We start from the raw sequence: 57,671 nt of genomic DNA, 5'->3' as shown, positions 1-57,671 counted from the left end.
CACCCTATGCTCCACGGATTATTATTTTCCAAATTAAACCGGATAAAATCCGCGATGTTATCGGTTCTGGCGGCAAGGTCATTAACAAGATTATTGATGACACCGGAGTAAAAATTGATATCGAAGATGATGGCCGAATCTTCATTGCTTCAGTAGATACCGAATCTGGTAATCGAGCCAAAGAAATTATTGAAAACATCGTCAGAGAAGTTGAAGTTGGTGAAGTTTTAACCGGAAAAGTTGTCCGGATCATGAATTTTGGTGCTTTTGTATCTCTACCAGGTGGTAAAGACGGTTTAGTTCATATTTCTAAATTAGCCAATGAACGGGTCAACGCTGTTGAAGATGTTGTGAAAATTGGCGACGAAGTGACGGTTAAGGTTATGGAAATCGACGGACAGGGCCGTATTAACCTTTCACGAAAAGCAATGCTGCCAAAGGAATAAAGATGATCAAGAATTATTCGATTAAAATACTGAATCAATCTCAATATCCGTTACCAGAATATCAAACGGTTGGTTCTTCTGGAGTCGATTTGAGGGCAAATCTTAATTCGAAAATGATTATCATGCCCCATAAGGTTTATCAAATACCAACCGGTATTTTTTTAGAAATGCCCATTGGTGTTGAAGCACAGATTCGTGCTAGAAGCGGTTTGTCGCTTAAACATGGTTTATCTCTGGTCAACGGCGTCGGTACCATTGATGCTGATTATCGTGGCGAAATTAAGATAATTCTGATAAACTTACTTGATAAACCTTATCAGTTGGAACCAGGAGAGCGAATTGCCCAAATGGTTTTCGCTGAGTATGTCAAGGCAGATTTTGTTGAGGTTTTCAGTGCGGAAGAATTGGCCGCCAGTGAGCGTGGTCATGGTGGTTTTGGACATTCCGGAAAATAGACGCTGCGGATCTCATTAAAATAAGCTAAAGTCGTGAAACTTCATTGATTGCTGCACCGCTTTCCAATCTTATCTTATAACATAATCAAAAGGTGCAGGTTTACCTGCACCTTTTTTATCATTATATCGTTTAATATAAATTCGAGGAGACCAATGGCAATAAATAAAAACAACACAAAAAAAACGAATCAGAACAAATCAAATAAACGTAAAACAAAGAAGAAACCAGCAGCAAAAACGGTGAAGCGTTTTTCTATCAGTAATATGGCAGTCGGGATCTTTTTAATACTACTGGGTATTTTCTCTATTTATGCATATATCGACTTTAATGCTGGGATGGTTGGTAACTTTGTCAGCCAGGCCTTCAGTTATTGTTTTGGGGCCCTCACAATTTTTATGTCGATCTTCATTTTTGTCCTTGGGGTTGTGCTGTGTCTTAATAAAATTGAGGAATGGCGGACCACATTTGTCTTAGTCTTTTTGCTACTTGTGAATTTTATGATCGGATTTACTGTTAATGCCCCGAATCTGATGGACTATAGCATCCCGGAACTGTTTAGTTTAGCCCTGTATGGCCAATATGGTGGTATCATCGGTATTCTCCTGGCAATGCTTTTTGTTAAATTATTTGCAGTGAAAGGTACGCTGCTGTTAGTTATGATAAGCTCGGCAATTATATTAATTTTTATTTTCAGAAACAGTCTAAAAAAATATTTAAACCTGATCAAGGATAAAAAAGAAAATTCTCCTCCGATCAAAGATCGCCTGAAAGACCGGATTGATATAATCCGGGACAAACAACGAATCAAAAAAGAGGTTAAAGCCACTAAGGAACGTACTTCTGAAACTACACTGATACCAATGGTGGGCGATTATGATGACAATGCGCCGTTGTTTGAACCCTATCAGATCAATGAGTCTAATCAGCTCCATCAGGTCTCTGAGAAACCATTGTTTGAACCGGTAACTGGACCTCCTACAAAAAAGAAAGCTAAACAGGATCCTTTTGGTTTTATTGAAGAAGATGCAGATGAAAAAGAAACTCCAATGAAGATTCATGAAAATTTCTTGAAACCACCAAATTTTGAGGATTTTGGCCCCCCTAAAAATGAATTGAATAAAGATGCAAGTAAAAATTTAAATAAAGAAACAAAAGCTGACGATGAAACGAAAGTTTTGGATTTATCAGCAGTTAATTTCGAAACAGAACCTGAGGAATATACCTTTCCTTCTTTATCACTTTTAAACCCTCCAGCTGCTAAAAAGAAATCAAAAAAAGACGATGTTATTAAGAAAGCTAAAATCATCGAGGAAACATTGAAAAATTTTGGGGTCAAAGCTAAAATCGTCGAGGTCAATGTAGGCCCAAGTATTACCCGTTTTGAATTGCAACTTGATCCAGGGGTCAAAGTCAATAAATTCGTTAATCTGTCCAGTGATCTAGCCCTCAGCCTTGCCACCTCAGATATTCGTATTGAAGCGCCGATACCCGGGAAAGCAGCTGTTGGCATTGAAGTGCCTAATGATGTTTCTGAAATTGTTGGCCTGCGTGAAATTATTGAAACACCGCAGTTTATTAACAGCAAGAGTCCGTTAACCTTCGCATTAGGTAAAACCCTTTCAGGCGAAAACATTATCGGTGATATTGGGAAAATGCCTCATATGCTAATTGCTGGAGCGACAGGATCCGGTAAAAGTGTCTGTATTAACAGTATTATTGTTAGTCTGATCTTTAAGTCATCGCCTGAAGAATTACGATTTATAATGATCGATCCCAAAATGGTGGAATTGAATCAGTATAACAGCATTCCCCATCTGCTGATTCCAGTGGTGACAGATCCCAAAAAAGCATCCTATGCTCTCAATTGGGGATTAAAAGAAATGACCGATCGTTATATGCTCTTCAAAGAAGCGGGAGTTCGGGATATTGAAGGGTATAACGAGCTGATGACCAAATCGGGAGAAAAAAAATTACCTCGAATTGTTATCGTCATCGATGAGTTGGCCGACTTAATGATCACCTCACCAAAAGAATGTGAAAATGCCATCTGTCGGATTGCCCAATTAGCAAGAGCCTGCGGTATTCACCTGATCATCGCAACGCAACGGCCTTCAGTCGATGTTATTACCGGCTTGATTAAAGCCAATATTCCATCGCGGATTGCCTTTTCAGTGGCATCAAACACGGATTCCCGGACAATTCTTGACACCGGTGGGGCTGAGAAGCTCCTTGGTAAAGGGGATATGCTCTATTTTCCGGTTGGCCAATCGAAGCCGACCCGCGTGCAATGTACCTACGTATCTGATTCTGAGATAAACGCGGTGATTGATACTGTCAAGATTAAAAAGGGACTGCAGTATGATACCTCCATCGAGGAAGCTATTTCCCAGGAACCTGAGGAAAAAACACAAAGCCGAGAAGGAGACGTCTTACTGGAAGATGCCCTAAATATTGCCTTTGAATACAACCAATTGTCCACTTCGATGCTCCAGCGAAAACTACAGGTTGGTTACGCCCGAGCAGGTCGAATTATTGATGATCTTGAGGATCGTGGAATCATTTCCGGTCCCAATGGTAGCAAAGCCCGGAAAATTCTAATTACAGAAGATGAATTTAAAAAAAGAGAGTAGGTAACTATGAAGACTATTCACATGACGACTTTGGGATGTGACAAAAATACCATTGACTCAGAAATGATGCTAGGCTTAATTGAAGAAAAAAAATATAGTATTGTCACTGATCCCAAAAAGGCTGAGATTATTATTGTCAATACCTGTTGTTTTATCCAATCGGCAAAGGAGCAATCGATTGATTACATTCTGGAATATGTCGATTATAAAAATTCGGGCTTGTGTCAACGACTAATTGTTGCTGGCTGCATGGCAGAACGTTACCACGAAGAGCTTGCAGCAGAAATTCCTGAGATTGACGGATTTTTAGGGGTTGGTCATTTTGACAATATACTGGAATTAATCACTTATTTGGAAATCACATCAGACCCTGATTATTTGGATCCGATCGGTAATGAAGAAAAAAGAATTGAGACGCAATTTTTTGGTGATATTGACAAAGACATCATTGAAGCCCGGCGTTATATCAAGGAAGGTACAGTTTCGACTTTTGTGCGCATCAGCGAGGGATGCGACCATGGCTGTACCTATTGCGTCATCCCTAAAATAAGAGGTAAATACCGCAGTCGTCGCAGCCTGAATATTTTTGAGGAACTACAATACCTCCAGGAACGTGGCATCAAAGAGATAATTCTAATCGGACAAGACATTGCACCATACGGAAAAGATCTCGATGAAGATTTAGACTTACCAAACCTACTTAAAAAAATTGCCAGTCAGTTCGAGTTTACTTGGATTCGGATGATGTATCTCTACCCGGAAGGCATCACTGATAAATTGTTAGCTGTTGTCAAACAACATCCATCGATCAGCCCGTATTTCGATATTCCACTTCAGCATCTAAATGATATGGTTTTAAAACGAATGGGTAGAAAGATGACCTTTGAACAGACAGCTGATTTGATTAGTAAAATCCGCAAGACACTACCAGAAGCTGTCGTGAGAACCTCAATTATTACTGGCTTTCCAGGTGAGACCTCTGAGCAGCATGCTGAGCTGATTAATAAAATAAAAATGTTGCCTTTTGATCATTTAGGGGTATTTAAATATTCACAGGAAGAAAATACACCGGCTGCGAAATTTGAAAATCAAATTCCTGAAGATGAAAAAGAAAAACGCTATAATGAAATCATGATCACTCAGCAGTCTATTTCGCATGCCCAAAAGCAGCGTTTTATTGGCAAAATCCTAAAAGTATTGATCGAAGGGGTGGACGAGGATACTTACTTTGGTCGTTTTTATGGGGATGCTCCAGAAATAGATGGAACTGTTTTTGTCGACAGTCACAATACTCCCTTAACAATCGGAAATTTCTATTCCGTTAAGATAGTCAATGCTTTAGAATATGATTTGATAGGAGATATTGAAAATGAATTTACCAAATAAGATTACCGTTGTCAGAATGGCCATGATTCCTTTTTTCATCGCAGCGTTACTAATCGAATTTCCATACCATCAGCCCCTTGCAGCCGCCTTATTTATTATTGCAGCGTTAACCGACAGCCTGGATGGCTATCTTGCCAGAAGCCGTAACCTGGTGACTGATTTCGGGAAATTTATGGACCCGCTGGCGGATAAATTGCTGGTTTGTTCAGCACTGATTTGTTTTGTCCAGTTGGGATCCGTTCCAGCCTGGATGGTGATTATTATCATTGCTCGTGAGTTTGCCATCACGGGTTTACGATCTTTGGCTGCGGCTGATGGAATTATCATTGCAGCCAGTAAATGGGGGAAAGCTAAAACGATTTCCCAAATGATTGCCATCATCCTGATTCTTTTTGGTAATTGGCCATTTTCGCTGATAAATATTCCGGCAGCTACGATTATGATGTATATTGCCACCATTCTTACCTTATATTCCGGCATTGATTACCTTATTCTAAACAAAAAAGTATTTCGTTCAATGTAATAAACGAAACCTGTAGTAATTTTACTATGTAATAATAAGATATGGCTTTGAAAGGAAACAAATAATGAAATGTGAATTGATTTCTGTCGGTACGGAGCTTTTAGTTGGTGATACCCTTAATACGAATGTCCAATACTTATCTCGAGAACTGTCCCTTTTGGGTATCCGAGTTTATTTTCATACCACTGTTGGCGATAATCCAAATCGTTTGGAGGAAGCGGTAAGAATTGCTTTTAACCGAAGTGATCTGATCATTACAACGGGTGGACTGGGACCAACCCAAGATGATTTAACCAAAGAAGTCATTGCTAAACTCTTCAAAAGAGAGCTTATTCAGGACGAAAAAACCAAAGAAGATTTGCTGCAATATTTTGCAAATCGTGAATTTACCATGACGCCTAATAATCTCAAGCAGACTTTCATCCCGGAAACCGCTGAGATTCTATTTAATCCCTGTGGAACCGCTCCGGGGATCCTCTTAAAAGAACAGGGCCGAGTGATTATTATGCTACCGGGACCGCCACGAGAAATGACTCGGGTTTTTGAAGACGCAGTCTTACCCCTTTTAAAACAGGACAATCAACAGTTGGTGATCTCCCGTTATTATAATTTATCAGACATCGGGGAGTCAGCGACAGAAGACCGTCTGCTGGATCTCATTGATGCCCAAGTCAATCCAACCATTGCCACCTATGCCAAGATGGGCGAAGTGTTGGTTCGCATTACTGCAAATGGCCGTGATGAAAATGAAGTAAATACATTACTTGATCATTATCAGGAGATTATGCTTTCTCGTTTTAAAGAAAATATTTTTTCATTTTCAAAGGAATCTCTTCAGGAAACAGTATGCAAATTATTATTGGAAAAAAGAATCAGCGTGGCTACGGCCGAATCCTGTACTGGCGGCTTAATTGCCTCCCAACTTACCGAGTATCCAGGTATTTCGATGGTATTTGGAACTGGACTTGTGACCTATTCAAATGAAGCAAAAATTAATCTGCTAGGGGTAAAAAAAGAAACCCTAGACACCTATGGGGCGGTTAGTGCTGAAACTGCAAGAGAAATGTGTGAAAACTTACAAAAGATTTCACAATCGATGCTTAGTGTTTCGGTTACCGGCATTGCTGGCCCTGAAGGGGGTAGCGAAAAAAAACCGGTAGGACTTGTATATATCGGGGTGTGTTTTAATGAATTAACCGATGTCTATCACTATCACTTTAATGGTGAAAGAAAAGTAGTCCAACAAAAAACTGCCAATAAAGTCTTTCACTTGATTAGAAAAACCATAGTTGACAAATCCAAATAAAATAGATATAATAAAAAAAGAACAAGAACGAATGTTCTAATAAAGAATAGGATGGTTGCAAATGGCTGAAAAATCGAAAACAAATAATGAAGAATTAACAGATAAACAAAAAGCGTTGGATGCGGCGTTAAAAAACATTGAAAGAAGTTTTGGCAAAGGTGCTGTGATGCGTCTAGGCGATGATGCCGCCAAATTAAATGTCGAAGTGATTTCTACATCATCTATCGGTTTGGATATGGCACTGGGTGTCGGCGGCGTTCCCCGGGGACGTGTTGTGGAAATCTATGGACCTGAATCTTCAGGTAAAACGACTATTGCGTTGCACATTATTGCAGAAGCGCAAAAAGCTGGTGGAAATGCAGCTTTCGTTGATGCGGAGCATGCTTTAGATCCCACTTATGCAAAAGCTTTAGGGGTTGATATTGATAATCTCCTAGTTGCGCAGCCTGATACCGGTGAACAAGCTATGGAAATTGTTGAAGCCCTGGTAAGAAGTAACGCTATTGATGTAGTGGTTATTGACTCTGTTGCGGCTTTGGTACCCCGAGCCGAAATCGATGGTGAAATGGGGGATTCCCATATGGGGCTTCAGGCGCGACTGATGTCTCAAGCCTTAAGAAAACTGACCGGTGTGATAAAAAAATCAAATACGACAACGATTTTTATTAATCAGTTACGTGAAAAAATTGGGGTAATGTTTGGTAATCCGGAAACAACCACTGGCGGAAAAGCGCTTAAATTTTATGCTTCGGTACGAATCGATGTGCGCCGGATTGAATCCCTTAAAAAGGGCACCGAAATTGTTGGTAACCGGACCCGGGCTAAAATTGTAAAAAACAAAATTGCGCCACCGTTTAAACAGGCAGAATTTGACATCATGTATGGCAAAGGCATCTCAAAAGAAGGTGATCTTTTGGATGTAGGAGTGGACTTTGGTATTGTCGATAAGTCTGGATCCTGGTTTTCTTATAATGAACAACGATTGGGACAGGGCCGTGATAATTCAAAAGAATACCTAATGGCCAATCCTGAAGTTGCTAATACCATTGAAAAAGAAATACGTGAAAAAAATGCACTTAGTAAGATTGTTGCTGAACCTGAAGACATCGAAGAAAACTTGATGGCTAATGACGATATTGAATAAAATAATGAATTAATCAGGAAAACCATTCAAAAAAGAACCTTTTCGAGGTTCTTTTTTTGAATTATTAAAAATAACCCCTTTGAGTGGCCTTTGTTTCTTGACACTATTTTCAAAAGAGTATAAAATATAGATCATGATGAGTAGATTAGAAACATAGCAAATAGTTTATAAGGAGGTGAAAATTATAGACATACTAACAATTATTTTATTCATTGGTATTATCGCAGCGTTTGGAGTTGGTTATTTTGTGCGCAAGAATATTGCCGAAGGCAAGATAAGGAATGCTGAATTGACCGCAACAACGATTGTGAATGATGCCGTAAAAGAAGGAGAAACTTTAAAAAAGGAAATTCTTTTTGACGCTAAGGAAGAATCCTTAAAATTAAAAGAATCACTTGAAAAAGATAACCGAGAACGCAGAGCCGAGCTTCAGAAACTTGAAAATCGACTTATTCAAAAAGAAGAGAATCTTGAGAAAAAACTAACAAATTTAGAACGCAATGAAGATGCCCTCACCAAAAGAGGCAAAGAAATTGAAAAGAAAAAAGAAAAAGTGGATAGCTTATATGATGAGCAGGTTAAGGAACTTGAACGTATATCCGGTCTTACTTATGACGAAGCAAAAGAAATTCTGCTTGAAGATATCAGTAAGGATACACGACGAGAAGCTGCAATTATGATCCGTCAAATCGAAGTTGAATCAAAGGCTGTTGCTGATAAAAAAGCGAAAGAACTCATTTCACAGTCCATTCAACGTTGTGCAGCAGATCATGTGGCAGAACAAACCATAACGGTTGTCAACTTACCAAATGACGAGATGAAGGGCCGTATTATTGGTCGAGAAGGTCGAAATATCCGAACATTAGAAACACTAACAGGAATTGACCTGATCATTGATGACACCCCAGAAGCCGTCATTCTTTCCGGTTTTGATCCCATCCGCCGGGAAGTTGCCAGACTGTCCTTAGAAAAACTAATTATTGATGGTCGAATTCATCCCGCCAGAATCGAAGAGATGGTAAAGAAATCACAAAAAGAAGTAGAAAATCATATCAAAGAAGTTGGGGAACAAGCTTGTTTTGATACTGGAATTCATGGCCTGCATCCTGAGATCGTAAGACTGTTGGGAAGACTAAAATACAGAACCAGTTATGGTCAAAATGTATTAAAGCATTCCATTGAAGTATCCCATTTGGCTGGCATTATGGCGGCTGAATTGGATGGTAACATCAAGGTCGCTAAACGAGCAGGATTATTACACGATATTGGAAAAGCTATTGATCATGAGGTCGAAGGACCCCATGTTGAAATTGGAGTCAATGTATTAAAAAAATACAAAGAAAATAAAAATGTCATTCATGCTGTAGAAGCTCATCATGGTGATGTTGAAGCACGAACAATGGAAGCAGTTCTTGTTCAGTCCGCAGACGCCATTTCAGCAGCACGTCCTGGTGCAAGAAGAGAAACACTCGTTTCTTATATCCAAAGATTACAGGAGCTTGAAACCATTGCCATGTCATTTGAAGGCGTTGAGAAGTCATATGCTATTCAAGCTGGACGTGAAGTAAGAATTATGGTAAAACCAAATGAAGTTGACGATGACGAGATGATTTTACTATCACGTGATATTGCTAAGAAAATTGAAGCAGAAATGGAATATCCCGGGAACATTAAGGTTAATCTAATTCGCGAAACAAGAGCAAGCGACTACGCTAAATAGTCAAAAAGGGGAGATGATCTCCCCTTTTTTTAATCAGTTTTCTTAACCAGCGAGAAGGAATTATTTATGAATATATTAATACTCGGTGATGTCTACGGCAGACCCGGACGAAATATTTTAAAAGAAAAATTGCCCCAATTGATCACGGAGCATCAGATTGATTTTACCATTGTCAATGGCGAAAATGCTTCCGGTGGAAATGGACTCTCGACAAAAAATGCCAAAGAAATGTTAAGCTTACCCATTGATGTTATCACCATGGGTAATCATGTCTGGCAGCAAAAAGAATTGTTGGAAACAATCGCTGATTTTCCACAAATTATCCGGCCTCTGAATTATCCAGATCCGTGCCCCGGTAAAGGTTATGATTTTTTCACTTGTGAATTAAAAAATGGTGGCTCTAAAACAATCTGTGTTATCAATCTATCTGGACAGATCTTTATGCCCAATCTTAACTGCCCTTTTAATACCATGGCGCCTTTAATAGGAACATTAAAAAGCTCCGCTGATCTGGTCCTGATTGATTTTCACGCGGAAGCAACCTCAGAAAAAATTGCCTTTGGCTATTTTATGGACAGCTGGGCAACAGCGGTGTATGGAACCCATACCCATGTTCAAACCGCCGATGAACGAATTCTAGAAGGTGGAACTGCCTATATCACTGATATTGGCATGACCGGACCCATTGATGGGGTTATTGGCGTTGATCGCCAGATTATAATTGACACGATGCTAACTAAAAGACCCAGCCGGTTTGTTACCGCAACTGGAAATGTTCAAATCAATGGAATTATCCTGGCAATCGATGAAATTGAAAACAAGGTGAGTAAAATCACGCGATTATATGAAACCTACAAGACCGATAAGTAAGAGACGGATTCTTTCGAATTCTTGCTCTTGTAGAATTTGTGATCTAATTGAAAGGAATGGAAATTATTATGAAAGCATATTATGAAAACCCGTTAATTGAACGTTATTCGTCAAAGGAAGTCCTCCATATTTTCTCAGCTGACAATAAGTTTCAAAACTGGAGGAAATTATGGGTCGCTTTGGCAGAAGCAGAACGCGATCTGGGTCTTAATATTACCGAAGAACAGATTGCTGAGCTAAAGTCCAATATCACCAACATTGATTATGAACTCGCGGCTAAAAAGGAAAAAGAACTGCGACATGATGTCATGGCGCATGTTCACACCTATGGTGCCCAATGCCCTAAAGCAAAAGGAATCATCCATCTTGGTGCGACCAGCGCTTATGTCGGCGATAATACGGACATCATTGTTTATACCGAAGGACTGCGGCATGTTCGAAAACAACTGCTTAATCTGATCAACCATCTTTCTGTCTTTGCGGCTAAGCATAAAGATTTACCAACATTAGGTTTTACCCATTTTCAGCCTGCTCAATTAACTACGGTCGGTAAACGGGCATGTTTATGGATTCAGGATTTATTAATGGACTTATCGGATCTTGATCACATCATTAGTAATGTTAAACTGCTAGGGGTTAAAGGTACTACTGGTACTCAGGCAAGTTTTATGGAGCTTTTTGATAATGATCATCAAAAAGTTAAAAAGCTCGACGATTTGGTCGCTGATAAAATGGGTTTTAAAAAGTCTTTTGCCGTTAGCGGTCAGACCTATTCTCGAAAATTTGATTCGCAGGTGCTAAATGTCTTAAGCGGCATTGCTCAGACACTGACAAAATTTGCCACAGATATCCGACTGCTCCAGAATTTAAAAGAGGTAGAAGAGCCCTTTGAAAAAAATCAGATCGGTTCATCAGCAATGGCATACAAACGAAACCCGATGCGGTCAGAACGGATCTGTTCTCTAGCTCGCTATATTATCGTGAATTCTCTTAATCCGGCTTTGACTGCTTCGGCGCAATGGTTTGAACGGACTTTGGATGATTCGGCCAATAAGCGAATCAGTATCCCCGAAGGATTTTTAGCCACCGACGCTATTCTGACGATTGCCATGAATGTATCCGAAAATTTAGTTGTTTATCCCAAAGTTATCCTTCAGCACATCAATGCAGAACTACCTTTTATGGTCACCGAAAATATTATTATGGAAGGTGTAAAACGAGGCGGTGATCGACAGGAACTTCATGAAAAAATCAGAGTCCTCTCGATGGAAGCAGGTCATACTGTTAAAGTCGAAGGAAAAGCCAATGACTTAATTGAACGAATTCTGAAGGATCCGTCGTTTAATTTAAAAGCTGAAGATGTTGATGCCCTTTTAGACCCAATCCTTTACGTCGGTAGAGCACCTCAGCAGGTAGACGACTTTATTAATGAAGAAGTGAGCCCAATCTTGAGAACCAATCAGGAATTGCTTGATTTAAATAAGATCGATTTAAAAGTATAAATATTTGATAAATATATTGACAAGTATCCCACCAGCATTTATAATATAGTAGTTGCTGTTGTAGGGGTATAGCTCAGTTGGTAGAGCAGTGGTCTCCAAAACCACGTGCCTGAGGTTCGAGTCCTCATACCCCTGCCATATTTATTGATTTTTAACTCCGACTCATATGAGTCGGAGTTTTTACTTTTTGACGAATGATAAGTTTCAATCATTATTCGAAAAACCAAAAAAACAAACAATCATTAATGAAGATTTGAATTTTAAAATACTATAAATAATGCAAGTTGAAAAATAAATCTTTCATATTTTAGTATATATTGGTACAATCTATGTATTCAGGCATAAAAAAAGGTGTTATTAAAAAAAGTCTTTCAAAAGTACATAAAAAAATAATTAATTAACTTTATTTGAATCATATTTTATTGTATAATTATATAAAATGAGTGAGATAAAGGAGATAGAAGATGAATCATATTTTTTCGGAAATTACCCCTGAGATTATAGAATATAGCGATTTATGCGTAAAAAATAGTTACATTGAACCATCATTATATAAAAAACATCAAGTTAATCGTGGTTTGAGGGATTTAGATGGAAATGGTGTCTTAACCGGATTAACTGAAATCTCTGAAATTCAAGCCTATGTTTTTGAAGATGGTAAGAAAATTGGTACTGAAGGAAAACTTTTCTATCGCGGCGTTGATGTTGAAGAACTTGTAGCTGGTTTTGTTAAAGAAAAGCGTTTTGGTTTTGAAGAAATTGTCTATCTATTACTTTTTGGCGATCAGCCGAATCAGAATGAACTTAAAAATTTCACCAAGGTACTTGGTAATTATCGAAGCTTACCAACCAGTTTTGTCCGCGATATTATCATGAAAGCCCCCAGTTCAGACATGATGAACACTCTAGCCAGAAGTGTTTTGACACTTTTCTCTTATGATGATAATGCCAGCGATGTTTCTATTCCTAACGTTTTAAGACAATCCCTGGAGTTGATCGCCTTATTTCCCATGTTGGCGGTATACGGATATCAAACCTATAAACACTATCATGATGATCAGAGTCTATTTATTCATCAGCCCCAGCCTGAGCTGTCAACAGCGGAAAATATTCTCTATATCCTTCGATCCGACAGCAAGTATACTGAGCTCGAAGCACGAATACTTGATATTGCTTTGGTACTCCATGCCGAACATGGTGGGGGGAATAACTCAACCTTCACCACCCATGTAGTGTCTTCCTCCGGCACCGATACCTATTCGGTTATTGCCGCTTCATTGGGTTCGTTAAAAGGCCCAAAACATGGTGGCGCCAATATCAAAGTCGTCGAAATGTTTGAAGATATGAAAAAAACACTAGCTGATTGGACCGACGAAAAACAAGTACGACAATATCTGGTGGATCTTCTTCATAAGCGAGCCTTTGACAATGCCGGTTTGATTTACGGAATGGGTCATGCCATCTATTCAGTATCCGATCCGCGAGCAAATGTATTCAAAGGCTATGTTCGAAGTCTTTCAGAGGAAAAGGGACTACATGATGAATTTGAACTCTATTCAATGGTTGAACGATTAGCTCCAGAAGTTATTGGTGAGGAGCGAAAAATTTACAAAGGTGTTAGTGCTAATGTTGATTTTTATAGCGGCTTTGTTTATAGTATGCTGGGATTACCCCTTGAACTCTTTACTCCAATTTTTGCAATCGCCAGAATTGCTGGTTGGAGTGCTCACCGACTTGAAGAGCTCATTAACGCTGGTAAAATTATACGACCGGCATATAAGAATGTTAGCGAACGTCGTGCTTATGAACCATTAGGCGAACGAAAATAGATTCCTTAATTAAAAAGTCGTCGTTTTTCGGAGTATAAAAATATCTAGGCGTTTTTCATAGTCTTCCTGATCTGTTCATGCTAGAATAGATCAGGAAGTTTTTGTATTCGTTCTATTATTTCATCGTTTCTAGTGGAAGTTGGATTTTGCTCTGACAATACCGTTCAATGATCGTTCGTGAAGCAATTGTAACAAAATTGTTTCTTTATTATGTGTTTAAATTAGTGTATAATGTTACATATGAAAAATGAGGTTAAGATGTTCGATAATTTTAATGATATTGGTGAATCAGTAAAACTCGGCGTTAAGAATACCCTTGTCATCGCAGCTGCCGAAGAAGGCGAATTATTAAAAGCCCTTTCTACAGCAAACGAATTATATTTGAATCGGGTAATTCTTGTCGGCAATCAAAAAATGATTGAAGAAATTAGCATTAATGAAAGAATCGATGTCAAAAATATGGAAATCATCGATGTCCCAGATCGTGTGACCGCTTGTGAAAAATCGGTGGCTTTGGTGCGTCAGGGACAGGCTGATTTTATTATGAAGGGACTTGTCGACACATCCATTTTTTTAAAAGCTGTCATTAGTAAAACCGGTGGTCTGACGACCGGACGACTCCTGAGTAGTATAATGATGATCAGAATTTCCTCCTATCACAAGTTTCTCGTTTTATCTGATGGTGGAATGATTATTGCCCCCGATTTAAATAAGAAAAAAGGGATCATCACCAACGCCGTTGATTTTTCCAGACTGCTGGGTATGCAGCACATCAAGGTTGGTTGCCTTGCAGCTAAAGAAAAGATTAATCCTAAAATGCCTGCTACTGTCGATGGTGCAGCATTAAAAGAGTTATCTCTACACCACTATTTTGGTGAAGATGTTCTGGTTGAAGGTCCCATCGCGATGGATTTGTTGATCTCAAAAAAAGCTGCGCAGATAAAAGGTTATGTATCGGAAGTGGCGGGAGATGTGGATGTTATTGTTATGCCAGACATTGAAACTGGCAATGCAATCATAAAAGTAATGACTCATCTGGGTAATGCCCAGTTGGGAGGGATCGTGATGGGTGCCTGTGCACCCATTATTTTAACGTCCCGATCGGATTCTTATGAAAATAAACTAAATTCCATTATTCTGGGGGCATTTTTAACCCAGGAAATGGATGATTGTCACCAAATATGAGAGGAGCATTAAAAAAGAAATGAAGCTATTATTAACTGGAAATGAAGCCATCGCAAGAGGGGCCTGGGAGGCTGGGGTAAAGTTTGCCACAGCCTATCCGGGAACACCAAGTACCGAAATATTAGAAAATGTGGCTACTTATAAGGAAATTGTGTCTGAATGGGCCCCCAATGAAAAGGTCGCTCTGGAAGCAGCAGCCGGTGCATCTATCGGTGGCATCAGAAGTTTATGTGCCATGAAACACGTGGGTGTTAATGTTGCCACCGATCCCCTGTTTACTTTTGCTTATCTGGGGGTTAATGCTGGAGCAGTTCTCGTTACCGCTGACGAACCAGGGATGCATTCTTCTCAGAATGAACAGGATAACCGCAATTATGCTCGCCATGCAAAAGTCTGTATGTTTGAGCCTTCTGATAGTCAGGAAGCTAAAGATATGCTCAAAGAAGCTTATGCTGTCAGCGAAACTTATGACATGCCGGTCTTATTCAGAATGACAACCCGGGTTTGTCACTCTAAGTCAATTGTTTCTTGTAGCGACCGGGAAGAAGTGATGGATAAACCTTATGAAAAGGATATCCGGAAATATTGCCCGTTACCAGCATTTGCCCGAGGTATGCAGGTTAAGCTGGCTGATAATTTCAAACGTCTGGAAGCTTATTCTAATACCACGCCATTTAATTACAGTGAGGATAATCATTCTGACATTGGTGTAATTGGATCCGGGGTGGCCTATCGTTATGCCAAAGAAGTGTTCGGGAATACCGTTTCATATTTAAAAATTGGTTTTAGTTATCCACTACCAATGGAAAAAATTGCGGCCTTCGCCAAAGGAAAAAAGACCCTTTATATATTTGAAGAAAACGATCCGATCATGGAAAAAGAAATCAAAGCAGCCGGAATTGACTGCATCGGTAAAGAAAAATTGCCCGTCATGGGTGAGCTGACTCCTGATCGCGTCCGTAAAGCCCTTTTAGACGAGACTGTTCAAATTATTGAGCCCAATCCAGAATTGGTATTACCACGACCCCCGGCACTGTGCGCCGGATGTCCGCATCGCGGCGTTTTTTATGAGTTAGGCCGACGAAAAGATCTAATGATCTTCAGCGATATTGGCTGTTACTCGTTAGGACTGATGGCCCCCTATAATGCTACTGATGCGATGATTTGTATGGGTGCCAGCATCAGTGCTGGTCACGGTGTTCAAAAAGCCTTTGACATCAAAGGCGATCATTCAAAAAAAGTGGTATCAATTCTTGGTGATTCAACCTTTTTCCATTCGGGAATAACCAGTTTGATGGATGTCACCTATAATAAAAGTAATACTCTAACCATTATTCTCGATAACCGTATTACCGGTATGACTGGTCACCAACAGAATCCCGGAACTGGTTATGATTTAATGGGCGAAGCAGCACCGATGATTGACATTGAAGCGATGGTAAAAGCCTGTGGCGTAAAAAACCTGATCTCTATCGATCCCAATAATCTTCAGATTGTTGAAGAAGCCATTGAATGGGGACTAAATACTGATGGTCCTGCTGTTATTATTACCCGTTGGCCCTGTGTTCTGAAAAAATTCTCTGGCCAGGATAATGAAGAGTTCCCAATGGCCTTTAAGAAAGTTTGTTCCGTCGATGTTGATAAATGCATCGGCTGCAAAAAATGCCTGAAGTCCGGTTGTCCGGCATTGGCTTTTGATCGAGCCAATAAAAAATCGGGTATTCTAAAAGAAAGCTGTGTAGGCTGTGGTGTTTGTGCACAGATCTGTCCCAAACAAGCCATTACAGTAGAGGTGAGATAGAGATGGAAACAAAAAATATCGTATTAGTGGGAGTCGGCGGTCAAGGAACAATTTTAGCCGCTAAGCTTTTAACAACAGGATTAATGGAAGCCGGTTTTGATGTAAAGATGAGTGAAATCCATGGTATGAGTCAGCGCGGCGGCTCGGTTTCTTCATTGGTTCGTTATGGCGATGATGTCCAATCTCCGGTAATTGAAATCGGCAGTGCCGATATCGTCGTTGCCTTTGAAAAAATGGAAGGTCTGAGATCGCTGGAGTACCTCAAACCGACCGGCAAAATGATTGTCAATGACACCGAGATCTTTCCGCTTTCTGTCATCATTGGAGCGAACACTTATCCTGACAATATTTTAAATGAAATAGAAAAAAAGGTTAGTTTACGAGTGATGTCGGCAACAAAAATGGCAGAAGAACTCGGTAATTCAAAGGTAATGAATGTGATTTTGCTTGGTTCCATTATAAAATCGATGGGTTTAACCGATATTGATTGGGAGACGATCATTGCTCAAAATGTGAAAGAACAGTTTAAAGATCTTAATATCAAAGCCCTGCACGCAGGGATGGATGCTGTATAGAATGAAAAAAGACGATTCGAATTATAAGTTTTTTCAGCATACCTCCTGTGAGTACTTTCCTTGCCATAAGGTTGATGATTTAGAGGATTTTAATTGTCTGTTTTGTTATTGCCCGCTGTACGCCTTGGGTAACAACTGTGGTGGTCATTTTAGTTATACCGATAAGGGGATTAAAAACTGTAGTAAATGCAGCTTTCCACATCATCGCGAGCATTATGATGCGGTGTTGGAGAAATTAGGGCTGCTAATTGAACAACTCAGAACAACAAAAATATAATAGGTTAAAGGGGTAGAAAAATGTCGATAGTAATTGGAATTGTTTTTATTGTTGCAGCTTATTTAATCGGGAATCTAAATTTCGCTTATATTCTGGTAAAATTTTTAAAAAATGAAGATGTACGTAACTACGGCAGTGGCAATGCAGGAACAACAAATGTGCTTCGGGTGATGGGTAAAAATGTGGCTATTCCGGTGTTTCTTCTCGACGCATTAAAAGGCTGCCTGGTGATCGTTGTTGGTCGATATGCCTTAAGCCTAAACGAGATCTTTCTAATTTTGGGTGGGATTGCCGTTGTCGCCGGTCATAACTGGCCAGCTTTTCTTCAATTTCGCGGCGGAAAAGGTACTGCAACATCGTTAGGTGTTTTTCTTACCTATGATTGGGAAGTAGCTCTGATTGCCATTATGATTGGACTAATCATTTTGGCAATATGGAAAATGGTTTCCCTTACCTCGATGGTGGGCATGACCATGCTACCGGTTTTTACCCTGCTTCTAGGAAGAACTGTTACAGAAGTTATTTTCGCGATTGTATTATGTCTGTTTAGCATTTTTCAACATCGTAAAAATATTGGACGGATCATCCAGGGACGAGAAAGCAAAATTGGACAAAAAGTTAAAATGAAAAATTAGCTTTTTAGCACTCTATTTAACTACTATTTTAAAAGGCTCTGAGATGGGCCTTTTTACTTGCTTAAAGCGAGCGTTTAAAATCAATCTTTAAAAACATAAAAATACATTGTTAAACACTACATCTATGTTTATAATTAGAGTTGCAACCCAATATCATGTATATAATTTAGGAGGAAGAAATAAATTGAATCAAATAAATCAGCTGTTTAAACGAGTATTTACGAAAGAACTGGAAAATTCAAATAAAACTGTTTATGATCTGTTTCAGTGGCAAACTGTCGACGTTGTGTTAAAAAACTATCAAACTGGTGAAACCATTTATGAAATGAAAGATCTGGAATTTCCAGAACACTATTCTCAAAATGCTTGTAATATTATCGCAACAAAATACTTTAGAAGAAAAGGTGTTCCCAACCAATTCGGTTATGAACACAGCATGCGTGAAATTGCCGATCGTCTAGTCGGTTTCTGGACGGATGCCATTAAAGAAGAAGGACTAATCGATACGGATGAGGAATGGCAAATTTATTACGATGAACTGGTATATGCCTTCCTGATGCAGATGTGGGCCCCTAACTCACCTCAGTGGTTTAACACTGGTCTGATGCGAAGTTATCAAATTGCCGGTTCCAAGGATGATTTGTATTATTATGACGAAAAAGCCGAACAGGTGCTTGAATCAGAAGATCGATACACAAGAACTCAGGCTAGCGCCTGTTTTATCCTATCAATTGAAGACCGACTTCTTGGTGATCACTCTATTTCGGAGCACTATGTCAGTGAAACCAAATTATTTAAAGGTGGTTCTGGTGTTGGGACTAACTTCTCCAGCCTCAGAGCTGCTAATGAAGGCCTTACCAGTGGCGGGCAGTCATCGGGGATGATGAGTTTTCTCCAGGGACTGGATCGCAATGCCGGGGCCATTAAATCTGGGGGGACAACTAGGCGGGCGGCTAAAATGGTTATCGTTGACATTGATCATCCGGAAATTGATAATTTTATTAACTGGAAGGTAAAAGAAGAGCAAAAGGTCCGGGCACTGGGAAAAATGGGTTACGAGATATCCATGGATGGTGAAGCTTATCAGACTGTCAGTGGTCAAAACAGCAATAACTCAGTCCGTCTCAACGCTGAATTTATGGAAGCTGTTTTAAACCTGAAAAATGAACCAGATCATAAAATGAAACTCAAAGGCCGAGTTGATGATAAGGTTGATCGAGAAGTGCCCGTTAAGGAATTATGGAATCATCTTAATCAAGCCACCTGGGAATGTGCTGACCCAGGCATTCAATTTGATGATGTTTTTAATGCTTGGCATACATGCCCAGGGGGCGAAAATGGTAAAATCAACGAAAAAAACAACCGAATTAATGCTACCAATCCTTGTTCGGAGTACGCCTTTTTAGATGATACGGCTTGTAATTTAGCATCGATTAACATCTTCAAATTTTATAATCAGGAAGATAACAGCTTTTCACTTGATCACTACATTCACTTGGTTGGATTAATCCAATGCGCTTTGGAAGGTTCCATATACCACGGACAATTCCCAACCAAAGATGTTGCTCGAAAAAGTTATCTGTTTCGAACCACTGGTCTCGGCATCGCCAATGCAGCATCCTTGCTTTTAGCCATGGGATTTCCCTATGATTCAGCAGAAAGTCGTAATCTGATCGCCGCGATCACAGGTATCATGACCGGGACCTCCTACTATGTTTCGGGACTGATGGCGGGGAAAATTGGTGCTTTTCCAAAATATGAAATCAACGAACCCTATATGAAACGGGTCATTCGCAACCACAGTCGTGTTGCTGGCAGCCGAACTGACAGCTATGAAGAATTGCATTATGATCCGATTAAGATTAACCATGAGCTGCTACAAAAAATCGGCTTTAAAGATATCAGCAATCAATTAAAAAGAGCCTGGAAACTAGCGGAAGAAGCCGGTGATGCCTATGGCTATCGAAACGCCCAGGTGTCCGTCATCGCACCAACTGGAACCATTTCGTTTGCTATGGACTGCGGCGCTACATCGATAGAACCTTTTTATAATCATGTGGTTTTTAAAAAACTGATCGGCGGCGGGTCCATGGAGATTGTCAATCCAGTTATGGAAATGGCGCTTTATAATCTCGGTTACAGTGAAAAAGAAATCAGCGAAATCCTGACTTACTTACTTGAAAAAGACAGCCATGGCTATTTTTTACATGAAGGCGTAGCCGGTGCTCCTTATATCAAACCCGAACATTTGCCTGTTTTTGATAGTGCCAACACCATTTCACCAATGGGTCACGTCTTAATGGTCTCTGCCATCACCCCAATGATCAGTGGTTCAGTTTCTAAAACGGTAAATTTACCTAATGATGCATCAGTGGAAGATGTCGAGAATATCCATCTACTGGCTTATCGGACGGGGACCAAGGCAATAGCCATTTATCGAGATGCCTGCAAAGCTTCTCAGCCGTTAAGCTCGGGAATGGCAGACGATCGTGACAAGGCACTCGACGACTACTCTTATGCTGAGCTGCTTGCACTGGTAAAAGAAGGATCAACAAAAGCTCTGAACCGAGTCCGGCCCGAAGGCATGCGGCTCAGTCGAACCCATGCGGCAAAAATCGGCGATATCGAGCTCTATATTACCATCGGTTTTTATGAAGATGGTGGCATCGCTGAAATATTTGTCTCTACTGACAAAGAAGGAACGGTCGTCAAAGGATTACTGGCATCCTTATCCAAATCGATATCCAACATGCTTCAATACCATATCCCGCCCGATCAAATTTCTAAGATGCTCAGAGGGCAAAAATATGAACCATCTGGTTTTGTATCTCGCCATCCTTACATCAAATTTGCTTCATCAATTTCTGATTTGATTAGCAAAGTGATTGATATTGAACATGGTGATTTTTCAAACTGCCAGGTTAAACCCAAAAATTTTACTCTGATGAATAAGCAAAACATGGTAAAAAGCATCAGTGCTGATAATCCCATCCAGGATTACAATAAAGATGTAGCCAGCGAGGTATTATACGGAGAAACCTGCAGTCATTGTGGCAGTGACCGGATGATGCGCAATGGAACTTGCAAATTATGTCTGGACTGCGGGACAACCACAGGATGCAGTTAAGAATAAAAAAGATTTTGATGTTTTCCCATTGTTTGATATAATAATTAACTAGGATACACACCTTAGGAGATTTAGATGCGAGAAAAGATTAAAAATGCAACAACAATAGTAGTTAAAATGGGAACAACCTCAGTAACCCACGCTAATGGAACCCTGGATCTCCGAAAATTGGAAATCTTGGCTAGGGTTTTGACCGATCTTGAGAATAGTGGTAAGAAAATGGTGCTCGTCTCGTCTGGCGCCATCGGTGCCGGAATGAACCGGATGAAGCTGAAAGAGCGACCGAAAACCCTCAAAGAAAAGCAGGCTGCCGCTTCGGTGGGACAAGGCTTACTGATGCGTGTCTATCATAAATTATTTGATGAATATCACCAGACTGTGGGACAAATTTTACTGACAAAAGATGTTTTCAGCCACTCAATCAAGCGAAATAATGCTATGAATACCTTCAACGCCCTGATAGAAGGAGGAATCATCCCTATTGTCAATGAGAATGACTGTATTGCTACAGACGAAATCCAGGAAGAATGTTTTGGGGATAATGATATCCTTTCAGCAATGACAGCTGACCTGGTGGATGCTGACCTATTGATAATTTTGTCCGATGTGGCTGGTCTCTACGATGACAATCCGGTACTTAATAAAGAGGCCCAACTAATCAGAACAGTTCATCATGTCGATGGCCAAATTATGAAAAGCGCCGGAAGTAGCACCTCATGTCTGGGCACTGGAGGGATGATTACTAAACTTGGGGCAGCAAAATATGCCACTGATTGCGGTATCGATGTGATCATCGCTTCTGGTGAAGATTGTAAAACCCTTTATGATATTTTGGATGGCAAAGAGATAGGGACCATTTTCTTAAGTGATTAAAAAGTAACGCAAATCAATTTTAAATATGGAGGATTCTTATGTTAAAGAAAATATTCGTCGGATTTTCTGCCGTAGTTGCGGGAATGTTAATGGTTTTTGGTGGAATTTATTTTGTTGAAAAAAGAAAAGAAGAAGCAATGGGTGGAAAACTGATGCGGGTAAATTATAAATTCACTAAAGAATTCGAAGAATAAGGTTTGTCATGTCGAAAGTATTTATTTTTACAGCGTCGACCGGTGCTGGTCATAATTTGGCTGCTCAGTCGTTAAAAGAATCCCTGGACGAGGCTGGCTATCAAACGGAGGTTTATGATGCGTTTAAAGAGACGAATATCACCCTCGATCGTCTGATTACCAAAGGCTACCAGCAAATTGTGGTAAATGTACCCAAGCTCTACGAGCAAATGTACAATCAGTTCAATAATATGAATCGTTTCCAGCAGGGGATTTTTCAGGCTCTGACAAAGGTCATGAACCCTGATATTGTGCCACTGATCAATTCTGGAAAACCGGATTTAATCATTACCACTCATCCGTTCGTTACCAATGTATTAGGTACACTAAAAGAACATCACGCTTTTGATGTACCGGTGTTGTCCATCGTTACGGATTATAAGATTCATACCCTTTATCTGAAAAAAATGATTGACGCTTATGTTGTTGGCAGCGATTATACGAAACAGACGATGGTTGACAAAGGTGTTGCTGAAGAGATCATTTATCCCTATGGCATCCCGATACGGCAAACCTTTTTAAAAAACAACCATCTTGAACGTAAGGAGACCGCCAATGTGGCAGGCACGATCTTACTCATGGCCGGCAGTTTGGGCAGCAAACAAATGGAGAAAGCCTTTTCATCCTTGCTGAAGGTAAAAGAAAAAATCCGAATTATCGTTGTCTGTGGAAATAATGAAAAGATTGAAAAAGATATTAAAAATCTTTATGCCCAGGAAACAGATGATCAAAAAATCGTTGAAATTCACGGGTTTGTGAACAACGTGTCCGAGTTGATGGATGAGTCCGATGCTATCATTTCTAAGCCCGGGGGGCTTACTACAACGGAAGCGATTGTTAAAAACATCCCCATGATTATTCCGTTTTATTATCCTGGACAGGAAGAAGAGAACGCCGATTATCTTGTTGATGGGGGAATGGCCATCAAAGTAGATAAGATCAAAGATTTGACCTCGATGGTTGATTTTTTGTTTGAAAATAAATATATTATTAAGCGAATGTCAGAAAATATGTCAGAGGAAGCGCAAAAACGATCGATGAGTAAAACAATCGAACTCTGTAGAAACCTGATCGCCGATTATACTACTCGAAAGTCACTCACTGAGCCGCAACAGGATTCCTACAAAATCAAGGAAATAGAAGACCATTAAGAAGAGCAGGAGCAAAAATGAAAAAAGAAATGTCAAAAACTTATAATCCGAAGGAAGTCGAAGATCAAACCTATACCCGTTGGCAGGAAAAGGGATACTTCAAACCAGAGGTCAATCCTGACGGCAAGCCCTTTACCATTGTGATGCCCCCTCCAAACATAACTGGACAACTCCATATGGGCCATGCCTTTGATGGCACCCTCCAGGATGTTTTAACCCGATATAAACGGATGGATGGTTATTCAGCGTTGTGGTTACCAGGAACAGACCATGCCAGTATTGCTACTGAAGTTAAAGTCGTGGATAAACTCCGGCAAGAAGAAGGCAAAACTAAACAGGAAATTGGTCGAGAAGCTTATTTGGAGCGAGCGTGGGACTGGGCGTTGACCTACAAAACTCGAATTACCGACCAGCTAAAGAAACTGGGAGCATCTTGCGACTGGAGCCGGGAACGCTTTACTATGGATGAAGGCTGTAGTCAGGCGGTTAATGAAGCCTTTGTCAATCTTTATGAAAAAGGACTGATCTATAAGGGCAGCCGGATTATCAACTGGTGCACTACCTGTAAAACAGCACTATCTGAAGCTGAGGTTGAATACGCTGAACAACAGGGCCATTTATGGCACATCCGTTACCCGCTAACCGATGGTGATGGCTATTTGGTGGTTGCCACTACCCGTCCTGAAACGATGTTGGGGGACAGTGGGGTAGCTGTTCATCCGGAAGATGAGCGCTATCAACACTTGATCGGTAAAACCGTAAGTTTGCCATTACTCAATAAAGAAATCATCATTGTCGCTGATGACTATGTGGATATGAGCTTTGGAACCGGGGTAGTTAAAATGACGCCGGCGCATGACCCCAACGATTATGAGGTGGGACTCCGTCATCATCTGGAGCAAATTCGGGTACTTAACGATGATGGTACAATGAATGAGCTGGCCGGAAAATATGCCGGAATGGATCGCTATGACTGTCGCAAGGCGGTCGTCGAAGATCTAAAAGATTTGGGCCTGCTAGAAAAAATAGAAGAACATCAGCATAATGTTGGCGAGTGTTACCGTTGCTCAACAACTGTGGAAACCATGACTTCTGAGCAATGGTTTGTCAAAATGGAGCCGCTGGCGGGTCCGGCCCTAGATGCGGTACGCCACCACGAGACCGATTTCATTCCCGAGCGGTTTAATAAAATCTATTATAATTGGTTGGAAAACATCCGAGATTGGTGTATTTCCCGACAATTGTGGTGGGGACATCGCATTCCCGCCTATTATTGTGACGATTGTGGGGAGATGATGGTTTCTAAAGAAGCCCCTGAAAGCTGTCCCAAGTGTGGTTGCACCCAGCTTAGTCAGGATGAAGACGTCCTGGATACCTGGTTCAGTTCCGGCCTATGGCCGTTCTCAACCCTGGGCTGGCCGGAAAACACTGAGGATTTGAAAAAGTTCTATCCGACCACGGTGCTGGTCACCGGTTATGATATTATCTTTTTCTGGGTCGCCCGGATGATTTTTATGGGCCTCTTCGAAATGGGCGAAACACCCTTTAAAGATGTTTATATCCACGGTCTGGTGCGGGATTCGCAAGGCCGCAAAATGAGCAAGTCCTTGGGTAACGGCATCGATCCGCTGGAACTGATCGAAACCTACAGCGCTGATGCGCTGCGTTTTACCATCATCACTGGTAATTCCGCCGGCAACGATATCCGCTGGCAGGATGAAAAGGTGGAATCCAGCCGTAATTTCTTAAACAAGATCTGGAACGCTGCCCGCTTTGTTTTAATGAATCTTGATGAAGATATTATGGATAAAAAAGAGACCGCCATCGCCAATCTAGAAAACACTGATAAATGGATTCTCAGTCGGATGAACACCATCGTTACTGAAGTCAACCATAATATGACCAAGTATGAACTGGGCATCGCTGCTTCAAAAATTTATGATTTCGCCTGGAACGAATACTGTGACTGGTATATCGAGCTGGTGAAGCCACGGTTATATGGCGAGGAAGAGCAGACCAAGATCTCGGCTCAGTACACCCTGCGCGTGGTGTTGGATACGATCCTACGGTTACTCCACCCCTTTACGCCTTTTATTACTGAAGAAATTAACGGCTACCTGCCGGGTACCACCGGTGACATCATGGTGGCCCAGTGGCCCCACTTCAATGAAGCTTACGTCTTCCCGGAAGATGAAAAACAGGTCGAGTTTTTAATGGCTGCGATTCGCAGCATCCGCAACATCCGAGCTGAAATGGATGTACCTAATTCCAAAAAGACCCAGTTATTCCTGATTTCCAATAACCCGAAACACCTGGCCTTGATGGCCGACTCCCTCCATTATTTCCAGAAGCTGGCTTCGGTTTCAACGATTCTGCCGATTACCAAAGCCGATATAAAAGATAACTATGTTTCTGCCGTGGTGGAAGATCTGGAAATTTATATTAACCTTGACGAGTTGGTCGATAAAGAAAAAGAAATCACCCGGCTGGAAACTGAAAAAAAGAAACTCCAGCAGGAAATTGACCGGGTCACCCAGAAGCTGGGAAACAAAGGCTTCACCGATAAAGCGCCGGAAAAGGTGGTCGAAAGTGAACGGGACAAACAGAAAAAATTCCTGGAAACCATGGCAAAAGTCCTGGAACGGCTAGAGTATTTTAAGAAATAATTGACCCCCGCACTGATAATCCTATCAGTGGGATCACAGCTTATTCAAAACCCGGAACACCCTGAAAGATTCAGGCGGTTCCGGGCTTTTTGTGGTTGACCGGCATTCTCAAAGATCAGCTGACCGGGGAAGCCACGGCGATTTTCCACTAGCCCTGAGGGAGCCGGCAGGCCTTGGTTAAAGTGCCTATCACTTAAGCGAATCCGCATACGGTTATAAACGCTTCTAAATGGCGATAAAAGATGCAGTGTTGCGTGATATTGTTTTTTAGTCGATCTTAAAACAGCGGTAAATGATCCGAATGAATGCCTGTGACCAGTGTATTATGATTGACTCTCGGACTTTTTCTGAGCGTGATGCTGATTATCTGACAGCGGTGTCCCCGATTCCTGCCACTCATAAGGTGAAGCTTTTGACTATTATTTTCCCGGCCACATCGATAAAGCGATCAAGGCAAAAATAGCTGACTTAGTGGTGGGGTATGGCATCGGCGTGATCCGCTATCCCAATCAATTATGCTGCCTTCTTCAGATTGGGTTGTGAGCTTCGTTTATTTATTAATTTAACCTGTTTTTTTACCCTGATTTTTAATGGCCAGGGTGATTATTTTGACTAAATTCCGACCGATCCCCATTAGGCAAAACTGGCCATTGATAATGGTTTTTACTAAGTCGGGGGGGTGCATCATCCTCAAATCAGGGCGATTGGATTGGCCGGTGGGTTGATCGATTAAGTGAATAAAAAGAAGATGCGTTGCCTGGAAAGTGAAATTTGCTCTAGTCAGTGACGCGGAAAAAGCGTATAATAAAAAAGATGTGGCAATCCCTAAAGCGCCAAAGCCAACCGCGGAAATTGGGACCATACCAATAATATCAACCATCAAAAAGACGGAGGAACAATGGAAAATACAGGCAAAATCGGGTTTGAAGAAACCCTCTGGAAATCAGCCGATAAACTAAGAGGCAGCATGGATGCCAGCGAATACAAGCACGTGGTCCTGGGGCTGATCTTTTTAAAATATATTTCCGACAAGTTTGAAACCAAATATAAGGAACTCCTGGCCGAAGGGGGAAGGCTTTGAAGAAGACCGGGATGAATACGAAGCCGAGAACATCTTCTGGGTCCCCAAAGAAGCCCGCTGGACCTTTACGCCAAGGATGTCAAAATCGGTCAGTATATCGACGACGCCTGATCCAAATCGAAAAAGAAAACAGCTCCTTAAAAGGGGTGCTGGACAAACGCTACGCTCGACCGGAAATTGACAAACGGCGGCTGGGAGAACTGATTGATCTGATCTCCACCATTAAACTCCATGACAGTGGCGAAAAAGATCTGCTGGGCCGGGTTTATGAATACTTTCTAGGTCAGTTTGCCAGTGTTGAAGGCAAGGGCGGTGGCGAATTCTACACCCCCACCAGCGTCGTCAAAACCCTAGTGGAGATGATCGAACCCTATCAGGGCCGGGCCTATGAAATAATCATGCAGAGATTAATACAATTTAATAAGGTCAATAGTTGTTGTGCATAGGAGTATGCAACCTTGAAAATGGGTATGCAAATGTGGATGTAACTTTATTAAAAAAAGCCAGGTTTTGTGCATTTTTCGTTATTTGGGGTATGTTTTTTATCTAGGTAATTGCGAAATGAAAAAGATTTAGAGCTCAGAGAATTTGGTGGTGAGAAACGGACAGACTTCATGAAGTCAGAAGGGAAACGAACAACAAAGCGAAGAAAATGTTGCAGAAGATGAAAAATAAGCCGCAAAAATTAAAGCTGGGCAAAGAAGATAAAAAGTCCAACTAGGCAACGAGTGGTTTAAGACTGCGTAAGTATTGATGCTGATGAATAGTATCGGAAAAAATTGCAGTAATCAGCTGGGTAATTCCGGCCAACAGCAAATCGGCGTGAAGTGTCTTGGCATTCTGAGTTTTACGGTTGGCAAGACAGAAACTGTCTTTGAAATGATTGATGTATTGTTCAACGACGCCCCGGATTTTATAGATCCGAACCCATTCGAGTGTCCCACGAAGGGTTCCGGGGTAGGCTCGGAGATTTTTTTCAGGATAGATGTAAAACATCTGACCACAGGAAGACGGAGTACAGGGATTTTCACAGAAGCACTGACGTTTGTCTTTCCAGGCTTCCAGTTTGATCCATTTTGTTTTGGGACAGGTGAATTTAAACCGAACAGGCCGTTCTTTCGTTTGGGTCGACCTTCGGATTTCATGGGAAGAGAAGGATCGTTTGGACAACAGGGAATCCCATCTGCATAACCGGGCAATCCGCATCATAGAAAGTGATATCCCGGACAATGCCAAGTCCATTGGTGATGATGCCGAATTTGTAGACGTAACAGAAATGACCATTAATGTAGAGCTGTTTGATTTCCGGGTTGGATTTTGCGTGAGTGGGCATTGAACCGTAAGCAGCCTTATAGGGATCATAGGCGTCATCAAGCTGGTGAGATTTTTTGAATGCCTTGAGTGAGCTGCTTAATAATTATATTGGCAAATTTTGGATTGTTTTCAGTGACGTAAGCTTCAATTCCGGAGGTGTCAAAAATAGTCATCATCGCTTTATCGGCATCAATTTTCTGGCAGATCGGTTCAGTTACATCAACAAGACGATGAAAAAGCGATTGTAAGTCCATCAGGTATGTTTTTTGAAACGATCAGTTGCGATGCATGGGGAACCCGGTTAAAACCGCAGAAATCGCGGAGTTCTCTGGAAAACTTGAGAAAAGTAATCAGGAGTGCATCCGTGGACATGAAAAAAATCCGCTGCAGGATCAGCGCCCAGAGAATCGAACAAAGTTCAAAATCTCGATATCGGCCATGAGCCGAATAGTAATGCTGATAAAATGAATGTGGAATCAACGCATGAAGATTCAGATTCTCTTCCAGTAGTGAAAGAAAGTGATGTTTGTCATATTAAAAAAATGAGTACAATCAGAATAAACTTCAGCCAAAGAAAGCTGTTTTTGTGATAAAATAGTCATGATATAACTCCTTTCAGGTTGATAGATTTGTTTATGAGCAACTCAATTTTATCACAATCTGGTGAGGAGTTATATTTTTTATGTTAAAAATATCCCGTAATTATGCGTGCTGTGGCGTTTTTCAAACGCCAAGGAGGTTGAATATGAAAGGAATCGTACAAAAATATAACACAGACAAAGGATATGGTTTTATCCGTATGGACAATGGCACAAACTTATTTTTTCATATAACAGACGTCACAAATGCGGCATTTGTTTCCCCAGGTGATGCTGTTGAGTTTGATACTGAAATGCGTTCTAAAGGGTTGGCTGCTAAAAATATTGTATTACATGGAAATAACAGGCCAGCATTTATTTCGTTTGGTGATATAAATTTAAAGATCAGCAATATCAAAGATTATGGTCTTGGCCATGATATTGGAGAAGAAGAATATGAGGAAGATGTCCATTTTACGGCGGGTGAAAAAGTAATTTCTGGGTTATTTGGAATTGGTTTATTGGCTGGTGGTTCTTTTGATGGCTTTTCTCTACTTGATACTTCAGATCGAAAAGTTAAACAAAAACGACCTGTAAAGATAAAATACCTTTATGTAACAACATTTCAAAATGATAACTATCGATTCTATAAAAGAGATGTTTCGTTTGATATCAATCAGAAATATCAGGAATTATGTGATCGATTAACTTAATTTATTTGAGCAATTAGTTTTATTATCATTTTTAGCAAGATAAAAGCTAAAAAATAACGTAAATAATTAAAACATTAAAAAGAATTGAAGGTCGAAAAGATTACTTATCCTTTCGGATGATTGATCAGGCTGATTATCTGTCCTATGCAGGATTGTTATTATCGGATGAATGCACCTTGTTGCAATCACGAATATTCTGTTACCCGATGGATGGGAAAAAGCAAGGGCAAGCGGACAATTGATGCGATTGATGATAAGGAATATAGTGGCAACATCATCATGCTTTTAAAAGAAGGTATTTCTTTTGTGAAAAATAATTCTCAAAAAGCATGGAAGATTCAAGGTGCCAAACGCATCGAATTTATTGATTATCCGGAAGATGCAGTAAGAGAAGCGTTGGTTAATGCATTGATTCACCGGGATTATAATATTATCGGAGCAGAAATCCATATTGATATCTATGATGTTCGCATGGAAATTGTGTCGCCAGGTGGCATGTATGACGGGAAAAACATTCAGGAAGTTGACATTAACAGAATCTCATCGATTCGACGAAATCTCGTTTTAGCTGATATATTTAATCGCCTGGATTATATGGAACGACGGGGAAGTGGGTTAAAGCGAATTAAAGAATCGTTTGATGATGAAAATCGGGTAGAATTTTTTTCAAATCAATCCAATTTCTTTGTGAAAATGAAAAAACAAAGAGTTGATGAGAGCGATGATTTTGATGATGAGCGGAAACGAGCGGATAATGAGCAAATTAAACCCGAATGAAAAACTAATCGTCGAATATTTGATGAAAAATGAAAAAATAGTCAATAAAGAGGCAAGTTCATTAACCGGGTTATCTCCGGCTCAGGTAAGGCGGGTGTTTGTCTCATTACAGAAAAAACAAGTTATCGAAGGCATTGGAAAAAGCAGAGCTAGACATTATCAATTGACTAAGCCGGAGATTTTAAAATATCGTTAACAAAAAAAGGGAGACACTATGAGTTTATCCGAAACATTCACCGAGGCCTTTCTGGAAGAGGCCGCCATTGAAATACTCACCACGCTGGGCTACACTTATGCCTTTGGCCCGGATATTTCCCCGGAGGGCGAGCTCCCGGAGCGTCAGGATCACCGCGAGGTCATCCTGAAAGAGCGGGTCCGGGGTGCGCTCTTTCGCATTAACCGAGATTTGCCTCCGGAAGCCCTAGACGAGGCCTACCGCCAGATCATCACCGTTAACAGCCCGATGCTTGTCGAAAACAACCGCCATTTTCATCGACTCTTAACCGAAAGGATGTAGGTCTCCTTTAGTGAAAGTGGCGGCCTATCGGCAGCACAATCCCAGCATCCCGCCTTTTGCCGATTGAAGCGCGGCTACGGCGTCGAGACCATCTACCGGATGTTAAGCAAGGAGTTGGCTTACTGCGAGTTGCACAACGCCCTGACTGACGCCATCGACGAGTTGACAATTATGAAGTTGCTTAATCATGAAATTGGTAAATATGCCTTGGCAAAAATCAGTTATCCGGAGATTTCGGATAACTGCAAATGACCCATTGCCCCAAAATACCCATAACAATGGGGCATCATTTTACATCAAAATCCCAGGAGGACATATGACCTTATTTAGCAAAAGAATTGAAGAACTGATTAGCGAGAGCGGTGAAACCGTTGCGTCCCTGGCCGAAATTGGCGGCATCAATCGCACCACTCTGCAACGAATCAAATCCGGCGAGCGCCTGCCAACCCCAGAGTTTTTCAGCAATCTGGGCCGGGCTTTACGGCTTTCACCGGTTGAGCAGGATGAACTCGCCCAACTGCTGGAAATCGCCCGGGTCGGGGAGACCGTCTCTTACAGCCGTCGCCAGATCTTTGATCTGATTGAAATGATTTCTGAACTCACCGAATATAAGATTCCCTTTTCAAAAGAAGTCAACCGGAAAACCGGCGACCGGGAAAACCAGCCGGCCACCGCGTCCATCGGCATCTGCTCCGATCCCATGGCGGTTTTGAATCTGATTGAAAGCAGCATCAATCAGGAACTTTTTTTCGCCGCCCAACCAGACCTGAAACTGTGCATTCCCCATACTGAAAGCAAGGTGTACGATTACATTTTTCAGCAGATGATGGGCAATAAGAAAAAACTGAACCTCGCGGATGTGTTGGGTTTCCGTCAACAGGCAGCGGCCGACAAACCAGACCAGGCATTGGCGGCGCTTCATCATCTGATCGCCCTGTCCCTACTGGAAAATATCAACTATCGTTCCTGTTATTATTATTTTTCGCCAGAAAGTCCAGCCAACACGCCAGTAACAGCGCTGTTTCCGTATTTTATCCTGACTTCCGAACGGGTCATCACCATTTCAGCTGATTTTAATCAGGCGGTATTATATCAGGATGCGGCCATCATTGACGTGTATCGCACCGAGTTTGATCACCTGGTTGCCAAATCCCAAACCTTTATTGAAGAAAGCACTGATTTGTTTGAGGTCTATACCATGGAACAGATTCGCCAGTTAAAGCATGTGGTCGAGCCCTTGCCCTGTTTTGCCTACTACATGAACCGGGAATTATTGGAAGCAAATATGAATAAAGATTTTCCCTATTATCAAACGCTGCTGGAGGTGGCTGTCAATCATTTTGGCAATATTCAGCGGGAAAACCCCAGCATCATCAATGTGTTTTCGCTAAAAAATCTTGAACAGTTTATGCAGGATGGACGCTTGAACTTTCCTGATGAAGTCTATCATGTTGTCAAACCCGCTGATCGCTTATACCTGGTCCGGTTGGTTCGCGATGATCTGGCCAACAATCGTCGCTCTTATTATGCCATCGATGAAAAGCAGATCTTTATGAATGGCTCCACCGAATTTTCCAATGAGCAGAATCTGATTCGCGTAATTTTACACTACCGCAAAAATAATCAGCTGGTTTTTAAAGTCTTTGAAATTTATGAGCCCAATGTGGTTGCCGCCTTTGATGACTTTTTTACCAATATGACGAACAGCGAGTATGTTTTACCAAAGGAGCAAACCCTGGCCGAACTGGATCGCCTCATGCAGCTGTGTAAAGTGTAGCAGCCTTTGCCACGGACTTTCCGGGGATAAAACCTACCTAGGCGGTCGAAAGCTCCGCTGCCAGCCACCCTTCACTGTGTCCAGGCGATGATTTGCGCATTAACAGAGAAGATATATTTATAGAATTAAACGATTGGAGTACCCGTGACAGATAAGAATAAAAAACCAATGCGAAGGGATTATCAGGCCATTTTTGAAAAAGCCTATGATTTGATGGATGAAACGATCATCGCGGGGAATTGTGGGGAATGTTGTGGTTATCATTGTTGCCGCCGAATTGATGACAAAGGTAAGCGCCTGGGCATGTATCTATTACCCCTTGAATATGAATATATGCAATGTGAGGTCGTGACCGATTACGATCTGCACAGTCAGAAGCACTACACGATGCCCCCTAAAATTAAAAAAATGTATTATATCTATTGCCATCTGGCCCACGGTTGTCTGCGAGACTATCGACCTATCCAATGCCGGACCTACCCCTTTGAACCCCATCTCGAGAACGGAGCCTTCTCACTGGTGATTGAAAAAGAGCAGCTTCATGACTGTCTCCTGATTGAACACCGCTCAGCGTGGCGCCAGGCCTTTATCGATGGTGTTTATAATGGGTGGCTTGAACTGATGAAGATCCCCATCATTTCCTATCACATTGAATATTTTTCAAAAGAGCGAATCGCCGCTAATAACATGATGATACGCTATCCTTCCAATGGATATGATCATCCGATAAAGGAGAACATTATGAACCTACCATGAGTAACTCTAACTATAAAAACATAGACGAATCCTTAGACTTCTATATTAATTACTGTTAAACTAAGATGCAGCCGTTAGAGATCACTGCAGCGACACTTGTTAATCTCAATTTAATTCTTGTCGAAACTGGCTGAACTCAATGATGGGAAAAAATAAATTTGAAAAGAGAGATAAAATGAATAATGAAAAAAAACAATTAGTCAACGATTATGCGATCGAAAATTTCAAAAATGGCTTGAATTGCGCCGAAAGCGTCTACGATGCTTTGATTCGCGCCGGTGTTCTGGATGTTCCTAAAGAAACCGTCGCTATGTGTACCGGCTTTGGCGGGGGAATTGGGCTTTGCGGTGAAACCTGCGGTGCTTTGTCGGCGGCAGTGATGGCAAACAGTGCCGTCCATGGCAGAAAAGATCCCTGGAGTATCGATTCCGATGTTCGAGGCGCCGAAGTCGGAAAAAAATATTACCGTCGTTATAACAATCTTGTCCGGGAGTTTAAAGAAGCTAACGGATGTACAACCTGTCGTAATATCTGTGAGCCTTTTGATGATTGGCATGGAAAAGACAGACGGGTGCATTGTATGAAATTGATTGGTGCAACCGCCCAGTTAGCTTATCACTATCTACAAATTCCACAGGAGGAGGCCTTCGAAATGCCTTACGGTGAAAAAATGGGTGCAACAATACAGAAATAATGCGATCCTTAGCCCCAAAGCAAAGTCATGGATTCAAAGAAAATCCATGACTTTATCAGTGTTTACAAAAATAGGACTTATATAGTTTTGGTTCATTACGACATTACCGAACGATTTCAGTTCTTTTTTGATAGCCGCGGACGACACAAGAAAGGCTGAAACAAATCACAAAATAACCAACTGCTAGTACCGAAAAGATCATAAAGACCTCCGGTGTTGTGGTATATCGTCCCATAACAACAAAACCACTACGGGTATATTCAGGAATCGCAACGACCTGTAAAAATGACGTATCTTTGACAGTCGTAATAACTTGCGATAACAGAGAGGGAATAATACTTTTAAAACATTGAGGGAGAACAATAAATATCAATGTTTGAATTAGCGTAAAGCCCTGGGACTTGGCCGCTTCAAATTGCCCTTCGGCGACTGAATTTAAACCACCACGGACGATTTCAGCAATGACTGCTGAAGTATATAATGTCAATGCCAACCCGCCACGAATGACAATGGTACCATATGGAATCATAAAACAGCACACCAGAATCCAGAGGAGTAGCGGTGTATTTCGAAACATTTCAATATAGACTCCGGCTAACTTACCCAAAAATCGTTTTTCATAGGTTCGGAGCAACGCCAATATGGTGCCGAAAAGAATCGAGATAATAACAACTGATACAGAAAGCGTTAATGTTAACACCATTCCCTTCGCTAAAAACTCGACGTTTGAAGGCGTAAATACATTTGAAAAAACTTCTAGCATGTTACCGCCTCCTCACTTGGATCAAAAGGAATGTGTGTAGTATCCTTGTTTTTGAGGCGTTCTTCGTATTTTCTTGCCCAAGTTGCCAATGGGAAACAGAGCATAAAATATAAGAAACCGGCAAATACATAGGATGGACCATAGTCAAGACTGGATGATGCCCAGGAATCAGCCATATACATGAGATCAAAACCTGATATCATCGCCAGTACTGACGTGTTTTTAATCAGATTGACAGCCTGATTTGTGAGCGGAGGGAGGACGATTTTGATGGTCTGAGGTAGAATAATAAAACGCATATATTGGATATAAGTAAACCCCTGAGACTTTGCAGCTTCAACTTGTCCTACTGAGATTGAGGTAATTCCGGTTTTAACAACCTCAGAAACATAAGCACCATGATAAATACCCACCCCTAAAACACCAATTACAAACACACTTAGCCGTAGTCCGGCAATTGCCAGACCATTGTACATAAAGAAAACCTGTATAACCAGAGGAGTATTTTGAAAGAACTCAACATAAACCCTTGCTAGTCCCCGCATTATTTTATTGTTTGAAGTTGAGATAACGCCAAAAATAACACCCAGAACAAGAGCAAGGACTAAGGCGAGGGCTGCGACCTCAATTGTTCGCAGAAACCCTTCGCCAAACATTTGCCATTCTCCAAACATCTTCTCCCAACGCCATAAGGCAAAAGGATTAGAACTTTTCATTAATAGTTAAGTCCCCATTTTGCGATTAGGCCTTCAATGGTACCATCTTCAAGCCAGCCATTGATGTATCCGTCAACAGCTTCTGTCAGAGCTAGGCTGTCAAGTTTTGATGTAACACCATACTGTTGAGGTGCGAATCGATCTGGTAAAATCATGGTTGAGTCATCAACGTATCCACCAAGGATTGATCCATCAACACAGAAGGCATTGACACGTCCGGAGTCTAATGCCGCCTTGATTTCTGGATAGGTCGCATATTCAGAGAAAGATACAGTAATACCGAGTTCGTCCGCTACTTTTTGAACGGCTTCTTTTGATGTTGCGCTTTGAGCAACACCGATTGCTGCGCCATTCATGTCCGCAAGACCTTTGTAACCAGCATCTTTTTTGACTAACAGGCCAACCGCATCTTCGTAGTAGGGAGTAGAGAAGTTATAAGTTAATTTTCGTTCATCAGTTATCGTAAATGTCGCAATAACGAGATCAACTTCACCATTGTCAAGCAATGGCCCCCGGGTTTTAGCGGTTACTGGAGTTAATTCATAAGCATTTTCATCGCCAAGAATTTCTTTTGCCAGAAGTTTGACAATATCAATTTCAAAACCCTCGATTTCACCGGTAGCGGTATTGCGAAGACCGAAGTTGGGAACGTCTTCTTTAACACCGACTCTTAAAACACCTGCTTTAACAACTGCATCGAGACTGCCATCAGTGGTAGCAGTATCCTTTTTTTCAGTCGAAGATGAACAAGCTGCCAAGGTAAACACCAGGCATAAAATAAACAGAGCAGAGAGTACCTTTTTCATAATCATTTTCCTCCTAATTAATAAAAATTATAATACCTAATATCGTTCTGATATTAGAAATTAACGCAAGATCTTACTGAGAAAAAGTTTCGTTCGCTCCTCCGAAGGATTTTCAAAGAAATGTTCCGGTTTTCCTTCTTCCACAATTCGGCCGTCATCCATAAAGATGACACGATCGGCAACAACACGAGCAAAACCCATTTCATGAGTTACAACCACCATCGTAATATTTTCTTTTGATAGTTTGATCATGACATCAAGCACTTCCTGAACAGTTTCAGGGTCAAGCGCGGAAGTCGGTTCATCAAAAAGGAGAATCTTTCGTTCAGTTGCGAGAGCTCTGGCAATCGCTACACGTTGTTGTTGTCCACCAGATAAAGTTGATGGATACGCATTTTCTTTTTCGCTCAGACCAACGATGGCTAAGTATTTTCGTGCTTTTTCAATAGCTTCTTCTTTTGGAACATGTTGCAATTTTATCGGTGCCAGTGTCAGATTTTCTGACACCGTTTTATGCGGGTACAAATTAAAACTTTGAAATACCATGGCTGATGTCCGGCGAACAAGTTGAATTTTGTTTTTTTGAGTGAGCTCTTCACCATCAATAAAAACATGCCCAGAAGTGGGCGCTTCTAAAAAATTCATACAACGTACGGTAGTACTCTTACCTGAACCTGAGGGACCAATAATAACCAGTTTTTCGCCTTCCGCCACGGTTAGGTTAATATCTTTCAGGACATGATTTGCACCAAAAAATTTATTTACATCTTGAAGTTTAATCAATTATACTTCCTCCAAATCTAATGTCGATAAGCCAAAAAAAGAACTTCCATAAAATATACGCATTGTGATATAGTATATTAGAAGCTCCGTTGCTACATCAGGCATCTTTTAGTAAAATGCCTTTTAACAATAATATTATGAAGAAGAGCTTTTGTCAAGCGTTTTCAAATTTCACGTATAATTAAAAACGTCAATGTTGAAAAGAACTAAGTGAAATTTCATCTCACTTAATGAGTCACAAAATCAGTTTATGAGCATGCTATTTTTAGATTCATGTTGCCTTATAATTGAGCTTAAATTATTTTGAATATATTAGGAAATGAAAATGCATTAACAACTCGGTTTTGGGTATAAACGAGTGTATTCAAATAAGAACCTAAATTAGGGTGAAAAGAGGGCGGTAACATGGGTGAAAAACTAACAACAGTTCAGTACAAAGGCAATTTAAATGAGGTTTATCGAGTTGCTGAAAAAGGAGTCGGAAATGCCTGTCGTGAATATGTAATTCGAACAAAGGATGACGAGGACCCGGTTGAGCTTGCTAGAATTAAGTTTCAAAAAGGGGCTCGACAAGAACCCGGATCTGAAGTCGGAGTGATTGATTCTGATTTACTTGAGATTGTCAGGGATCGTTTAAAGTTGTTCCAGGAAGGTGAGTTTGAATGTACTGAAAATGCGATGGCGTTAGTCCATATTGAAACGGCTATTATGTGGCTAAATCGTCGTGTTGAAGATCGGATCAAACGTGATGTCATTGGAACACACAACAAATAAAAAAAAGGTTGCCCATGGGGGATTACCCCCCTGTGGCGAACCTTTTAATGAGCTAGACTTTAGCACTATCAGGTTAAGAGATTCAATACTGATGAATAAAGATCCTGGGTATTTTTTTTCCAGCGATCGCAGACATCCAGAGCCAGCTTTAAGGTCGGCGCATTCAATGAAATTTCCATTAAAACCATGTTGTTTTCTTGCAATTTCAACTCGATGAGATAATCAGTTTCACCTAATTTCTGATAGTTAGCGGTTACTTTAACTTCTTTAAAAATTTTCTCTCTGTTTTCTTCAAGATAACGGTCGATCATTTCAGTAATATAAATGGGGATTTTTTCATGAAAAACCTTCAATGTTTCCTTGCCCATTGCAGATAAGGTAAGCACTGATTTTTCGTCATAATCTAACACAGAAAGAAATTCATCTTTGATCAGATCATCAATATATAACTGAATATCAAAATAGCCAATCTGTAAGTTTTCAATTATTATCAGAGCGACCTGTTCACGGGTTAACGAAGTTTTGATTTTTTTCAAGACATAGAGTATGATTAGTTTATCCTCAGCCTGCTGCTCAGAATTAAAGATCATCCATATCACCACCTTTATTTTTCTAATGATATTGTAACATAACAATGATATAATTTCCCAATTTCTATGTAAAAAAGAGGAAAAAATGAAAAAAAACAAGTGTAACAATCTCTCCTCACAACAAAAACCTTATAACCAGAGAATTATCCGTCTGGGTCAGGCAATGGGTGCCACTGAAATCGGATTCTCAGATTTATCAATGTTGCCTGTTAAAAAACGAATAGGTTTTAAACGCGGCATTTCCGTTATAATAAAGCTATCAAATGGTATTTTAAACCAGATCGAAGATGAACCCACTCAAACTTATTTCAATCACTATCGGAGTGTTAACCGTCTCATCGATGACATCTGCCTACGAATTCTATTAGAACTGGAAGCCGACGGCTACCCCGGTGTAGCTATTGCCGCATCGCAGTCAGTCTCAGATCCAAAAGATCAATTTACCGGAGCATTTCAGCACAAAACAGCAGCGGTTTTATCTGGTTTAGGGTGGATTGGGCGCAGTGCCTTATTTATTCATCAGCGCTACGGACCCCGCGTGCGCATGGGTACAATTTTAACCAATGCACCTCTAATTGTGGGTGAGCCGGTTACCGAAAGTGCTTGCGGTTCCTGCCGGGCCTGTGTCAAAGCCTGCCCGGCAATGGCCATAGAAGGGCGGATCTGGGAACCTGGAATGCCGCGAAATGAGCTTTATGATGCCTATAGCTGCAGCCAGCATATGAAAGAAGCATTTCACCATATCGGCAGGGGCGTTGTCTGCGGCCTATGTGTCGTTGCCTGTCCCATCGGAAAATAAGAAACTTTCCACTGTTTACTTAGATAAATCATTAAAAGACCGCTTTAATTGGGAAAAATTCTTAAATAGGTTTTTTTTTCTCTGAAAATATTATATAATAGACAAGGAGAACTGCCAGCTGGTTTTGCTAGGCAGTTTTTAAATTGTAAAGAAACAGAGAGATGTGTTGAAAAAATTTATAATAAACGGCGTCGAAAATAATAGCATTCTTGATGAAATGGAAGTTGAGGCGGGGGACATCCTCCTGTCGATCAATGGAATGGCGGTAACTGATATCCTCGATTACCGCTATCTGATTGCCGACGACGCCTTAGTTGTTGAAATAAAAAAACCGGATGGTGAAATCTGGGAACTGGATATTGAGAAAGAATACGAAGAAGATTTAGGTGTTACGTTTCCAGAAGAGATGATTGGAACAAAAACATGCAAGAATAATTGTATCTTCTGTTTTATCGATCAGTTGCCGATTGGCATGAGAGATAGCCTTTATGTAAAAGATGACGATGAGCGTTTGTCATTTTTAACTGGCAATTATATTACCATGACGAATCTTACTCCCGATGAACTGAATCGGATTATTCGCTACCGCATAATGCCTATGAATCTATCCATTCATACCACCAATCCCAATTTAAGGATCAAGATGCTTAAAAACCGTTTCGCCGGAGATGTGATGTCCTATCTAACGACCTTTTATGATAATGGCATCGCGATGAACGGACAAATCGTACTGGTACCGGATTTTAATGATGGTATCGAATTAGAAAAGACGTTGCATGATTTAAAAGCGCTTTATCCCGTTCTTCAATCTGTTTCAGTGGTTCCGGTGGGCCTTTCAAACCATCGCCAAGGCTTAGAAAAACTGCGTCTTTTTAGTCAGGATGATGCACTGAAAACCCTGGATATTATTAACTCCGTTCATGATGAAATGGAAAAAAAATACGATAATGGATTTGTCTATCCCAGCGACGAGTTTTTTTTACTGGCGCAGAGCCCCATTCCCGAAAGCACTTACTATAGCGGATTTCCCCAAATTGAAAACGGGGTAGGAATGATGGCCGATTTTAAAGCCTCCGTTAAAGAAGCATTACAGACGATAAATGTTAGAAAAACTGACTCACCACTTAAAATCACCGCGATAAAAATTGGGATTCTGACCGGAACTGCTGCTTATGATTATCTTGGTAATCTGGTTGATGCGATTAAAACGGAGCTTCCGTCTCTCGATCTGACCGTTTTCCCGATCATCAACCACTTTTTTGGCGAGGCGATTACCGTATCCGGGCTGCTCACCGGTTCGGACATACTGACCCAAATGAAACCCCGGCTTGATAAAAATCCCTATGATTTACTCCTGCTGCCAGAAAATGCCCTGCGCAGCGGTACTTCTACCTTATTAGACGACTGGACCCTGGAAACGCTAGGCGAAGCCCTTAATGTGACCATCCACAGCATTCCGGTTCAGGGTGAAGACTTGCTGCAGGCATTATTAGACAAATAAAAAATGCAAATATAAAATTATTATTAGAAATGAAGTGAGGAAAAAAATGCCAAAGCCTATCGTTGCAGTGGTTGGCCGCCCGAATGTGGGAAAGTCAACCCTGTTTAATAAATTAGTTGGAGAACGAATTGCCATCGTCGAAGATACTCCTGGTGTAACAAGAGATCGGATCATCGCCGACGCCGAATGGCAAAACCACCATTTTACCCTGATTGACACCGGCGGGATCGAACCCCACACCAAAGATGATATTCTATTGCAAATGCGGGTCCAGGCGGAAATCGCCATTGATATGGCCGATCTGATTGTCCTGATGGTAGACGGTCGAGAAGGAATGACCGCCTCAGATTTGGAAGTTGCCAATATGATTAGGAAACATGACAAAGATGTTTTATTAGCTGTAAACAAGGTTGATAGCCAGGGTCTGGAAAACAACGCCTTTGAATTCTATAACCTGGGAATCGGAGAGCCAATGGCGATCTCGGCCGAACAAGGTTTGGGTCTAGGCGATTTTCTGGACGAGATCATTAACCATGTTAAGCATTACTATGACGAAGAAGAAACGGAAGATGAAAGGCTGCGAGTCGCTGTCATCGGTAAACCGAATGTCGGAAAATCGACCCTAATTAACAAGGTGCTGGGCGAAGAGCGGCTGATTGTCAGCGATATTCCAGGGACAACGAGGGATGCCGTAGATACTGGCGTCAGATACGACGGGGAAGACTATGTTTTAATTGATACCGCCGGATTACGTCGAAAGAAAAAAATCTACGAAGACATCGAACGTTACAGTATCGTTAGAGCTATTGCTGCCGTCGAACGGAGTCAGGTTGTACTGGTTCTGATAGACGGATCTCAGGGTGTTACCGAGCAGGATGCAAAAATTGCCGGGATTGCCCATAATCGGTCCAAGCCATCGATTATTATTGTCAATAAATGGGACGCCGTCGAAAAAGACAATAAAACCATGAAAAAGATGGAAGGGGATATTCGGGACGCACTTTCATTTATGGATTATGCGCCAATCATTTTTATCTCAGCCAAAACCGGACAACGACTGGGCAAAATATTTGAAACCATCGAATATGTAAAAGCACAAAGCGCCAAACGGATCACTACTGGTAAGGTCAATGAAGCACTAGCCGAATTTGTCATGATGAAGCAGCCGCCATCAAAACATGGCCGTCGACTAAAATTATACTATGCATCTCAGGTCGCCATTAATCCGCCGACATTTGTGGTGTTTGTCAATGATATGACCTTAGTCCATTTTTCATATCAGCGTTACCTTGAAAACAAGATTCGGGAAACCTTTGATTTCTTTGGAACACCGATTCGATTTTTTGTTCGGGAACGAACGGAATAAGATTAAAAACAGTTATTAATCTGAAGAGCGGGAATTTTGCAGCAGCTATGCAGAATTTTCGTTCTTTTTGGATCTGTAGTTATGGTCAGACCAGCTAAAGAGACTAAAATGTTTTGTCACGAAATGTAAGTTTCGTGACAAAACGAATAAAATGTGATAAACTAAGATCAATCTATTTTAGCCGCCTGGTTACCTTCATGAACTGTTCTGATCTTGTCTTTACGCACTACATAAATACCAAATAAATTTAGGAGTACTTGTCATGACACCCCCAACAAATAAAACTGATCGAATAATTTTAAAAAACGCATTGATTGATGAATTTCTGAATTATGTTTTGACCATTAAAGGTTATTCTGAAAAATCAGCTCAGGCTTACCGTTATGATCTGATCATCTTTTTTCGGTTTATTAAGCGTTATTTTGCGATGGTTCCCCAATCCCTAGACTTTGATGAGATTCCCATCGATGATGTCACGCTTGATGATTTAAAAGCAGTCAACCTGGGTATTCTTTATGCGTTTCTTTCCTATTCAAGTAAGGAGCGGCATAATTCCGACGCCGCCCGTAGCCGAAAGGTATCCTCACTCCGCTCGTTTTTTAATTATCTGTGTAATAAACAAAAATATTTTCTTCCCAACCCCGTGACAGAACTCGAAATGCCCAAGCTACCAGCTCGCCATGCCCGTTATCTGGAATGGGATGAAGCCGTGGATCTATTAAAAGGGATAACCGGTCGTCATAAAGAACGGGATTTTGCCATTGTTACGTTATTTCTTAATTGTGGAATGCGTCTTTCCGAACTCACTCAAATAAAAATAACGGACATCAAAAATGACGCCCTGCGGATCATTGGAAAAGGTAATAAAGAACGTACCGTCTTCTTAAACCATGCCTGTTTGAAAGCGATCAATCGATATCTTTTAGTCCGCCAGGAATCAGACTCCCCCCATTTGTTTCTCAGTCAGCAGAATACTCCTATCAGTAATCGGGCAGTTCAACATCTGGTAAAGAAACATCTGGCCAGTTGTGGACTCAATACGGACGAAATCAGTGTCCATAAGCTCAGACATACAGCGGCAACCCTGATGTTTCGCTATGGCAATGCGGATCTGCGCTCGGTTCAGGAAATTCTGGGACATCAAAATGTTTCAACAACGCAGATCTATACCCATATCAACGAAGAAACCCTTCGCGATACTCTCAATCAAAATCCCTTATCTCAATTTGAAAGTGATGACTAAGAGTATGATTTATAGAAAGAACTTACGTTTGTTTTTATTCTTAGGATATGTTATAATAAGTTATAAAAATTTGGAGGAATGCTAATGTACGAGGATTTAAACAGCAAACAGTTTGCAATATTAAAATTCATTGAAGCTCAAATGCGAGATAAGCGTTATCCCCCATCTGTACGGGAAATATGTGCCGCTGTTAATCTAAAATCGACCTCCACTGCTCACACTTACTTAAAAAAGCTGGAGGAACTGGGTTATATTAAACGGGATGCAACGAAAACCCGGGCCATCGAAGTTCTTCGTCACGATCCTAACGAAACAATATCAAGTTACTTCGATGAAAAAACAGTTGTTTCACTGCCAATTTTAGGTTGTGTAACAGCCGGAGCGCCAATTCTCGCGATTGAGAATATCACCGATGTTTTTCCGTTGCCCTTAGATTTTGCAGGAACAGATAGCGCGTTTATTCTTGAAGTTAAGGGGACCAGCATGATTGATGCCGGCATCCTTGATGGTGATAAAATTATCGTCAGAAAACAGGAAACGGCAAGTAATAGTGAAATTGTTGTGGTCCTTCTGCTTGAAGATAATGAAGCTACGGTAAAACGTATCTTTTATGAAGACACCAATAAAATCAGGCTCCAACCCGAAAATAAGACTATGGACCCCATTATCTGCAATGAAGAAGATATCAAAATTTTAGGTAAGGTTACCGGATTAATGCGTAAATTCTAAACAAAAAAAAGATGTTTTCACATCTTTTTTTTAATTGATAATCTTATTCTAATTTCATTTTGTCTTCAATATTTTTAAAAACGTCTTTTTCAATATGATTTTTGTTTGCTTTTACTAATTCAATCTGGCTTTCAAATAGTTGATTCTGCAAGTCTAAAATCGTTTTACGACTGGTTTCGCTTTCAATTTTACTTTGTCGCAAATGCTCACGGTATTGAGCCAGTAAATCATTTTTTTCGTCTAATTCTTTTTGTAGCAACTCTTTTTCTTCCGCCAGAGTCTCATATTTTCCTTTTTCTGCATCTAATAAGTCATTCGTTTTCTCAAGTTCATCTCGGACTAGTTTAATCTCGCCAATTTCCTTCGCTTTTACTTCTTCACTGGTACGAATTTCTTCTTCTGCAATAAAAAGTCGCTCAGTTATGTTCATACAGCCTAGAATTGCAATCCGAATGTGATTAGTAAAAGGATTAGCCGCCTTGACGCGTTCCAACTCGGCATTGACATAATCAGAGACAAGTTTGATATGCTCTTCGTTTCCCTTTGCCTTTAAATTAAATTCAGTATCTAATATGCGTAATTCCATTATTGTTTGTTCAGGCATTTTTTCCTCCTGCGAAATAAATTTCTAAGTGGTAAATTGTGTTCCACTCTATTATATGTAATAAACTTAAAAAACACAAATGATTTATCAATTAATAATTTTCGATCACTTGCATCAGTTTTGTGTTTTCGATGATCTGAAAGTTGATGTGCTTCTGAGTGATGTATTCAAATCCATCTCTTGATTGATCATAAACAACCGGGATGGAGTAAATCGGCTTCTTGTATTTGTTAGCGTAACTCAGCGTATGGATGGTTCCGCTACCCGGCGAAAAGTTAGAGACAATCACAAACTGACTGGTGCCACTTTGCAGGCGATCTCGTTCGACAAATTTATAAGGCTGAACCGTTTCATGGTGATTGTATTCTGAGATCAGGCAACCGCCATGATCACAAATCCTTTCTGCCAATTCTTTATTCGAACCCGGATAAAGCCGAACCAAACCTGAAGGCAAAAATGCCACTGTCTTTCCCCCGGCGGCCAGACAACCACGATGTCCATAACAATCTGATCCGGCGGCCAGGCCACTAATCACGACAAAATTATTTTCGGCAAGAATCTTACCGGCCTGAAAAGCAAAATCCGCTCCCAGTTGAGACGGCGTGCGACTACCGATAACCGCGGCCCGTTTGGGTTGATTTAAGATTTCAAGATCTCCGATATAATACAGTAAGATCGGATGATCATTAAAATCAAGACACACTGGAAAACCATCATCTAAATAGGATTTGCATTGAATCCCCAGCTCTTCGCATTCATCGACGAGCCGTTTGGCATCCGCAATGGCTTGCTCAATCTCAACTCGTCCGATTTGACTTGTAATAATATGAAAAGTTTGACCGATTTCCACCACCTCTCGGAATGAAAGAACCTGGGGCGAGGTAATAATTTCTAGCAGCAGCTTAATTTTCTGGCGTCCGACCCCTTTTAATTGTAAAAGGCCAATAATAATCTCATATATATGATTCATACCCGTAATTGCATTAATTATTCGCGAAGCTGAGCGTCAAATGATCGTTTGAGTTCGCAAATGATTTGATCGATCACCGGATTGATATCATTGTCGTTTAGCGTCCGTTCGCGATGTCTGAAGTTTAACGCATAGGCCAAACTCTTATAACCATCTGGTATTTGAGCCCCCGTATAGACATCAAATAATTCGATACTTTCGAAAATATCACCACTATTTTTGCGGATAATTGTTTCAACTGCAGTAGCCGGAATATCTGATTTCAATAAAATAGCCAAGTCCCTGTTTGATGCCGGAAATTTTGGTAAATCGATAAATTTATTAACCAGCGAAGAACAATTGTAAAGTGCCTCAAAAGACAACTGGCATACATAACACCGCTTTGGCAGTTCATAATTCTTGACGACAACAGGATGAATCTCACCGATTTCTCCTAATTTTACGCCATCTACGAAAACTTCAGCTTTTCGTCCGGGATGGAAGAAATCTGATCCGCCGGCAATAAATTCCGGATATTTGATTCCGCACTGCTTAAGTAATAGCTCGACAACTCCTTTTAAGTCAAAATAATCCTCATTACCATAGCTACTCATTACTAGTTTCTGTTCTTCTATGGGCAACTCCCCGGGATTAAAATTTTTGCGATAGGTATTTGCCAATTCAAAAAAACGACCAAACGGATTTTTTCGATTATAGTTTAGTGAAATCACTTCCAATTGATGTCCGATGAGGGTATGGCGCATAATACTGTTTTCTTCTCCCAATGGATTAATCAGCGGGATGAGGTTGTCTTCGAGCTGTGAATTCAGCCCTTGAAGGCGTTTTTCACTGGTGAAAGAGGATGTTAGTGTTTCATAATACCCCTGACCGACCAGGATGTTTTTAAGGGCGTCTTCAAATTTTTGAACTGGTGTTTTACCCCCTACCATGGTTTCGCCTCCCATAATGGTACCGGGGATCATATCGTAGCCAAAAATCCGGACCACTTCTTCAGCCAGATCTTCTTTAAGTTCAATATCCATCCGATAACTAGGAACCTCAACTGCCAGAATATGATCGTCGATTGATTCGACCTTAAAGAATAAACGGGCCAGTATTTTTGAAATTTCATCCTTTGAGAGCGAAATACCGACAAAGGCATTGAACCAATTAACATCCAGGATGACTTTTTTTAAGGATACAACACTCGGATAAACATCAATCAGCCCTTCAATGACTTCACAAGCGCCGATTTCTAAGAGTAAATGAGTTGCTCGCAGGGCGGCAATACCTGCTAATTCAGGATCAACGCCTTTTTCAAAACGTGACGATGCCTCGGTTCTAAGACCCAGTTGCTTGGCTGTTAAACGCACACTGCTTTTGTTAAAGTTGGCAGACTCCAGAACAATAAGGCTGGTTTTTTCAGTTATTTCTGAATTTTCTCCGCCCATTACACCGGCAATCGCCACCGGTTCCTTACCGTTTGTGATCATCAACATGGTTTTATCAATGGCCCGCTCTTGATCATCAAGAGTAATCATTTTTTTATCAGTCGTAGTTTTAATCACAATTTCCTTGGACTGGAGACTATGATAATCAAAGGCATGAAGTGGTTGGCCCAGTTCGAGCATTACGTAATTGGTGACGTCAACAATATTGTTAATTGGACGAACTCCGCTGTTTAGAAGCTTAATCTGCATCCACAGCGGTGATGCTTCAATTTTTTTTACCTTTAGCATCTTGGCTACATAACGAGGACAAGCCAGATCTTCAATCTTTACCGACAAATAATTAGCAATTTGATTTGAGCTTTCGATAGCAGAGTAAGTAGTAAAACCGGCCATCGGCAGATCCAGGGTTGCTGACGCCTCCCGGGCGATGCCGATGATGGACTGGCAGTCCGAGCGGTTAGCCGTCAATTCGACATCAATGATCACATCATCCAGCCACAGCAGTTCCCTGGCGTCCATTCCCAGGGGGGTATTTTCTGGGAGAATTAGAATCCCTTCCATGATTTCTTTGGAAAATAAATCGGTGTTCATACCGAGTTCTTCAATGGAGCAAAACATCCCGTGTGAAAGCAGTCCTCGAAAATCATTGGTACCGATTTTGGTGCCATTGGCAATCACAGCGCCATCAACAGCAATCGGAACGATCGCGCCTTCAAAGACGTTTTTAGCGGCCGTAATAATCACCCGTTCGTCAGTTCCCATATCCACCGTACAGACAATTAGCTTATCGGCATTGGGATGAGGTTCAATTTTGGTGATTTTTCCAGTAAAAATATTAATTACATTTTCAGCAACAACCGTTAATGTTTCGACTTTTGTACCCGACATGGTCAGAGCCTCGCCAAAATCATAAGGGGGTATTTTTATATCAACAAATTCTTTTAACCAATTCAGTGAAACGAGCATGTTATAGTTCCTCCTATTTAAATTGCGCTAAAAAACGCAAGTCATTTTCAAATAATAAACGCAGATCGTTAATGCCATATTTGATCATCGTTATTCGATCCAGTCCCATCCCAAAGGCAAAGCCACTGTACTGCTCGGGATCAATGCCACAGAACCGCAAAACGTTGGGGTGAACCATGCCGCAGCCAAGAATCTCAATCCAACCGGTGTTGCTACAAACCTTGCAGCCGACACCACCGCATTTAAAGCAGGTGACATCCATCTCCGCGCTTGGTTCGGTGAAATAAAACTGGTGGGGCCGGAATTTTGTCTTGGTCTGTTCGCCAAAGAGTTTTTTAGCAAATAAATCCAGGGTTCCTTTGAGATCGCTCATGGTAATCCCTTTGTCGATGACCAAACCTTCCATTTGATGGAAAACTGGCGAATGGGTGGCATCTATTTCGTCGCTACGATAAACTCGGCCTGGTGAGATAACCCGCAATGGTGGCTTCTGCTGCTGCATAACCCGTACCTGTACTGGTGAGGTCTGGGTTCGCAGGACAATCTCGTCCTCATAATAAAAAGTATCCTGCAAGTCTCTAGCGGAGTGATCCTGAGGAACATTGAGGTAGTCAAAATTATATTTAGCCCATTCAATTTCCGGACCTTCGGCAATGGAAAATCCCATCCCCAGAAAGATTTCCTTGAGTTCATTAACGGTTGTGGTAAGCGGGTGAAGATTTCCGACTTGATGCTTTTTTCCCGGCAGGGACACATCGATGCTTTCTTCTTTGATCTGAGCTTCGATTTCCTTTTGTTCAAGCGACTGCTTCTGGGCTGAAATATTATTCTCAATTTCTTCCCGTATTTCATTGGCCAATTTTCCAATTATTGGACGCTCTTCGTTGGAAAGCTTACCCATTCCCTTAAGGGCGATGGTCAGTGCCCCTTTTTTGCCCAAGTACTTTATTCTCACATTATCCAACGTTTTTAATTCTTCAACAGCATTAAGATCAGCCAAACAGCGATCTCTTAGTTGTTTGAGTTCTAACTCCATTTTATTCTCCCTTTTTTATCTTATTAAGTGTTCTTTTTTAATCATTTAACTAAAAAAATCGTCCTTCTAAAAAGGACGAAATTATTCCGCGGTACCACCTTAAATTAATACTCTATGTATTCACTCAAAATTTTAACGCAATTAACGTTAGAAGCTAAAGGTCATCAAAAGATGACGTTCACGTCTAAAACTCCAGAGGGAACTTCAATAAATTTAAACACAAAATCTCTCAGCCTGGGATTTATTCTCTGTAAAATTCAATATTTATTTACTCGCTCTATCATTGTTGATAATTTATTTAGTTTTTGTTTAATGCTGTTCTGAAAATAATCTATTTAAAATCTCTGATCAGGTCATACATGATGATCCCTGCTGCGGTTGCAACATTAAGCGACTCGGCCTGTCCCCAAATAGGAATTTTAAGTAAAACGTCACAGCACTCACTCATCTTATCCGACATCCCCCTGGACTCATTTCCCATAATAATAGCAAACGATTCGGTAAGGGGTTCGCGCTCCCATATGGAACTACCAGTTAAAGAGGTACCAATGATGGTGACTAGCTGCTCTTTTAAGTGTTTTACATAAACTGGCAACGATTCAACTTGATAAATCGGCAGGTGAAAGATTGAACCCATGGAACCCCGAAGTACTTTCTCGTTATAAATATCTGCTGTTTTATTCGATGTTACAACACAGTCAAAGCCAGCCGCATCAGCAGTTCTGATAATGCTACCAACATTGTAGGGATCCTGAACATCTTCTAATAAAATAGATCGTTTAAAGATGCCTGGCTGGACACTCATTTTTGGTAACGTACAGATTATCCCTTCCGGTTTTTGCAAGTTGGAAACGGATGTTAGAATTGAAGCCGCAACAATTGCGATGGGCACACCATTATCGACCAGCTCTATCATACTTTCGTTGAACAAGGCATCATTTGTTTTTAGCCATTCACTTGTCATAAATACTTGTTTAAATTGCAATCTTTTTTTGACGGCTTCTTGAAACAATTTGGTTCCCTCAATTACAAAGGCCCCTTCCGCATCTCTAAAAGATTTACTGCTGAGTTTCCGTAAATATTTAATTTGCTCATTATTTTTTGAAGTGATTTCTAAAAACATTGCTAATGATCTTTTCGGGATAGTTTATTGATCTCATTAATGGATCGATTTTCACCCATAACAATCAGTTTGTCGCCAGGATGAATAAGATCACTTGCCAAGGGCGAAGCATTTAATACATCGAGAGTACGAATGGCAATCACATTTAATCCGTGTTTTTCTCTCAAGTTCAGTTGCTCCAATGTTTTTCCTTCCCAGACATGGAGCGACTCCACTTCAACAATGGAATGATTAGTATCCAGCTCTAAAATGTCGATAAAATCGCCAGAAAAAAGATTGTGCGCAACCCGTTCACCCATATCACGTTCAGGGGAAAATACTTTTTTAACCCCTAATTTAAGCAGTACTTTTTCATGCTGAGCATTATTTGCTTTCCCATAAATCTCGCTGATCCCCAACTCCTGAGCATTGACAATGCCCATGATGCTGCTGTTAATATCAGAAGTGATGGATACAACAACAGCATCTACATTTTTCAAACCAATCGACTTCAGCGCATTGATATCGGTCACGTCGGCCTGTACCGCATAGGTTACCAAATTCGCGATGTTTTGAATCTTTTCTTCGTCTTTATCAACAACAACAACATTACAGCCCAACTCACTAAGAGTGATGGCAAGTGCTTCACCAAAACGCCCTAAACCAAGGACTGCAAACTGCTTTTCTTTCAATTAATACTCCTCCTCTAGCCAATCATAATATTGCCTTCAGGCAATTTAAAATTACCCACGTTTTCCCGGGCTCGTTTTTCACTTCGTGATATAGCATAGGCTACCGTCAGAGGACCTAGCCGACCAACAAACATGGTAATACTGATGGCTATTTTCCCAGCAATAGATAAATGTGGGGTCAATCCCGTCGTTAACCCAACCGTACCAAATGCAGAAAGCACTTCAAAAACGATTGTTTCAAAAGAAGCTTCGGGTTCAGTACATAATAACACAAAAATCATCAGGATGACAATAGCGAAAGCAATGACAATTACTGAAATTGCCCGGCGAATAGCTGGACCTAAAATGCTTCGTTTAAAAATAGAAACATCTTTTTTACCATGCAGCACTGAGGCAACAGTCATAATAATAATGGCAAATGTGGATGTTTTAACGCCCCCACCAGTAGATCCTGGTGATGCACCGATAAACATAAAGAGCATGGTTAAAAAAAGTGAGGGCGGCGTCAACGCTGCTGTATTGATAGTATTATATCCAGCAGTTCGCGGTGTTATGGACTGAAAAAAAGCAGCCAAAAATTTTTCTGGAAGGGATAAGCTTCCCATGGTTTGAGGGTTATTATATTCAAATATAAAAAAGAAGACAAACCCAACAATCAGTAAAACACCTGTAACGGTTAATACCAGTTTAGCATGCATACTCATCTTTTCAAACTTGCGCACATTAATCAAATCACTGGTAACAGCAAAACCTAATCCACCTAAGATAACAAGACCACCAATAACAAAATTAATAATAAAATTCCCCGCATATTTTGTTAAACTCGAATAGTTCCCAAACAGATCGAAACCGGCATTGCAAAAAGCTGAAATGGCATGAAAAAAACTATATGCAGTCCCCTGTAAAAATCCGTATTCAGGAATAAAAACAAGTGCCAGCAATAAAGCCCCGATTCCTTCAATCAGAAGCGATGAAAAGAATATATATTTGGTAAATTTAACGATTCCAGAGATCGAATCCATATTCACCGAAGACTGAATCAAGAGTCGATCTTTGATGGTAATGCGTTTCCCGGCCAGAACAAAAAACATGGTGGTCAGTGACATGAAACCTAAACCACCAATCTGGATCAGAAAAATAATAACGAATTTTCCGAAGACTGACCAAAAGGTTCCCGTATCCACAACCACAAGGCCTGTCACACAGACAGCTGAGGTGGCGGTAAACAACGCGTCGATTAAACCAGCGCTCTCTCCTGATACACTGGCGATGGGCAGAGTAAGAAGAATTGTACCTAAAAAGATAACCAGAGCAAATCCATAAATCAACATTTCCGCAGGGGAGCGCTGTCCAACAAACTTATTAAAATTCCAACGTATCTTTTCTGCCATGATCTTGTCTCCACCTAAAATATTTGATAACCATACTTATTTTAACACTCTGTTTTGAAAAAGCAACAATAATATATAATAAAAAAACTTCCCAAGCATGGATAATCCGTTGAGAAGTTTTTCGTACGATTAGTTCATGTTTTTCTTTGATACGTCAACTAAATCATTGAATGCACTAATATCATTCATTGCCAAATCTGCTAAGATTTTACGGTCAATTTCAACACCAGCCTGTTTTAAACCAAACATAAATTTACTATAGCTTAAACCATGCATTCTTGCCCCAGCATTGATTCGAGTGATCCACAATCTTCTGAAATTTCGTTTCTTTTCTTTTCGGCCAACATATGAAGATCTGAGTGCTCGCATAACGGCTTCATTTGCTGATCTATATAACTTACTTTTAGCACCATAATAGCCTTTAGCAAGTTTAAGTACTTTTTTATGTTTCTTTTTGGCATTAACGCCTTTTTTAATTCGCATTATCTATTTCCTCCTATCTTCAAATATTATCTTTTTACCATTTTGATCATTTTCATTACTACTTTAGCATCTCCAGGAGCCAAACCAGTCGCTTTTCTGAGGTTTCTTTTTCGCTTACTGCTTTTTTTGTTAAGAATATGGCGTTTTCCTGCTTTTGTCCGTTTAATAAAACCTGATTTTTTTATTTTAAAACGCTTTGCAGCACCACGGTGTGTTTTCATTTTTGGCATAACTATTTCCTCCTCCCTGTACAAGGTGTCTTTTATAAAAAACTAGATCTGAGGAACTTAATCAAAAATAGATCGGTTCCAGTAGCAGATAGTCAATTAACGTGTTGATTTATTTATCTTTTTTCGGTGCTAAATACATGACCATATTTCTTCCTTCAATTTTCGGGTTTTTTTCTACCACGGCGAGATCAGAAACACGTTCTGCAAAATCAAGAAGTACCGTTTTTCCCTGTTCAGTATAAGCCATTTCGCGGCCTCTGAAACGAATAGCCACTTTGACTCGGCTACCTTGTTCCAAGAATTTGATGCAATTTTTAATTTTAACATTAATATCATGCTCTTCAACTCGAACCGACATACGTATTTCTTTAATAACCACAGCTTTTTGATTTTTCTTAGCTTCTTTTAATCGCTGAATTTCTTCATATCGATACTTTCCGTAGTCAAGAATCTTACAAACCGGCGGTTTAGCGTTTGGTGAAACTTTCACTAGATCTAAGTTTTTTTCATCGGCTAGTTTCTGAGCGTCTTTAGTCATCATGACTCCCAACATTTCACCTGCTTCGTCAATTACACGGATTTCGCGATCTCGGATCTCGTTATTAATTTCGTGTTGAACATCTTTACTAATAGTAATATACCTCCATATATAAAAATTGCAGGTAGAGTTACTCCACCTGCAAAAAAATACTAACGAAACTTAAACTAAGTTCATTCATATTTACCTATTCCCCTGAGAAATGAGGTGAGAAGTGGAATCCTCTACTTTGTTACTTTGATATTATATGCTTATTCACTCTTAATGTCAACTGTTTTTTTATGAAAGCAAAGTCCGATCATTGGCAAATTCTTCGCCGCTAACTTGACCAAAACGTTTGAGCAAATCTTCAACCGTCAACTTCTGTTTCTCTTCACCTTTGATGTCTAAAATCACCCGGCCTTCATGCATCATAATCAGTCGATTACCATGCTCAATGGCATGGCGCATGTTATGCGTGACCATCAGCGTAGTCAGATTTCCTTCTTTAACAAAGCGATCACTTAGCTGCAAAACCTTATCCGCAGTTTTGGGATCCAAAGCTGCTGTGTGTTCATCCAGTAAAAGTAATTTCGGTTTTTTTAGTGTGGCCATCAATAGGGTTAAAGCCTGCCTCTGCCCGCCAGAAAGCAGACCAACCTTGGCATGAAGTCGATTTTCCAGCCCCAAGTCCAGATGGCTGAGATACTCTTTATAAATCTCTCGTTCCTTATTGCTGATTCCCCAGCTCAATGACCGGGTTTTACCACGACGATAAGCCAGAGCGAGGTTTTCTTCGATCCCCATATTACCGGCTGTGCCCATCATCGGATCTTGAAATACCCGACCAATTACACTAGACCGTCTATGTTCCGGAAGCTTGGTGACATCTAATCCGTCGATAAGAATGGAACCCTTATCAACACCAAAGACGCCCGCCACACAATTTAGGAATGTCGATTTACCAGCGCCGTTACCGCCAATTACAGTAACAAAGTCTCCTTCTGTCAGCGATAAACTAAAATTGCTTAATGCGATCTTTTCATTGACTGTTCCGGCATTAAATTTTTTCTCAATATCCTTGATTACTAGCATTTTATAAATCGCCTCCATTCATCGATTTTTTAAGGGGACGAAGATAGGATTTAAAGACTGGCAGTGACAAGGCAATCGCCACTGTAATCGCTGTGAATAATTTCAAATCGTTGGCTGGCATACCCATTTTCAATACTAGGGCAATGATAATACGATAGGTAATAGCCCCTAGCGCCAACGAAATCAAACAATTGAAAAAATTTCGGGTACCAAAAATTACTTCACCAATAATAACGGAGGCTAAACCAATGACAATTGAACCAATTCCCATTTGGATATCAGCAAAACTTTGACTCTGAGCAATTAATGACCCGGAAAGCGCAACCAAACCATTGCTGATGACCAAGCCTAGAATAATCATATTATTAGTATTGATACCTTGAGCTCTAGCCATTTGAGGGTTGTCACCAGTGGCCCGGATGGCACAACCGATTTCGGTTCCAAAAAACCAGTATAAGAGACCAACTATCGCCATCACACTGATAAAACCAAAGAGCATGACCACATTTGTTGGGCTTAATCCCAGGTTCTCAAGTGGTGTAAAAACCGTATCAATCCGTAAAAGTGATAAGTTAGCCTTTCCCATGATTCGCAGGTTTACTGAATAAAGTGCAATCATGGTTAAAATACCTGCCAGCAACGCAGGAATTTTTAGTTTTGTATGAAGAATTCCAGTTACCAGTCCTGCCAGCATACCGCCTACGAAAGCTAAACACGTGGCGATAAAGGGATTCATCCCATTAAAAATTGAGAAAGCTGCGATGGCAGCTCCCATTGCAATACTTCCTTCTACTGTTAAATCTGCGATATCGAGTATTCGGTAGGTGATATAAACGCCGATTGTCATGATGGCCCATAAAAGACCAAGCGATATTGCACCTAATATAATCTCAAACATTATTTTGCCTCACTTCTTATCTATTGATTATGTGCATTAATAACTTTAGCAAGCAGTCATGATTTCCATGACTGCTTGCTAAATTGTTTCTTTTGTTTTTTATTTTGCTGTAATGACGTATTGAGAAAGATCCGAAGGAATGGTTAAACCAATTTCCTCAGCAACTGCGCCATTAATTGCATACTCAAATTTAGTCGCTGCTTCGATGGGCATAGTAGCCGGTTCTGCTTCACCTTTAAGAATTTTTACCGCCATTAAGCCTGTCTGATAACCCAGATCAGAATAGCTGATTCCCAAGGTAGCCAATCCACCCGATTCAACCATGCCGGATTCACCACAGATTACCGGTGTTTTTGACTGGGAGGTGATGCTTTGAACCTGAGGCATCGCTGATGCAAATACATTATCAGTAGGAATGTAGATGGCATCACACTGGCTGACAATAGACTGGGTTGCCTGCTGGACGTCATTAGAATTGGTGACTGTTACTTCTACATAGTTTAAACCCAGTTTTTCAATGGCTTCTTTTGCCATTTTCGCCTGGATGATAGAATTGTCTTCACCTGAAGTATAAAGAACGCCTACCGTTTTTGCTGTTGGTACTAATTTAACCAAAAGGTCGATTTGTTCTTTAATTGGATTCATATCTGTTGTACCACTGACATTTCCACCAGGTTCTTCATTTGTTTTAACGAGACGAGCAGCTTCATAATCAGTAATAGCGGTTCCCAAAATTGGAATTTCAGTTGTTTTGCCAGCAATGGCCTGTGCAGCCGGGGTCGCAATCGCCAGTACCAGGTCTACCTTGTTGCTGACAAAACGGTCGCTGATGGTCGATAAATTACTTTGATCCCCCTGGGAGTTTTGGATATCAAGCGTAATATTATCGCCATCCGTATAGCCATTGTCCGCAAGAGCAGTGACAAAGCCTTCCCGGGCAGCATCTAAGGCAACATGATCAACATACTGTACGATCCCGATTGTAGCGTTCTTACTCTCTTCCTTTGTTCCAGATGTCCCAGAACTTGAGCAGCCAGCGCCTAAAACAATCACCGCAGCAATCAGAACCGCAGTCATTAATTTTTTTCCGTGTTTTTTCATTTCTTTTCCTCCATTTTTCATTCTTTATTCAATCAAACCTTTTCAGGCTGAATTGTTCGTATTCGTTTGTGTATTTACGCAAAAAAATTCGTCTCTGTATAACAGGGACGAACTAAAATTCGCGGTACCACCTTGCCTTTGATGCTTACACATCACGCTCTGCAAGCAACCTTAGTCACTTAACCAGGATAACGGTCGGTATCCGGCCCAGCCTACCGGGCAAACCCATTCGGTGAGCAGCTCACAGGATGTATTCATAATGGTGTCCCGCTTCCTTGCACCAACCGAAAGCTCTCTGAAAAGATCATCCTATTATTACTGTTTCCTGATCATCACTTTATTGTTTTTTATTATATTGATACGAGTCAAATTTGTCAACCATTATCGCAAATTTGACTCGTATTTATTCCTGATTCAGTCTAAGGTCAACGATTTTGTTTTAATTTTTTGAATTAGCTTTACCTTGAAATCTTCCATACTGATGAGTCCAGCATCACCAGTATCCCGAATTCTAAGTGCCAAATCGCCGCCTTCGGTTTCTTTA

The 57,671-nt window shown here is 40.7% G+C and carries 55 protein-coding genes, 1 tRNA gene, 2 pseudogenes and 3 other annotated features (2 of these 61 cut by a window edge); of the genes and pseudogenes, 37 read left to right on the top strand and 21 right to left on the bottom strand.

Annotated elements, in window-relative coordinates:
- From U2P91_RS06335 to U2P91_RS06230, 22 genes are all read left to right on the top strand, one after another.
- Positions 1-446: the 3' end of a polyribonucleotide nucleotidyltransferase gene (locus U2P91_RS06335; RefSeq protein ID WP_111886930.1), read on the top strand. 1,633 nt of this gene lie to the left of the window's left edge; only the last 446 of its 2,079 coding nucleotides appear in the window; the start codon falls outside the window, past its left edge; it ends in the stop codon at positions 444-446.
- A 2-nt stretch (positions 447-448) separates the two neighbouring features.
- Complete coding sequence (dut, locus tag U2P91_RS06330; RefSeq protein ID WP_111886929.1) at positions 449-901, top strand: dUTP diphosphatase; 453 nt, start codon at positions 449-451, stop codon at positions 899-901.
- Between the two features lie 153 nt (positions 902-1,054).
- Positions 1,055-3,532, top strand: coding sequence for an FtsK/SpoIIIE family DNA translocase (locus tag U2P91_RS06325; RefSeq protein ID WP_111886928.1), 2,478 nt, complete (start codon positions 1,055-1,057; stop codon positions 3,530-3,532).
- 6 nt (positions 3,533-3,538) lie between these two features.
- Positions 3,539-4,918, top strand: coding sequence for a 30S ribosomal protein S12 methylthiotransferase RimO (gene rimO / locus U2P91_RS06320; RefSeq protein WP_111886927.1), 1,380 nt, complete (start codon positions 3,539-3,541; stop codon positions 4,916-4,918).
- Positions 4,902-5,441, top strand: coding sequence for a CDP-diacylglycerol--glycerol-3-phosphate 3-phosphatidyltransferase (gene pgsA, locus U2P91_RS06315; RefSeq protein ID WP_111886926.1), 540 nt, complete (start codon positions 4,902-4,904; stop codon positions 5,439-5,441). The genes rimO and pgsA overlap by 17 nt, the downstream gene beginning before the upstream one ends.
- A 64-nt stretch (positions 5,442-5,505) precedes the next feature.
- Complete coding sequence (locus U2P91_RS06310; protein ID WP_111886925.1) at positions 5,506-6,747, top strand: competence/damage-inducible protein A; 1,242 nt, start codon at positions 5,506-5,508, stop codon at positions 6,745-6,747.
- Positions 6,748-6,808: 61 nt separating this feature from the next.
- Complete coding sequence (recA, locus tag U2P91_RS06305) at positions 6,809-7,891, top strand: recombinase RecA (RefSeq protein ID WP_111886924.1); 1,083 nt, start codon at positions 6,809-6,811, stop codon at positions 7,889-7,891.
- A gap of 175 nt (positions 7,892-8,066) precedes the next feature.
- On the top strand, positions 8,067-9,611 hold the full coding sequence (rny, locus tag U2P91_RS06300; RefSeq protein WP_111886923.1) for a ribonuclease Y: 1,545 nt from the start codon (positions 8,067-8,069) through the stop codon (positions 9,609-9,611).
- 66 nt (positions 9,612-9,677) lie between these two features.
- Positions 9,678-10,481: a TIGR00282 family metallophosphoesterase gene (locus U2P91_RS06295; RefSeq protein ID WP_111886922.1), complete on the top strand. Its 804-nt coding sequence runs from the start codon at positions 9,678-9,680 to the stop codon at positions 10,479-10,481.
- A gap of 68 nt (positions 10,482-10,549) precedes the next feature.
- The gene (purB, locus tag U2P91_RS06290) at positions 10,550-11,983 is read left to right on the top strand and encodes an adenylosuccinate lyase (protein ID WP_111886921.1); all 1,434 of its coding nucleotides are present in this window, start codon (positions 10,550-10,552) and stop codon (positions 11,981-11,983) included.
- Between the two features lie 62 nt (positions 11,984-12,045).
- Positions 12,046-12,121 (top strand) — tRNA-Trp (locus tag U2P91_RS06285).
- 326 nt (positions 12,122-12,447) lie between these two features.
- On the top strand, positions 12,448-13,812 hold the full coding sequence (locus U2P91_RS06280) for a citrate/2-methylcitrate synthase (RefSeq protein WP_111886920.1): 1,365 nt from the start codon (positions 12,448-12,450) through the stop codon (positions 13,810-13,812).
- Between the two features lie 258 nt (positions 13,813-14,070).
- Positions 14,071-14,997 carry a phosphate acyltransferase gene (locus U2P91_RS06275; RefSeq protein ID WP_111886919.1) on the top strand — a complete coding sequence of 309 codons (927 nt, stop codon included), beginning with the start codon at positions 14,071-14,073 and terminating at the stop codon, positions 14,995-14,997.
- Between the two features lie 19 nt (positions 14,998-15,016).
- A complete protein-coding gene (iorA, locus tag U2P91_RS06270; protein ID WP_111889663.1) occupies positions 15,017-16,798 on the top strand; it encodes an indolepyruvate ferredoxin oxidoreductase subunit alpha in 1,782 nt (593 codons plus the stop codon).
- Between the two features lie 2 nt (positions 16,799-16,800).
- Positions 16,801-17,373 (top strand): indolepyruvate oxidoreductase subunit beta, encoded by a 573-nt coding sequence (locus U2P91_RS06265; protein ID WP_111886918.1) that lies wholly within the window; start codon positions 16,801-16,803, stop codon positions 17,371-17,373.
- A gap of 1 nt (position 17,374) precedes the next feature.
- The gene (locus U2P91_RS06260) at positions 17,375-17,650 is read left to right on the top strand and encodes a cysteine-rich small domain-containing protein (protein WP_111886917.1); all 276 of its coding nucleotides are present in this window, start codon (positions 17,375-17,377) and stop codon (positions 17,648-17,650) included.
- 20 nt (positions 17,651-17,670) lie between these two features.
- Entirely contained in the window at positions 17,671-18,285 is a 615-nt protein-coding gene (gene plsY, locus U2P91_RS06255; RefSeq protein ID WP_111886916.1) for a glycerol-3-phosphate 1-O-acyltransferase PlsY, read from the top strand.
- Between the two features lie 184 nt (positions 18,286-18,469).
- Positions 18,470-21,412: a vitamin B12-dependent ribonucleotide reductase gene (locus tag U2P91_RS06250; RefSeq protein ID WP_111886915.1), complete on the top strand. Its 2,943-nt coding sequence runs from the start codon at positions 18,470-18,472 to the stop codon at positions 21,410-21,412.
- Between the two features lie 75 nt (positions 21,413-21,487).
- Entirely contained in the window at positions 21,488-22,285 is a 798-nt protein-coding gene (gene proB / locus U2P91_RS06245; protein WP_111886914.1) for a glutamate 5-kinase, read from the top strand.
- Between the two features lie 38 nt (positions 22,286-22,323).
- Positions 22,324-22,479 carry a stress-responsive transcriptional regulator PspC gene (locus U2P91_RS06240; protein ID WP_111886913.1) on the top strand — a complete coding sequence of 52 codons (156 nt, stop codon included), beginning with the start codon at positions 22,324-22,326 and terminating at the stop codon, positions 22,477-22,479.
- 8 nt (positions 22,480-22,487) lie between these two features.
- Positions 22,488-23,669 carry an MGDG synthase family glycosyltransferase gene (locus tag U2P91_RS06235; protein ID WP_111886912.1) on the top strand — a complete coding sequence of 394 codons (1,182 nt, stop codon included), beginning with the start codon at positions 22,488-22,490 and terminating at the stop codon, positions 23,667-23,669.
- Between the two features lie 17 nt (positions 23,670-23,686).
- A complete protein-coding gene (locus U2P91_RS06230) occupies positions 23,687-26,335 on the top strand; it encodes a valine--tRNA ligase (protein ID WP_111886911.1) in 2,649 nt (882 codons plus the stop codon).
- A gap of 562 nt (positions 26,336-26,897) precedes the next feature.
- On the opposite strand, the gene U2P91_RS06225 is transcribed toward U2P91_RS06230, so the two are convergent.
- Complete coding sequence (locus U2P91_RS06225) at positions 26,898-27,197, bottom strand: hypothetical protein (protein WP_162624393.1); 300 nt, start codon at positions 27,195-27,197, stop codon at positions 26,898-26,900.
- A 36-nt stretch (positions 27,198-27,233) separates the two neighbouring features.
- Between U2P91_RS06225 and U2P91_RS17955 the strand changes: the two are divergent.
- Positions 27,234-27,808 (top strand): annotated as a pseudogene (locus U2P91_RS17955) (type I restriction-modification system subunit M N-terminal domain-containing protein); the annotation flags it as partial.
- A 396-nt stretch (positions 27,809-28,204) separates the two neighbouring features.
- Here U2P91_RS17955 and U2P91_RS06210 read toward each other — a convergent pair.
- A pseudogene (locus U2P91_RS06210) lies at positions 28,205-29,326 on the bottom strand (transposase).
- A gap of 149 nt (positions 29,327-29,475) precedes the next feature.
- Between U2P91_RS06210 and U2P91_RS06205 the strand changes: the two are divergent.
- From U2P91_RS06205 to U2P91_RS06170, 8 genes are all read left to right on the top strand, one after another.
- On the top strand, positions 29,476-30,021 hold the full coding sequence (locus tag U2P91_RS06205; protein WP_162624392.1) for a cold-shock protein: 546 nt from the start codon (positions 29,476-29,478) through the stop codon (positions 30,019-30,021).
- Positions 30,022-30,186: 165 nt separating this feature from the next.
- Positions 30,187-30,798 carry an ATP-binding protein gene (locus tag U2P91_RS06200; RefSeq protein WP_162624391.1) on the top strand — a complete coding sequence of 204 codons (612 nt, stop codon included), beginning with the start codon at positions 30,187-30,189 and terminating at the stop codon, positions 30,796-30,798.
- Positions 30,776-30,994, top strand: a complete 219-nt coding sequence (locus U2P91_RS06195) for a winged helix-turn-helix transcriptional regulator (RefSeq protein ID WP_111886908.1) — start codon at positions 30,776-30,778, stop codon at positions 30,992-30,994. The genes U2P91_RS06200 and U2P91_RS06195 overlap by 23 nt, the downstream gene beginning before the upstream one ends.
- An 18-nt stretch (positions 30,995-31,012) precedes the next feature.
- A complete protein-coding gene (locus U2P91_RS06190) occupies positions 31,013-31,315 on the top strand; it encodes a type I restriction endonuclease (protein ID WP_242988584.1) in 303 nt (100 codons plus the stop codon).
- A 99-nt stretch (positions 31,316-31,414) separates the two neighbouring features.
- A complete protein-coding gene (locus U2P91_RS06185; RefSeq protein ID WP_322519270.1) occupies positions 31,415-31,567 on the top strand; it encodes a hypothetical protein in 153 nt (50 codons plus the stop codon).
- Between the two features lie 64 nt (positions 31,568-31,631).
- Positions 31,632-33,092, top strand: coding sequence for a helix-turn-helix domain-containing protein (locus U2P91_RS06180; RefSeq protein WP_111886907.1), 1,461 nt, complete (start codon positions 31,632-31,634; stop codon positions 33,090-33,092).
- A 144-nt stretch (positions 33,093-33,236) separates the two neighbouring features.
- Positions 33,237-33,848, top strand: a complete 612-nt coding sequence (locus tag U2P91_RS06175; RefSeq protein ID WP_111886906.1) for a hypothetical protein — start codon at positions 33,237-33,239, stop codon at positions 33,846-33,848.
- 175 nt (positions 33,849-34,023) lie between these two features.
- Positions 34,024-34,542, top strand: coding sequence for a C-GCAxxG-C-C family protein (locus U2P91_RS06170; protein ID WP_111889662.1), 519 nt, complete (start codon positions 34,024-34,026; stop codon positions 34,540-34,542).
- Between the two features lie 103 nt (positions 34,543-34,645).
- On the opposite strand, the gene U2P91_RS06165 is transcribed toward U2P91_RS06170, so the two are convergent.
- From U2P91_RS06165 to U2P91_RS06150, 4 genes are read right to left on the bottom strand one after another with little or no spacing between them, the layout of a single operon-like run.
- Entirely contained in the window at positions 34,646-35,305 is a 660-nt protein-coding gene (locus tag U2P91_RS06165; RefSeq protein WP_111886905.1) for an amino acid ABC transporter permease, read from the bottom strand.
- A complete protein-coding gene (locus U2P91_RS06160) occupies positions 35,299-36,021 on the bottom strand; it encodes an amino acid ABC transporter permease (RefSeq protein ID WP_111886904.1) in 723 nt (240 codons plus the stop codon). The genes U2P91_RS06165 and U2P91_RS06160 overlap by 7 nt, the downstream gene beginning before the upstream one ends.
- A complete protein-coding gene (locus tag U2P91_RS06155; protein WP_111886903.1) occupies positions 36,021-36,833 on the bottom strand; it encodes a transporter substrate-binding domain-containing protein in 813 nt (270 codons plus the stop codon). The genes U2P91_RS06160 and U2P91_RS06155 overlap by 1 nt, the downstream gene beginning before the upstream one ends.
- A 54-nt stretch (positions 36,834-36,887) precedes the next feature.
- Positions 36,888-37,610, bottom strand: a complete 723-nt coding sequence (locus U2P91_RS06150; RefSeq protein WP_111886902.1) for an amino acid ABC transporter ATP-binding protein — start codon at positions 37,608-37,610, stop codon at positions 36,888-36,890.
- Between the two features lie 405 nt (positions 37,611-38,015).
- Here U2P91_RS06150 and U2P91_RS06145 point away from each other — a divergent pair, with 405 nt between their 5' ends.
- A complete protein-coding gene (locus tag U2P91_RS06145) occupies positions 38,016-38,384 on the top strand; it encodes an ABC transporter ATPase (protein WP_111886901.1) in 369 nt (122 codons plus the stop codon).
- 68 nt (positions 38,385-38,452) lie between these two features.
- Here the strand turns inward: U2P91_RS06145 and U2P91_RS06140 are convergent, their stop codons facing one another.
- Complete coding sequence (locus U2P91_RS06140; protein WP_111886900.1) at positions 38,453-38,974, bottom strand: DUF4364 family protein; 522 nt, start codon at positions 38,972-38,974, stop codon at positions 38,453-38,455.
- 85 nt (positions 38,975-39,059) lie between these two features.
- On the opposite strand from U2P91_RS06140, the gene U2P91_RS06135 reads away from it, so the two are divergent.
- From U2P91_RS06135 to lexA, 5 genes are all read left to right on the top strand, one after another.
- Complete coding sequence (locus U2P91_RS06135; RefSeq protein ID WP_322519269.1) at positions 39,060-39,773, top strand: 4Fe-4S double cluster binding domain-containing protein; 714 nt, start codon at positions 39,060-39,062, stop codon at positions 39,771-39,773.
- A gap of 163 nt (positions 39,774-39,936) precedes the next feature.
- Entirely contained in the window at positions 39,937-41,274 is a 1,338-nt protein-coding gene (locus U2P91_RS06130) for a DUF512 domain-containing protein (RefSeq protein WP_111886899.1), read from the top strand.
- Between the two features lie 46 nt (positions 41,275-41,320).
- The gene (gene der, locus U2P91_RS06125; protein ID WP_111886898.1) at positions 41,321-42,640 is read left to right on the top strand and encodes a ribosome biogenesis GTPase Der; all 1,320 of its coding nucleotides are present in this window, start codon (positions 41,321-41,323) and stop codon (positions 42,638-42,640) included.
- A 262-nt stretch (positions 42,641-42,902) separates the two neighbouring features.
- On the top strand, positions 42,903-43,883 hold the full coding sequence (locus U2P91_RS06120; protein ID WP_111886897.1) for a tyrosine recombinase XerC: 981 nt from the start codon (positions 42,903-42,905) through the stop codon (positions 43,881-43,883).
- A gap of 84 nt (positions 43,884-43,967) precedes the next feature.
- Entirely contained in the window at positions 43,968-44,612 is a 645-nt protein-coding gene (gene lexA / locus U2P91_RS06115) for a transcriptional repressor LexA (RefSeq protein ID WP_111886896.1), read from the top strand.
- Between the two features lie 43 nt (positions 44,613-44,655).
- Here the strand turns inward: lexA and zapA are convergent, their stop codons facing one another.
- From zapA to thrS, 14 genes are all read right to left on the bottom strand, one after another.
- Positions 44,656-45,216 (bottom strand): cell division protein ZapA, encoded by a 561-nt coding sequence (gene zapA / locus U2P91_RS06110; RefSeq protein WP_242988582.1) that lies wholly within the window; start codon positions 45,214-45,216, stop codon positions 44,656-44,658.
- 91 nt (positions 45,217-45,307) lie between these two features.
- Positions 45,308-46,186: a DNA-processing protein DprA gene (locus U2P91_RS06105; RefSeq protein ID WP_111886895.1), complete on the bottom strand. Its 879-nt coding sequence runs from the start codon at positions 46,184-46,186 to the stop codon at positions 45,308-45,310.
- 17 nt (positions 46,187-46,203) lie between these two features.
- Positions 46,204-48,582, bottom strand: a complete 2,379-nt coding sequence (pheT, locus tag U2P91_RS06100) for a phenylalanine--tRNA ligase subunit beta (RefSeq protein ID WP_111886894.1) — start codon at positions 48,580-48,582, stop codon at positions 46,204-46,206.
- Between the two features lie 13 nt (positions 48,583-48,595).
- Positions 48,596-49,618, bottom strand: coding sequence for a phenylalanine--tRNA ligase subunit alpha (gene pheS, locus U2P91_RS06095; RefSeq protein WP_111886893.1), 1,023 nt, complete (start codon positions 49,616-49,618; stop codon positions 48,596-48,598).
- Between the two features lie 68 nt (positions 49,619-49,686).
- Positions 49,687-49,911, bottom strand: a binding site (T-box leader).
- Positions 49,912-49,949: 38 nt separating this feature from the next.
- The gene (locus U2P91_RS06090) at positions 49,950-50,741 is read right to left on the bottom strand and encodes a TrmH family RNA methyltransferase (protein WP_111886892.1); all 792 of its coding nucleotides are present in this window, start codon (positions 50,739-50,741) and stop codon (positions 49,950-49,952) included.
- 2 nt (positions 50,742-50,743) lie between these two features.
- The gene (locus U2P91_RS06085) at positions 50,744-51,412 is read right to left on the bottom strand and encodes a potassium channel family protein (protein WP_111886891.1); all 669 of its coding nucleotides are present in this window, start codon (positions 51,410-51,412) and stop codon (positions 50,744-50,746) included.
- 14 nt (positions 51,413-51,426) lie between these two features.
- Positions 51,427-52,803: a TrkH family potassium uptake protein gene (locus U2P91_RS06080; protein WP_322519268.1), complete on the bottom strand. Its 1,377-nt coding sequence runs from the start codon at positions 52,801-52,803 to the stop codon at positions 51,427-51,429.
- Positions 52,804-52,932: 129 nt separating this feature from the next.
- Entirely contained in the window at positions 52,933-53,289 is a 357-nt protein-coding gene (gene rplT / locus U2P91_RS06075; protein ID WP_111886889.1) for a 50S ribosomal protein L20, read from the bottom strand.
- Between the two features lie 23 nt (positions 53,290-53,312).
- Positions 53,313-53,516, bottom strand: coding sequence for a 50S ribosomal protein L35 (rpmI, locus tag U2P91_RS06070; RefSeq protein ID WP_026393216.1), 204 nt, complete (start codon positions 53,514-53,516; stop codon positions 53,313-53,315).
- A 109-nt stretch (positions 53,517-53,625) separates the two neighbouring features.
- Positions 53,626-54,153 (bottom strand): translation initiation factor IF-3, encoded by a 528-nt coding sequence (infC, locus tag U2P91_RS06065; protein WP_111886888.1) that lies wholly within the window; start codon positions 54,151-54,153, stop codon positions 53,626-53,628.
- Between the two features lie 7 nt (positions 54,154-54,160).
- Positions 54,161-54,290: a sequence feature (ribosomal protein L20 leader region), on the bottom strand.
- Between the two features lie 43 nt (positions 54,291-54,333).
- Entirely contained in the window at positions 54,334-55,128 is a 795-nt protein-coding gene (locus U2P91_RS06060; protein WP_111886887.1) for an ABC transporter ATP-binding protein, read from the bottom strand.
- A gap of 1 nt (position 55,129) precedes the next feature.
- Positions 55,130-56,026, bottom strand: coding sequence for an ABC transporter permease (locus tag U2P91_RS06055; RefSeq protein WP_111886886.1), 897 nt, complete (start codon positions 56,024-56,026; stop codon positions 55,130-55,132).
- A 99-nt stretch (positions 56,027-56,125) separates the two neighbouring features.
- The gene (locus U2P91_RS06050) at positions 56,126-57,127 is read right to left on the bottom strand and encodes an ABC transporter substrate-binding protein (RefSeq protein ID WP_111886885.1); all 1,002 of its coding nucleotides are present in this window, start codon (positions 57,125-57,127) and stop codon (positions 56,126-56,128) included.
- Positions 57,128-57,227: 100 nt separating this feature from the next.
- Positions 57,228-57,469, bottom strand: a binding site (T-box leader).
- A 72-nt stretch (positions 57,470-57,541) separates the two neighbouring features.
- A protein-coding gene (gene thrS, locus U2P91_RS06045; protein WP_111886884.1) for a threonine--tRNA ligase crosses the window boundary here: on the bottom strand, positions 57,542-57,671 show its 3' end. It continues 1,787 nt past the right edge of the window; only the last 130 of its 1,917 coding nucleotides appear in the window; its start codon lies beyond the right edge, outside the window; it ends in the stop codon at positions 57,542-57,544.

It is taken from the genome of Acetobacterium sp. K1/6, from assembly GCF_034438075.1.
GTDB classification, from domain to species: Bacteria; Bacillota; Clostridia; order Eubacteriales; family Eubacteriaceae; genus Acetobacterium; species Acetobacterium carbinolicum.
This window is presented reverse-complemented; position numbering and strand designations above follow the sequence as displayed.

Excerpts from the sequence above, each read along its gene's own strand:
- dut (WP_111886929.1), top strand. The coding sequence starts at position 449 with ATGATCAAGAATTATTCGATTAAAATACTGAATCAATCTCAATATCCG.
- U2P91_RS06325 (WP_111886928.1), top strand. The coding sequence starts at position 1,055 with ATGGCAATAAATAAAAACAACACAAAAAAAACGAATCAGAACAAATCA.
- rimO (WP_111886927.1), top strand. The coding sequence starts at position 3,539 with ATGAAGACTATTCACATGACGACTTTGGGATGTGACAAAAATACCATT.
- pgsA (WP_111886926.1), top strand. The coding sequence starts at position 4,902 with ATGAATTTACCAAATAAGATTACCGTTGTCAGAATGGCCATGATTCCT.
- U2P91_RS06310 (WP_111886925.1), top strand. The coding sequence starts at position 5,506 with ATGAAATGTGAATTGATTTCTGTCGGTACGGAGCTTTTAGTTGGTGAT.
- recA (WP_111886924.1), top strand. The coding sequence starts at position 6,809 with ATGGCTGAAAAATCGAAAACAAATAATGAAGAATTAACAGATAAACAA.
- U2P91_RS06295 (WP_111886922.1), top strand. The coding sequence starts at position 9,678 with ATGAATATATTAATACTCGGTGATGTCTACGGCAGACCCGGACGAAAT.
- purB (WP_111886921.1), top strand. The coding sequence starts at position 10,550 with ATGAAAGCATATTATGAAAACCCGTTAATTGAACGTTATTCGTCAAAG.
- U2P91_RS06280 (WP_111886920.1), top strand. The coding sequence starts at position 12,448 with ATGAATCATATTTTTTCGGAAATTACCCCTGAGATTATAGAATATAGC.
- U2P91_RS06275 (WP_111886919.1), top strand. The coding sequence starts at position 14,071 with ATGTTCGATAATTTTAATGATATTGGTGAATCAGTAAAACTCGGCGTT.
- iorA (WP_111889663.1), top strand. The coding sequence starts at position 15,017 with ATGAAGCTATTATTAACTGGAAATGAAGCCATCGCAAGAGGGGCCTGG.
- U2P91_RS06265 (WP_111886918.1), top strand. The coding sequence starts at position 16,801 with ATGGAAACAAAAAATATCGTATTAGTGGGAGTCGGCGGTCAAGGAACA.
- U2P91_RS06260 (WP_111886917.1), top strand. The coding sequence starts at position 17,375 with ATGAAAAAAGACGATTCGAATTATAAGTTTTTTCAGCATACCTCCTGT.
- plsY (WP_111886916.1), top strand. The coding sequence starts at position 17,671 with ATGTCGATAGTAATTGGAATTGTTTTTATTGTTGCAGCTTATTTAATC.
- proB (WP_111886914.1), top strand. The coding sequence starts at position 21,488 with ATGCGAGAAAAGATTAAAAATGCAACAACAATAGTAGTTAAAATGGGA.
- U2P91_RS06240 (WP_111886913.1), top strand. The coding sequence starts at position 22,324 with ATGTTAAAGAAAATATTCGTCGGATTTTCTGCCGTAGTTGCGGGAATG.
- U2P91_RS06235 (WP_111886912.1), top strand. The coding sequence starts at position 22,488 with ATGTCGAAAGTATTTATTTTTACAGCGTCGACCGGTGCTGGTCATAAT.
- U2P91_RS06230 (WP_111886911.1), top strand. The coding sequence starts at position 23,687 with ATGAAAAAAGAAATGTCAAAAACTTATAATCCGAAGGAAGTCGAAGAT.
- U2P91_RS06225 (WP_162624393.1), bottom strand. The coding sequence starts at position 27,197 with ATGGTCCCAATTTCCGCGGTTGGCTTTGGCGCTTTAGGGATTGCCACA.
- U2P91_RS06205 (WP_162624392.1), top strand. The coding sequence starts at position 29,476 with ATGAAAGGAATCGTACAAAAATATAACACAGACAAAGGATATGGTTTT.
- U2P91_RS06200 (WP_162624391.1), top strand. The coding sequence starts at position 30,187 with ATGAATGCACCTTGTTGCAATCACGAATATTCTGTTACCCGATGGATG.
- U2P91_RS06195 (WP_111886908.1), top strand. The coding sequence starts at position 30,776 with ATGAGCAAATTAAACCCGAATGAAAAACTAATCGTCGAATATTTGATG.
- U2P91_RS06190 (WP_242988584.1), top strand. The coding sequence starts at position 31,013 with ATGAGTTTATCCGAAACATTCACCGAGGCCTTTCTGGAAGAGGCCGCC.
- U2P91_RS06185 (WP_322519270.1), top strand. The coding sequence starts at position 31,415 with ATGTTAAGCAAGGAGTTGGCTTACTGCGAGTTGCACAACGCCCTGACT.
- U2P91_RS06180 (WP_111886907.1), top strand. The coding sequence starts at position 31,632 with ATGACCTTATTTAGCAAAAGAATTGAAGAACTGATTAGCGAGAGCGGT.
- U2P91_RS06170 (WP_111889662.1), top strand. The coding sequence starts at position 34,024 with ATGAATAATGAAAAAAAACAATTAGTCAACGATTATGCGATCGAAAAT.
- U2P91_RS06165 (WP_111886905.1), bottom strand. The coding sequence starts at position 35,305 with ATGCTAGAAGTTTTTTCAAATGTATTTACGCCTTCAAACGTCGAGTTT.
- U2P91_RS06160 (WP_111886904.1), bottom strand. The coding sequence starts at position 36,021 with ATGAAAAGTTCTAATCCTTTTGCCTTATGGCGTTGGGAGAAGATGTTT.
- U2P91_RS06155 (WP_111886903.1), bottom strand. The coding sequence starts at position 36,833 with ATGATTATGAAAAAGGTACTCTCTGCTCTGTTTATTTTATGCCTGGTG.
- U2P91_RS06145 (WP_111886901.1), top strand. The coding sequence starts at position 38,016 with ATGGGTGAAAAACTAACAACAGTTCAGTACAAAGGCAATTTAAATGAG.
- U2P91_RS06140 (WP_111886900.1), bottom strand. The coding sequence starts at position 38,974 with ATGATCTTTAATTCTGAGCAGCAGGCTGAGGATAAACTAATCATACTC.
- U2P91_RS06135 (WP_322519269.1), top strand. The coding sequence starts at position 39,060 with ATGAAAAAAAACAAGTGTAACAATCTCTCCTCACAACAAAAACCTTAT.
- der (WP_111886898.1), top strand. The coding sequence starts at position 41,321 with ATGCCAAAGCCTATCGTTGCAGTGGTTGGCCGCCCGAATGTGGGAAAG.
- U2P91_RS06120 (WP_111886897.1), top strand. The coding sequence starts at position 42,903 with ATGACACCCCCAACAAATAAAACTGATCGAATAATTTTAAAAAACGCA.
- lexA (WP_111886896.1), top strand. The coding sequence starts at position 43,968 with ATGTACGAGGATTTAAACAGCAAACAGTTTGCAATATTAAAATTCATT.
- zapA (WP_242988582.1), bottom strand. The coding sequence starts at position 45,216 with ATGCCTGAACAAACAATAATGGAATTACGCATATTAGATACTGAATTT.
- U2P91_RS06105 (WP_111886895.1), bottom strand. The coding sequence starts at position 46,186 with ATGAATCATATATATGAGATTATTATTGGCCTTTTACAATTAAAAGGG.
- pheT (WP_111886894.1), bottom strand. The coding sequence starts at position 48,582 with ATGCTCGTTTCACTGAATTGGTTAAAAGAATTTGTTGATATAAAAATA.
- pheS (WP_111886893.1), bottom strand. The coding sequence starts at position 49,618 with ATGGAGTTAGAACTCAAACAACTAAGAGATCGCTGTTTGGCTGATCTT.
- U2P91_RS06090 (WP_111886892.1), bottom strand. The coding sequence starts at position 50,741 with ATGTTTTTAGAAATCACTTCAAAAAATAATGAGCAAATTAAATATTTA.
- U2P91_RS06080 (WP_322519268.1), bottom strand. The coding sequence starts at position 52,803 with ATGGCAGAAAAGATACGTTGGAATTTTAATAAGTTTGTTGGACAGCGC.
- rpmI (WP_026393216.1), bottom strand. The coding sequence starts at position 53,516 with ATGCCAAAAATGAAAACACACCGTGGTGCTGCAAAGCGTTTTAAAATA.
- U2P91_RS06060 (WP_111886887.1), bottom strand. The coding sequence starts at position 55,128 with ATGCTAGTAATCAAGGATATTGAGAAAAAATTTAATGCCGGAACAGTC.
- U2P91_RS06055 (WP_111886886.1), bottom strand. The coding sequence starts at position 56,026 with ATGTTTGAGATTATATTAGGTGCAATATCGCTTGGTCTTTTATGGGCC.
- U2P91_RS06050 (WP_111886885.1), bottom strand. The coding sequence starts at position 57,127 with ATGAAAAAACACGGAAAAAAATTAATGACTGCGGTTCTGATTGCTGCG.